Here is a 54,399-nt window from a genome sequence, read left to right as displayed (position 1 = left end):
GCCCAGAGAAGGCAGACCAGTTGAACATCGCGGACCGCCTGGACCGCGGCGAGGGTGCCGGGACCTGCCACCCCGTGGCGGTCCGGCCGAGTGAGTGACGGCCGGGGCCACGGTCCAACGACGGTCCAGACAGCACAAAGGTCGGATCCCGTTCCCGGTTTCCGACCTCTGACCTGCTGTGATGCGGTGGGCGATACTGGGATCGAACCAGTGACCTCTTCGGTGTGAACGAAGCGCTCTCCCGCTGAGCTAATCGCCCGCCCTGTGCGGCTCCGTGCGGCGCCGACGGGAAAACCATACCGCACTCTGGCACCCTCTGGCGAAGCGCGATCGCCCTCGAGTGAGGCGGCGGGCGGCGGAGGGTAGGGATTCGAGTGAAAGGCGGTGGTTGCCCATCGGCGTAGGGGCTCGTTGGCATACCATCGAGCTGTTCCGGTAGGCACCCATCGTGATCCTTTCTCCAGAAACGTTCACGAAGGGGCCGCCCGGGACCGGCTCGACAACTCGCAAAACCCTCGCAAATACAACCCGATTGATGCCGTTTAGCCAGGTAGATGCCTAAATGTCCAGCTGTGATATGCGTTACAGAAGGCCTCAGTAGCGGAATCTTTCCTACGGGTTTCTTCGTTCCGCGTCATAGCTCAGGACGAAGTCCGTCAGAGCAGTGAAAGCCCCGAAGAGGGGACCTTCGACGAAAAGGTTTGGCTGACGATGAACAGCACCACCGTCTCCGCCGAGCTTGGCCTTCGGCTTGTGGTCCCCGACCGTACAACCGTCCCCCTGCTCGCCGGACTGAGTTACACAGCCGACGACCCGTACGCCATCCGCATGGCCTTCCACGTAGGGAACGACGAACCGGTCGAGTGGATCTTCGCCCGCGAGCTCCTCACCGTGGGCATCGTGCGACGCGTAGGCGACGGCGACGTGCAGGTCTGGCCCGCACGCGCCGACGGCGAGCGCACCCTGCACATCAGCCTGACGTCACCGTTCGGCCAGGCGCTCTTCGAGGTGCCGCTCGCCCCCCTCACCGAGTTCCTGCATCGCACGTACGAGAAGGTGCCGGCGGGGCGCGAGGTCGACTTCATGGACCTCGACGCCGAGCTGACGAACATGCTCTGGCCGTCCTGACGGCCTATCCCGGAAGCGCGTCCAGCACCCTGCGCATCCGGGCGATCTCGATGCTCTGACCCGAGGAGACGTCCGCGGCCAGCCGCCGCATGTCCGGGTCGCGGCCGCCGGTCAACTGCTCCCCCGCCATCTTCAGCGCGCCCTCGTGGTGCCTGATCATGAGCTCCAGGAACATCCGGTCGAAGGCCGTGCCCCGGGCCGCGCGCAGCGCGTTCATCTCCTCCAGCGTGGCCATTCCGTATCCGGCCGGGCCGTGCGCGTGCTCGGCGGGGATCGGGCGGCCGAGGGCCGACAGCCAGGACGACATGAGGCTGATCTCGGGACGCTGGGCCATCGCGATCTGCTCGGCGAAGCGCCGCACGTCGGCGTCGGTCGTCCGCTCGGCCACCAGGCCGGTCATCTCCAGCGCCTGACGATGATGCGGGATCATGCCTTCGGCGAAGCGGACATCGGCCGCCTCCGGCCGCGCGCCCCCCTGCCCGATGCGTTCGCCGGGCGTGGCCGTGCGTGCCGGAGTGCCCGGACCCTGTGGGACGATCACCGGTGCGTCGGTGCCGATGGGGGACGGCTGGTCCGGCTCCTCAGCGCAACCGGCCAGTACGAAAGCCGCCACAATCGTGACAATCAACGTGCGCGAGCGGAATCGTACTGACATAGCTTCCATACTGAGTCACAAGACTAGGGGTGCGGGCGTGATCTCTGTGAGGGTACGGGGGGCGGCGTTGTGCGCGGTCTTCCTGTTGGTGGCGGCATGTGGCGCGGGGCCGGGCACGGCCGGGCCCGAGTCGCCGGGCCCCGGCCGGGCACCTGAGACGAGCGCTCCCCCGTCGGGCGATGTGCTGACGAGCGACAACGTCAAGCTGGTCGCCAACGTGCCGCGCACTGCCCCGCTCGACAAGGAGATGGACTGGAACACCGACCTCGCGTTCCAGGGCGACTACGCGTTCGTGGGCAACTTCGGCGGGTTCTCGATCTACGACATCAGCGACCCGACGGCGCCCAAGACGGTCAGCCAGGTCGCCTGTCCGGCGCAGCAGAACGACATCTCGGTCCACGGTGACCTGCTGATCCTGTCGGTCGACCAGCCGCGCAGCGGTGAGAGCTGCGACTCGGACGACAGGACGCGGACCTGGGAAGGGCTGCGCATCTTCGACATCAGCGACAAGAAGAACCCGCAGTACGTCTCGGCGGTGCGTACCGACTGCGGTTCGCACACCCACACGATGGTCCCGCAGGGCGAGACGCTCTACGTGTACGTGTCCTCCCCCGGCCCCGAGCCGGACTCGACGACCTGCCCCGAGCCGCACGAGGTCATCCAGGTCGTGAAGATCCCGACGGACGATCCCAAGTCGGCGGCGATCGTGTCCAAGCCGGACATCTTCCCCGATCGGCAGCTGGGCGCGGGCGGCTGTCACGACATCACCGCCTACCCGGAGAAGAAGCTGGCCGCGGCCGCCTGCTTCGGTGACGGCGTGCTGCTCGACATCTCCGATCCGGTCAGCCCCAAGGTGCTGCAGCAGATCCGCGACGAGGCCAACTTCCAGATCTGGCACTCGGCGACGTTCAACAACGACGCGACCAAGGTGGTCTTCGGCGACGAGCTGGGCGGCGGTTCGATGCCGACCTGCGACGGCAACACGCCGCAGACCAAGGGCGCCAACGCGATCTACGACATCGTCGACGGCAAGCTGGAGCGGCGCGGCTACTTCAAGATGCCCCGCCAGCAGCAGAAGACCGAGAACTGCGTGGCCCACAACGGCTCGCTGATCCCGGTGCCCGGCAAGGACGTCATGGTCCAGGCGTGGTACCAGGGAGGCGTGTCGATCTGGGACTTCACCGACTCGTCCGCGCCCAAGGAGATCGGCTACTTCGAACGCGGGCCCTTCGAGGAGGAGGGTGTGGCCGGATCCTGGTCGGCCTACTACTACAACGGCTACATCTACTCCGCCGACATCCGTAAGGGCCTGGACGTCATCTCCATCGACGATCCCCTGACGGATCCCGCCAAGAAGGTCACGATGAAGGACTTCAACGTGCAGACGCAGCGGGCCTACTGAGGCGCCTCGATCGTCCCCGGCCGCCACTTGCCGTAGGTGGTCGTGAACGACGAGGTGACGCGGGTGTTGGAGTTGAGCGCACGCCAGGCGAAGTCGAACCGGACCGGCCTGTCGTGCGCGTCCAGCCGCAGCTTCCAGGTGATCTGGCTGTCGCCGAGCTCCTCCGAGGTCCACCCGCCGGTGATCTCGGACAGCTTGTCCCGCACGACCGCGGGCGCTTTGTCGGCGACCAGGGACCCGGAGTAGTCACGCCCCGCTCCGTTCACCCGGGGCGTGAGGTTGACCAGGTCCAGCAGGACGCCGATCCCGCCGGTCACCGGCACCATGGTGGCGAAGGCGAGCGCGGCCGAGTCCGGCTCCCCGGTCACCCGCCGTCCGTTGAGGTAGGTCAGGTCGTCCTCCTCCGTCCTGATGAACACCACCTGGGCGGTCTCGCCTTCGGAGGAGGCCCGCATGCTGAAGTCGGTCGCGCTCCCGCCCAGAGTCCCGTAGGCGAGCCGGCCCTTGGCCGTGCCGTAGAAGGCGCTCTGGCTCAGCCCGCCGTCGTAGGAGAAGTCGGCCATGGAGGTCACGGTGACCGCGGCCTCCACCGCGGCGACCAGCTCCGACGATCGGGTGGGCGGCGGGCCGGCGGACGGTTGTCGCGACTCGGTCGCGGATGGGCGTGACGTCCGCGCGGAGGAACTCGACGTGGTCGAGGGCGGCCGGCTGGTCGCGGTGCCCGCCGGGGAGCCGTCGGACGCGCCGGCGACGATCCGGCGCCACAGCAGCCCGCCGGTCACCGCCGTCGCCGCGGTGACGGCGCCGGCGCCGAGAAGCACGTGCCGGCGCGAGAGGCGCGGCGAGCCGGCCGCCACCGCGCCCTGCTCGAGCACGTCCATCTCGCCGGCCGGCCGCCTCTCGCCGAGCAGGTCGAGCAGCAGATCACGGGCCGTGGGCCGGGCCGCCGGGTCCTTGGCCAGGGTGCGCGCGACGACCTCGCGCAGGGGCTGGGCGAGCCCGGTCAGGTCGGGTTCGGCGCTCATGATCCGGTAGGCCACCGCCGCGATCGTGTCGGCGAGGAACGGGGGGCGGCCGGTGGCGGCGAACACCATGGTCGAGCCCCAGGCGAACACGTCGGCGGCCGGGCCGGTCGGCTCGTCGCCGAACTGCTCCGGAGCCATGTACGGCGGCGTGCCGGCGAGCGCGCCTCGGGTGGCGGTGAGCCCGGTCAGCCGGGCGATGCCGAAGTCGATGACGCGCGGTCCGCCGGGCGCCATCAGCACGTTGGCCGGCTTGAAGTCCCGGTGCACCACGCCCGCACCGTGGATCGCGGTGAGCGCGGTGGCCGTGCCGATGGCCAGCCGGGTCAGGGCCGCGCCACCCAGCGGGGCGATGTCCGACAGCGGCGGGCCGTCGACGTACTCGCTGACGATGTACGGAGGGTCGTGGTCGAGGTCGGCGGCGATCACCCGGGCGGTGCAGAACTCGGCGACCTGGCGGGCCGCGGCGAGCTCCCGGGCGAAGGAGCGGTCGATGCCGCCCGTCATAACCTTGATCGCCACCCGCTCGCCGCCGGGAGCCTCGGCCAGGTAGACCACGCCCTGGCCGCCCTCACCGAGCCTGCCCACGATGGCGTGCTCGCCTAAGCGCTCGGGATCTCCCGGGCGCAGCGCACCAGCGACCACCCAGACCTCACATCTCGCACGAGTGCTGCCACGCTATCTCAGGGGTTGAGGTCGGCGGCGGCGCGTTCGGCGAAGATCCGCATCGCCTTGGCGGTGATCGGGCCGGGCGCGATCGGCAGCTCGGTCTCGTCGACCAGCCTGATCGGCTGGACGTCGCGGGTGGTGGAGGTGAGGAACGCCTCCTCGGCGGTGTAGAGCTCGGCCAGGGGCACGTCGACCTCCTCGCCGCCGCACCATTCGAGCACCAGGGCCCTGGTCACGCCGGCCAGGCAGCCGGACGCGAGCGTCGGCGTGAGCAGCCGCCCGCCGCGGACGACGAAGATGTTGGAGCCGGTGCCCTCGCAGAGGTCGCCCGCCAGGTTGCCGAAGATCGCCTCACCGCCGCCTCGCGCCTTGGCGTGGGCCAGCGCCTTGGCGTTGTCGCCGTAGGAGGTGCTCTTGACGCCGGACAGCGCGCCGCGCTCGTTGCGCGGCCATGGGACCACGGTGACGGCGGCCGCGGCGGGGAACGGCTTCTGTTCGTCGACGATCACCACGGAGGTGGTGCCCTGGTCGCCCCGGTCGGAGCCGAGCGGGCCCGGGCCGCTGGTGTAGGTGATGCGGATGCGGCCGAGCGGCCAGTCGGGCGCGGCGGCCAGGCACTGGTCGATGCCGTCGGCGATGGCCTCGACGTCGGGCTCGGGCAGGTCCATGCGCTGGGCCGACAGCTTGAGCCGGTCGAGATGCCGGGTGAGCGCGAACGACCGGCCGTGAACGATCTTCACGGTCTCGAACACGCCGTCACCGACCATCAGTCCGTGATCGAACACCGAGACCGTGGCCCGCGAGGGGTCGATCAGGTCCCCGTTGACCCAGACAGGGATAGTCATCAAGTGCCTCCTGAGGATGCCAATGAGATGAGCCTGGACGCTTTCAGCTCGGTCTCCAGCCATTCACGCGCGGGATCGCTGCCCCACGTGATGCCCGCGCCCGTGCCGAACCGGATCTCGCTCGCGGAGATCCAGAACGTGCGGATGCCCACGGCCAGCGCCGCCCGGCGACGGTCGGCGTCGACCCAGCCCACCGCACCACAGTACGGCCCCCGGGGCTCGGCTTCGAGCCGGTTGATGATGCGCGACGCGGATGACCTGGGCGCGCCGGTGACCGAGCCGGGCGGGAACGTGGCCGCGAACAGCTCAGGCCAGCCCACTCCCGGCGCCGGCTTCGCGCGCACCGTCGAGACGAGGTGGACCAGGCCCGGATGCTCCTCCACCACGCACAGCTCCGGCACCTCGACGGAGCCGACGGCCGCGACCCTGCCCAGGTCGTTGCGGACCAGGTCGACGATCATGACGTTCTCGGCGTAGTCCTTGTCCAGCAGGTCGGCCGCGGTGACGCCGGTGCCCTTGATCGGCCTGGACTCGACCACGTCGCCGTCGCGTGACAGGTAGAGCTCGGGCGAGGCCGACACCACGCTGAGCCCCGGCACCTGGATCACGGCGGAGTAGGGGGCCGGGTTGCCGGTGGCCAGGCGGGCGGCGAGCGCCAGCGGGTCGGCGTCGCCGGGGACGGGCGCGGTCAGCACGCGGCACAGGTTGGCCTGGTAGACCTCGCCTCGCTCGATCTCGTCGCGGATGGCCTGAACGCCGCGCTCGTAGGCGGCCCGGTCGAGCGAGCTGCGCCACTGCTCTGGGCGGGGGCCCTGCCAGGGCCGCCGGGGCGCGGGCAGCGGCGCGGGACGTACGCGATCGAAGCGGGCGCAGGTCGCCTTGCCCTCGAAGTCGACCACGACAGCCCACCAGCCCTCGCCGTCGAGGGCGGCGAGGTCGGTCGTGACGTCGCGCAGGCCCGTGGCGAGAAGACCGGCTACGTGGGCGAAACCATCGTGCACGTCTCCCATTCTCCCAGCAACCGGACGAACTCCAGCGCCGCCGGAAGCGGGGTCCGGGGCAGGGCCGCGTAGACCCGGCGGGCGGGCGCCTGTCCCCACAGTGGCCGCAGCACCAGGTCGGCGGGCACGGCCCGCGCCGCCAGCTCGGGGACCAGTGTCACCCCGAGCCCGGCGGCGACGAACCCGAACTTGCCCGTCCACTCGGCCACCCGCAGCCCGCTGCGCGGCGTGAACCCGGCGGCGGCGCACGCGGTCAGCAGGAGGGTCGGCTGCCCGCCCGGCGCGGCCTCGATCCAGGTCTCTTGGGCCAGGTCGCGCAGGTCGACGGTGTCGTCACCGGCCAGCCGGTGCGTACGCGGCAGCGCGACCAGGAGCCGGTCGTCGCGCAGCGGCACGATCTCGCCGCCCTCGACGGGCAGGCCCGACGGGTAGTCGCTGATCACCGCGACGTCGAGGGCGCCCGCGTCCAGCCGGTCCATCAGCCGCCCGGTCAGCCCTTCGACCAGCCGCAGCTCGACGCCCGGATGCGTTTCGGCGAAGCGCCGCAGCGCGCCCGGCACCAGATCGACGTTGGCCGTAGCGAACGCGCCGATCCGCAGGGTGCCACCGTTGCCGCCGTGGATGGCGGCCAGCTCCTCTCCCGCGCGTTCGAGCCGGTCGAGGACGGCCACGGCATGCCGGTGCAGCGACACCCCGGCGGGTGTCAGGCGTACGCCTCGGGCCAGGCGCTCGAAGAGCGGACCTCCGGCGGCGCGCTCCAGCGCGGCGATGCGCCGGGAGACCGCCGACTGGGTGTAGCCGAGCAGCTCGGCGGCGGCGGTGAACGATCCGCTCCTGGCGACCTCGTCGAAGAGGCGGAGCGCGCTGGCGTCAAAGGCATGCGTGTTCATCATGGCTGGCATGCAATCTAGTCGTTGGTGGAATACTTCGCATCCCTGTTCAATGAGCCACGTGATTGCATTTCTTGGACAGGGACGCATGGGCGTCCCCATGGCCCGGCGGCTCCACGAGGCCGGGCACGAGGTGACGGTGTGGCGGCGTGGCACGGGGGTCTCCGCCGCCGAGGCGGTGGACGGGGCCGAGCTGGTGATCACCATGCTGCGCGATCCGGCCGCGGTGCGCGAGGTGCTGGCGGCGGCGCGGCCGGGGCTGCGGCCGGGGGCGACGGTGGTGGAGATGTCGACGATCGGCCCCGAGGCGGTGCGCGAGCTGCGCGAGCTGCTGCCCGCCGAGGTCGGGCTGGTCGACGCGCCGGTGCTGGGCAGTGTCGGGCCTGCCGCCCACGGCACCCTGACCGTGCTGGCCGGAGGCGACCTGACGGAGTGCCGGAAGGTGCTGTCGGTGTTCGGAACGGTACGCGAGACGGGTCCGCTCGGGTCGGGCGCGGCACTGAAGCTCGCTGTCATGAGCGCGCTCGTCCCGGCCCAGGTGCTGCTCGCGGAGACCTTCGCGTACGGCGAGGCCCACGGCGTGTCCCCTGAGGCGCTGGCGGACGTGCTCTCGGGCACCCCGCTGGGCGGCCTGGCGGACCGGCTGCGGGCTCCCGCGGCGGAGACCCGCTACGCGCTCGGCCTGGCGGCCAAGGACCTCGCGCTCGCCGCGTGGGACGGCGCGTCGCTGGCCACGGCCGCCAGGAAGCGGCTGCGGGAGGCCGAGACGGCCGGGCTGGGCGACCGCGACCTGACGGCGATCGCCCGCCACGTCATGGACCGGCCCGCGCGCCGGACCGTGCCGCTCAACCCGGCGACCGTGCCCGCGACCAACGGCGCCTACTCCCACGCCGTGCGGGTCGGCGACATGCTCTACGTCGCCGGGCAGGCCGCCATCGGCGAGCGGGGGGAGGTGGTCGGCGAGGGCGACATGGCCGCCCAGTCGGAGCACATCTTCCAGAACCTCTCGCGGATCCTCGCCGACCAGGGGGCGACCTTCGAGGACATCGCCTTCGTCCGGACGTACATCACGGACATGGACCGGCTGATGGAGTACGGCGCGGTGCGCCGGAGGTATCTCACCGGCACTCCCCCGGCCAGCACCACCGTGGAGGTGTCCCGGCTGTTCCGGCCGGGACTGCTGCTGGAGGTGGACCTGATCGTGGCCCTGCGCTGACCCCCCCGGGACGGGCGAACGGGGCCGGCGGCGGGTCAGGCGAGCGGGCCGGTGACCGACTCGGCCGCCGCGACCACCGAGCCGTCCGCGACCAGACGGACGGCCGACTCGATCTCCGGGGCGAGGAACCGGTCGGGTCCCGGGCCGGGGACCGCCTCACGCAGCGCCCTCACCACCGCCGCCGTCGCCGGGGCGGCCCGCAGCGGGGCGCGCAGGTCGAGCGCCCGGGCGGCGGTGAGCACCTCGACGGCCAGCACGCGGGTCAGCCCGTCGACCGATCTGCGCAGTTTGCGGGCCGCCGACCAGCCCATCGACACGTGGTCCTCCTGCATCGCCGAGCTGGGGATCGAGTCGACGCTGGCCGGCACGGCCAGCCGCTTCATCTCGGAGACGATGGCCGCCTGGGTGTACTGGGCGATCATGTGGCCGGAGTCGACTCCGGGGTCGTCGGCCAGGAAGGCGGGGAGCCCGTGGTTGCGGGCCACGTCGAGGAAGCGGTCGGTGCGGCGCTCGGACATCGAGGCGATGTCGGCGGCCACGATCGCGAGGAAGTCCAGCACGTACGCGAGGGGAGCGCCGTGGAAGTTGCCGTTGGACTCGACGCGGCCGTCGGCGAGCACCGCCGGGTTGTCGACGGCGCTGGCGAGCTCCCAGCGGGCGACGTTCGCGGCGTGCGCGATCGTGTCGCGGGCGGCGCCGGCCACCTGGGGCGCGCAGCGCAGGGAGTAGGCGTCCTGGACGCGGGTGCACGCCTCGGGGTCGCGATGGCTCTCCATCACGCCGGAGTTTTGCAGAATTTTCACCATATTGGCGGCCGACAGGGCCTGGCCCGGCTGCGGCCTGAGCGCCTGCAGCTCAGGGGCGAACACGCGGTCGGTGCCGAGCAGGGCCTCAACGCTCATCGCGGCGCTGACGTCGGCGGTCCGGATGAGCCCGGTCAGATCGTCGATGGCCAGGATGAGCATGCCCAGCATGCCGTCCGTGCCGTTGATCAGCGCCAGGCCCTCCTTGGCGGCCAGCTCGACGGGCTCGATCCCGGCCTGTTTGAGCGCCTCGGCCGCCGAGGTGAGCTCTCCGGAGGCGTCGCGGACGACGCCCTCACCCATCAGGGCGAGCGCCGCGTGCGCCAGTGGCGCCAGGTCACCGGAGCAGCCCAGGCTCCCGTACTCGTGGACGACCGGCGTGATCCCCGCGCTGATCAGCGCGGCCAGGGTCTTGGCGGTGACCGGCCGGATGCCGGTGTGGCCGGTCGCGAGCGTGTGCAGGCGCAGCAGCATGAGCGCGCGGATCACCTCGGTCTCGACCTCCGGCCCGTTGCCGGCCGCGTGCGAGCGCACCAGTGAGCGCTGCAACTGGGCGCGCAGCGCCGGGTCGATGTGCCGGGTGGCGAGCGCGCCGAACCCGGTGGAGATGCCGTAGGCGGGCGTCTCGCTCTCGGCCAGCTCGTCGACCCGCTGGCGCGCCGCCGAGACCGCCGCGATGGCGTCGTCGGTCAGCCGCACGGCGGCGCCGTGGCGGGCCACCCGGATGACGTCGTCGAAGGTGAGGGGGTCCGGACCGACGTTCACGACCTCGTTGTCGCCCATGAGCTTCACTCCTGCTTAGGTAACTGGCGTATGCGATGTTAGCTCCTTACCGGAGAACAACTCCGCCAGCCCTCCCCTGCCCGCGTCCGTTAGAACCACCGCTCTCGGCACCGTCCCCCTGACGTACCAGCCGCGTTCGAGGAACACGCTGGTCAGCGCGGCGCCGAGGGCTCCGCCGAGATGGGCGCGGCGCTCGGTCCAGTCGAGGCATTCGGGCGCGAAGCGCCGTCTGGCCGCGCGGGCCGCCGCCACGTCCACGCCGATCGCGGACAGCGACCGCTCCCCCTCGGGGGTCAACTCACCGTCCCGCCAGTGGCCGCCCTCCCTGAGCCGGTCGAGCAGCAGCACGCCGGCTCGCCCGGCCAGGTGGTCGTAGCAGGTGCGGGCCTCCTCCAGCAGCCGCGCCTGCCGCGACTGGCGCAGGGACCGTACGGGAGGCCGGGCGCTCATCCGGGCCAGCACCTCCAGCACCTCGGCGACCTCGTGCCCGGCCAGCCGGTAGTAGCGATGGCGGCCCTGCCGTACGACGTCCACGAGCCGTCCGTCGAGCAGGCGGGACAGGTGGGCGCTGGCGGTGGCGGCGCTGACGCCGGCGAGCCTGGCGAGCTCACCGGCGGCGAGCGCCCGGCCGCCGAGCAGGGCGGTCAGGATGGCGGCCCTGGTGGGGTCGGCGATGAGCGCCGCCACCGGGGCGATGTCGGCGTCGCGTGCGACGTGCTCCACTCCCATGCTCCGACGCTAGCCCACGGACGCTTCGCCACGTGTCTAAGCATTTCTTGACACGCAACCAAAAGGTTGCTTATATATCGACATGCATCCGTACGGTTGCCTGAGGCGGTGAGAGACATGGACGCGGTGTTCAAGGCCCTGGCCGACGCCAGCCGTCGAGAGCTGCTCGACAGCCTCAACCGGCGCAACGGCCAGACCCTGCGCGAGCTGTGCGCGGGGCTGGACATGACCCGGCAGGCCGTGACCAAGCACCTGTCCGTGCTGGAGGCGGCCGGGCTGGTGGCGACGGCCAGGCGCGGCAGGGAGAAGCTCCACTACCTCAACTCCGCGCCCATCAACGAGATCGCCGAGCGATGGATCGACCGCTACGACCGCGAACGGGCGCGCGCGCTCGCGGACCCGAAACACGCACTGGAGGGCACGGGCATGTCCGAGACCACGTTCGTCTACGTCACCTACATCAAGACCACCCCCGACCGGCTGTGGGAGGCGCTGACCACCCCGGCCTTCATCAGCCGCTACTTCGACGACTCGGGCCCGCGCTCCGAGTGGACGCCGGGCGCCCCGATCGCCTGGAAGGCCGACACGGGCCGCGAGTTCAGGGACTGGGGCCAGCGGGTGCTGGAGGCCGAGCCCGGCAAGCGCCTCTCCTACACCTGGCACAACTACGAGCAGGAGTTGGCCGACATGTTCGGCTGGAGCGACGAGAAGCTCGCCGAGCTCAGGAAGGAGCCGATCTCGACGGTCACCTTCGAGATCGAGCCGGCCGGTGAGGGCACGGTCAAGCTGACCGTGACCCACGACGGCTTCGCACCGGGCAGCGAGATGCTGAAGGGCGTCAGCCAGGGCTGGCCGGCCATCCTGTCCAACCTCAAGACTCTGCTGGAGTCGGACCAGACCCTGGCCTTCGGCTAGAGGAACGGATCAGTTGGGCCCGCGGGGCCCGGTGCTGGTGGTCAGGACTGGGACGCCGCAGTGAGCTTTGCGAGATCAGGGGCGTAGACAGTCATCCAGTGCGGATGCAGCCGGTAGTAGACCACCTCGTCGTCCCAGTCGAAGGCGTCATCGCCATAGAAGTCCTTGAAGTAGGCGAGCAGGTCTGGCCAGTCTGGGGCCGGCTCGCCGCCCTGAGGGTTGAGGATCTCCACCGTGCCGTGCGTGAACACGCCGAGGTCCTCCCCGCGCATGTGCGCGACGCTGGCGGCGGGGCGAGCGGCGAGGTGGCGGGCCTTGGCGGCGCTGCGCGCCGTGCCGAAGTACCACTTTCCGTGCAGGAAGTGTCCGTCCACACCGCTGATCCGCGGCTCGCCCTTCGCCGTCACGGTGGACAGGGCAAGAGTGCACATCCCGGTCAGAATCTGGGTGAGTTGCTCCGCGGTCAGGGTTCTCTCGGTGACGATCGAGCGGAGGTGCGAGGTGGAGCGGGAGAGGGAGGCGTCGAGGAGGGCTTGGAGCTCTCTGAGCTCTTCTGGCGTGTCACGCATGTAGATCCTTATCTATCCGTAGGCCCGGCCAGGTCCCTCAATGTTCGCAACCTGACCAGACCTGCCGGGAAGACGATCTGCGGCTACGGCGGAGTATGGCGGACAGACAATTCTCCCGGACAGCGACTGAATGGTCGATGTTCTTCATCGACGCTGAGAACGATCGCCGCCGCTCGTTCCGGATCAAGATCGTTCGTCCTCCGTTCGACGTCACCACCTGCGGGGGATTCCAGGCGCTAGGCTCCCTGGGCGACAGGGCGATCGAGCGGAGGTCTTCCGATGGCAGCAGACGGTGTGGCGCTCGTGACCGGCGCGTCCCGTGGCCTGGGCGCCGTGATCGCGCGGCGACTGGCGGCCGATGGGTGGGCCGTGGCGGTCAATTACCACTCCGACGTCGAGGGCGCCCAGCGGGTGGTCGCGGACATCCGTGAGGCCGGCGGCACCGCCGAGGCGTTCGGCGCCGACGTCACCGACGAGACCGCGGCGGCCGAGCTGGTCGCGCGGGTCGCCGCACGGCTCGGGCCGGTGAAGGCGCTGGTGCTCAACGCGACCGGCCCGCAACCGGCCATCGCGGTCGAGGACGTCAGCTGGGAGGACCACCTCGACCAGCTGCGTTTCTTCGTCAAGAGCCCTACCTTGCTGGTTCAGGCCGCCCTGCCCGGGATGAAGGCACTCGGCGGCGGCCGGGTGATCCAGATCGGCTCCGACATCGTCGACCGGCTCGTGCCCGGCATGTCGGCCTACGTCGCGGCCAAGGCGGCGCAGTTCGGGCTCACCCGGTCGTGGTCGCGCGAGCTCGGCCCGCACGGCATCACCGTCAACCTCGTCGCCCCGGGCTGGATCCCCGTCGAACGGCACGCCGGCGCCGCCCAGGACGAGCTCGACGTCTACCGGTCCGAGGTGCCGCTGCGCCGGATGGGCACCCCGGACGACATCGCCGCCACCGTCTCGTTCGTCGCCTCCGACGCGGCCGCCTTCATCACCGGCGAACGCATCACCGTCAACGGCGGCCACAGCTAGAACGCCTGACCGCACCGCCATGCTTCGACGCTCGCCCGAACGTTTCGGGGCCACCATCGGCACATGACAGACAATCCCGCACACCTCATCACCGAAGCCATCGACCGCTGCCTCGCGCTCGCCGCCACCTGGCCGGCCTGGGACGGCAGGCCGATCATGACCGACGGGGCCAACGTGTGGACCCCGTCGAAGGCGGCCCGTCGCGTCCAGGACCACCTGGTCGACCACCTGGCCGAGGTGGAGGCGCTGCTCGCCGGCGCCGTCCCGCAGCCCGACGCCTGGCACGGCCGGATGGTGACGCTGGAGTCCGACTGGGCCCGCTTCACCGAGCTCGACCTCGACGAGGCCCGCTCCCGCTGGACCCGGCTCGGCCAGGCGTACCTGAACCGCTACGCGACGGCGCCCGACGCGTGGGACGTGCCCCGCGATCCCAACTGGACCCTGCGCCAGATCGCCGAGCACGTCGCCGGGATCACCTGGTACGCCGAACAGGTCGGCGAACTCCGGTTTGGGGACTCGGCCAGGATTCGCTAGAGTTCTCTCGTCACCACAATCTCGGTGGCGACGCGGAAGTGGCTCAGTGGTAGAGCATCACCTTGCCAAGGTGAGGGTCGCGGGTTCGAATCCCGTCTTCCGCTCGGAGCTTCCGGCACGGTGGAGTGGCCGAGAGGCGAGGCAGCGGCCTGCAAAGCCGTCTACACGGGTTCAAATCCCGTCTCCACCTCCAAGGACGATTAGCTCAGCGGGAGAGCGCTTCCCTGACACGGAAGAGGTCACTGGTTCAATCCCAGTATCGTCCACCATGGTGTCTCACCAGGACCTTTGGCCGCAGAGCGCCAGGGCTGGTGAGGCAACGCGGTTTCCCCTGTAGCGCCATACCGCTTCCGCGTGCTGTGTCATGGGGCCCGCGCTGTAAAGCGGCGGGCGCTAGGGTTACGCGTGATCACTAAGCCTCCCGGATGGCTGTACCTCACCCTCGTCTCCGTCATGGCCTGCCTCATTCTGTACTGGGCCAGCGTTCCCCACTGGTACGTCATCGAGATGTTCCTGGTCGCCTTCTTCGCGGGGTTTCCCTTACTGATCATCTGGACGGTCCGCTACACCACGGCCGTCAACGACGGCAGCGCGTACGGCCGATCAGGGCGCTGGATGGCGCCCTGGTTCGTCATCCTCGGCGTCGTGGTGGCACTCGTGTGGGACGCGCCCTTCTGGCTCCGGTTCACGATCTCGAAACCGAGCATGGAAGCCTTCGCCCGGACGGTGACGGCCGAGGCACCGCGAGACTTCTCCTGCCGCTGGGTCGGGTTGTACCGGATCTGCGATGACTTTCCCTACTCCGGAGTGAGGAATCCCGAATACGTCCCTGGCAGCGCCTGCCTCATCGGCGAAGAATGGGCCATTCACAGCAACACGAACTTCGTCCTGCTCCCCACAGGCGAGCCGGAGGAGATGGGAGACGACACCTACCGGCATCTCACCGGACACTGGTACGGCTGGCATGGTTGGGACCAATGGTGATAGGCAGCGCCTTGGGTGACCCGGCTCCGCGCTCGCGGCCGCCTGTGAGCCCGTAGCATTCGGCTTTCCGAACGAGGAAGGGGCGCGGATGAGCGTGCAGCTGGGCGTGTGGCCGCGGGACGTGCCACTCACCCTGGAAGCGCTGGCCCAGGACCTGGCCGCGGGTGCGACGCCGAGCGACGAGCTGGTCCTCGGATTCGGCCCGGACCTGGAGATGATCGAGACGCCGGAGGCCGGCGCGCCCCCCGAGGAGCCACATCCGGCGACGGCGGCGTTCTACGCCGACCTGACCGCCCGCTTTCCCGACCTGGCCGAGGACAACTACCTCGACTCCCCCTGGTCGGAACCGCTGACGGTCGGCAGGCACACGGTGTTGATGAGCGTCGTCTTCTCTCGCTCGGGAGAGGTCTGCCGCCTGGTCAACGATCTGGCCATCGAGCACGAGCTGCACTGCTTCGCCCCCCGTGACCTGCCGCCCCGCCCTAACGGCTAGAAACCGTGCGGCGACCGGAAACCCGCTTGGCCGCCCTGTTCGGGAGGCGCGAGACTACCTGAACGACGTCCGGGAGGTAAGCGGCCGTGATCGACGAGCAGCGGGTGGTGCGGGTCTCGAAGTACCTGGCCAAGCACCTCCGGCACCAGCCCGAGCGGATCGGGATCACCCTCGACCCGCACGGCTGGGTAGAGGTGGACGTGCTGCTGGAGGCCGCCGCGGCGCATGGCTTCCCGATCTCCCGCGCGGAGCTGGAGCAGGCCGTCGCCGACAACGACAAGCGCCGGTACGCGGTCGAGGGCGGGCGGATCCGGGCCAGCCAGGGCCATTCGGTGCGCGTCGACCTCGATCTGCCGGTGGTGGAGCCGCCGCCGGTGCTGTTCCACGGCACCGTGGCCCGGAACATGGCCTCGATCATGGCCGAGGGGCTGCGGCCGATGCGCCGCCACCACGTGCACCTGTCCCCCGACCGGGAGACCGCGACCCGGGTGGGCGCGCGGCGTGGCAAACCCGTCGTGCTCGTCGTCGACGCCGGGGCGATGCACGTCTCGGGACACCGGTTCCGGCGCAGCTCCAACGGAGTCTGGCTGGTCGACCACGTCCCGCCCGCCTTCCTCCATGCGATGGAAGACGGGTGACGGGCGGATGCGGCTCAGGGACGGCCGGGAGACCCGTGATCGGGCCGCCCGGCCACTTCGCGGCCGGGTCTAGGGGGAATCCCGTGGCCTGCCGCGCTCGTGCTTGGCGATCAGGGTGTCGATCTGGACGCTGAGCCGCGCGCCGAGCGGCCAGCCGACGTAGTGGGTGAGGAAGATGGCGATCTCGCGGAGCTCGTCCGGGGTCAGCTCGCCGTTGCCCAGCGCGGCCGGGAGCTGGATGTCGAGGACGTCGTTGAGGCCACGGCCGGCCAGCACGCCGATGAGGAGCAGGCGGCGGTCGCGCAGGGACAGGCCGGGCCGGGTCCAGATGTCGGCGAAGAGGTGGTCGGCGGTGATGCCGAAGAAGTCGCCGGGGGCGTCGTCGAGCTCCCAGCCGTAGACCTGGCGCATCATGTCCAGCCCGCGCCGCCGCCGTTCGTCGGTCATCTCCGGCCGCCTTCCCGTCCCAGATCGGTCATCTCCGGCCGCCTTCTCGTCCCGGATCGGTCGTCTCCGGCTGCTCCAGGCCCAGGCCGGTGGCGAGGCGGGCGCGGGCGAGCGTGGCGAGCGGGGTGTCGACGCCCAGCTCGGCCGCGAGCTCCAGGGCGAGGTCGAGGTCCTTGTGGCCGAGGGCGAGGACGTTGCGCATGATCTCGTACAGCGGGTCGCCGGGGTCGAGGAGCGCGGTGGTGGGGCGGAGCATGATCGCGCCGGGGCCGCCCGTGACGGCGTCGGAGTGCCTGACCACCCGGCCGAGCTTGCGCAGTGAGACGCCGGCGGCCTCGGCCAGCCGCTGCGCCTCGGCGGCGGCGGCGAAGGAGGCGAAGTGCAGTAGGTTGCGGGCCAGCTTGGCGCGGGTGCCCGCGCCGACGGGGCCCATGTGCAGGACCAGGCCGGCCCAGGCGGCGAAGGGCCGCTCGCAGCGGGCGAAGGCGGCGTCGGTGCCGCCCGCCATGACGGCCAACGTGCCTTCCTGGGCGCCCATGAAGCCGCCGCTGACGGGCGCGTCGACGATCTCGATCCCGTACGGCAGCGCCAGCCTGGCGAGGTCGGCGGCGGTGCCGGCCCGGATCGTGGAGTGGATCGCGACGACCGTGCCGGGGGCGGCGGCGGGCAGCAGCCCGGTGACGACCTCGCGGACCTGGTCGTCGTCACGCACCATGACGGAGACGTGCGTGCTGGCGGCGGCCACCTCGGCCGGGCTCGCCGCCGCGCGGGCGCCCGCCTCGACGAGCGGCGCCATGGCCTCCGCACGGGTGTCGTGGACGGTGAGGCCGAGGCCGGCCAGGTGGCGGGCCATGGGGGCGCCCATCTGGCCGAGGCCGACGAAGCCGTAGGTCATGACCGGAACACCTCGCCGCCGTCGACGTTGAAGATCTGCCCGGTGATCCAGGCGGCCTCGTCCGAGAGCAGGAACAGGCACATGCCGGCCAGGTCGTCCGGGGTGCCCACGCGCTTGAGCGCCAGCTTGTCGCGGACGATCCGGTCGACCATGCCGGCGGGCACGACCATCCGGTTGGCCTCGGTGTCGATGGGGCCGGGGGCGATGGCGTTGACCCTGATGCCCAGGCCGCCGAGCTCGTGCGCGAGCTGCTGGGTCAGCGCGTTGACCCCCGCCTTGGCCAGGCCGTAGAAGCCGGAGTACTGCCAGGCGGCGGTGGAGGACTGGTTGACGATCGCCCCTCCCCCGCGCTCGGCCATGTGGGCGTGCACGGCGCGGGCACACAGGAGCGCGCCGTCCAGGTTCACCGCCATGAAGCTCTTGTAGTAGTCCCAGTCGACGGTGAACAGGAAGTCGAGCCGCATGGTGCCGAAGACGGCGGCGTTGTTGACCAGGTAGTCGATGCCGCCGAAGCGCTCGGCGGCGGCGTCGGCCATGGCGGCGACGGAGCCGGGGTCGGACACGTCGGTGCGCACGTACAGGCCCTTGATCTCGTCGGCGACGGCGGCGCCGCCCTCGCTGAGGTCGGCGACCACGACGGCGGCGCCTTCGGCGGCGAGCGCCCGCGCGTACGCCCTGCCGATGCCCTGCGCGGCGCCGGTGACGATGGCCACCTTGCCGTCGAACCGGTTCATCGGACCCCCTCCGCGATCGCCTTGGTCTCCAGGTACTCCTCGAAGCCGGCCACGCCCATCTCCCTGCCGACACCCGACTGCTTGTAGCCGCCGAACGGCATGTCGGCGGAGTACCAGACACCGCCGTTGACGCTGACGGTGCCGGTGCGCAGCCGGCGGGCGACGGCGCGGGCCCGTTCGGGGCTGCCGTGGACGGCGCCGGACAGGCCGTAGGGCGAGTCGTTGGCCAGGCGGACGGCGTCGTCGTCGCCGTCGTGCGGCAGGATCACCAGCACGGGGCCGAAGATCTCCTCGGTGGCCGTGCGGGAGCCGGGGGCGAGCCCCGCGACCAGGGTCGGCTCGATCCAGAAGCCGCGGTCCCTGCCCTCGGGCCGGCCGCCGCCGGTGACGAACTCGCCGCCCTCCTCGGCGGCGAGCTTCAGGTACGCCTCGACGCGGTCGCGCTGGCGGGCGGAGATGACCGGCCCGCAGACGGTGCGCTCGTCGCGCGGGTCTCCGGTGCCCAGCTTGCGCATGGTGGCGGCGGTGAGATCGGCGGCTTCGGCGTACCTGTCGCGCGGGACGAGCAGGCGGGTGGTGATGGCGCAGCCCTGACCGGCGTGGGTGACGGCGGCGAAGGCGGCGTAGCCGCAGGCGGCAGCGAGGTCGGCGTCGTCGAGCACGACGAACGCGGACTTGCCGCCGAGCTCCAGGAAGACCTTCTTGACGGTGCCGGCGGCGGCGCTCATCACCGTGCGCCCGGTCGCGGTCGAGCCGGTGAAGGAGAGGAGGTCGACGCGCGAATCGGCGCAGAGCCGGGCGCCGAGGGCGTGGTCGGCGCCGGTGACGATGTTGACGACGCCCGGCGGGAGATCGGTCTCCTCGCGGATGAGCAGGCCGAGCGCGGCGGCGCACCAGGGTGTGTCGGGTGCCGCCTTGAGGACGAGCGTGCAGCCCGCGGCGAGCGCCGGGCCGAGTTTGGCCAGGTTGAGCTGGTGGGGGAAGTTCCACGGGGTGATGGCGGCGACGACGCCCGCGGGCTCGCGGACGACGCGGCGCTCGCTGGTCACGCCCATGGGCGCGGCCCGGCCGAGGTCGTGCTCCCAGAGGTAGTCCTCGGCGAGGTCGGCGACCCAGGCCAGGTCGGCGACGGGCGCGTCGAGCTGCGCGCCGTGGGTCAGGAAGCGGGGGGCGCCCGCCTCGGCGATGGTGAGCTCGCGCAGCTCCTCGGCGTGGCGGGTGAGCGCGTCGTGCAGCTGGCGCAGGCAGCGCACCCGGAAGGCGGGGTCGGTGGCCCAGGGGGTGGAGTCGAAGGCGTGGCGGGCGGCGGCGATCGCGTGGTCCAGGTCGGCGGGGGCGGCGTCGGTGGCCTCTCCCAGGGTGTCGCCGGTCGCCGGGTCGAGGGTGCCGAACCGGCGGGGGCCGTAGACGAGCTCCCCGCCGATCAGGAGGGGCGAGAGGTCGCCAAACAAGCGACCGGTTGTTCTGGACACCTGTCCAGACTACAGTTGCCCGCATGACGGAGCGCAAGGACTATTCCGGAGAATTCGATCCGAACTTCCGGTTCGAGGACCTGTCCAAAGAAGCCCTGGTGCGGCTTGTCCGCGAGTACGCGCTGATCGTCCACCTGCTCGACCGGTCCGCGCTGATCACCGTCGGCCTGCGGTACGGGCAGCAGGCCGTGGAGGAGATCGCCATCGACGAGTGGCAGGGCGCCAGCCCCGTCTACACCCGGCGGATCCGCGAGATCATGCGGATCGAGGGCGACGGAGTGTCGGCCATCTTCAAGTGCCTGCAGCTCGACCCCGGCTTCGCCCAGCACTACATGGACGTGGAGTACGAGCTCGTCTCGGAGACCCACGGCTTCTTCCAGTTGCGCAGCTGCGGCGCACTGCTGGACGTGGAGCCGTTCGGGGAGCGCGCGACCCGGGGCATGTGCCACCACATCGAGGACGGCACCTTCGACTGGACCGCCCAGGCGGTGAACCCGCGCGCCCGGATCCGGCCGGTGCACCGGCCGCCCCGGACGCCCGCCGGCCGGGTGCCGCACTGCCGCTGGGAGGTGATCATCGACGACGACACCGAGCCCGTCGGCGAGGCCGAGATCACCAGGATGACGCGGGGCACCACGGCCGCGACGTTCAGGTTCCCGCCGATGCGCGACGGCACGCCGCACATCCCCGCCTGACCGGTTCGCCACAGCACGCCGCGTCTTCCAGCCTGAGCGGCTCACCAGAGCACGCCGCGCATCCCAGTCTGAGCGGCTCACCAGAGCGGGACCGGCGACTCGCCCCGCGGGTGGTAGCCGGGGATCCGCTCCCCGGAGGCGGCCCGGTCCAGGCGGCGCTTCATGCCCTCGGACAGGGTGCCCGCCTTCATCATCTCGACGAACAGCGAGGTGACGTTGCCCAGGTCGAACCAGTCGCGCTGCCACGACCACCGGAAGTCTCCCCCGTAGCGGAACCAGCTGCCGCCGATGCCCGCCACCTCGTACGCGCCGCCGCCCGGCCGCTCGGCGTCGGCGATCTGCTTCCAGAACCCGACCACCTCACCGGCGCGGTCGTCGACGAGGACCCGCTGGTACGGGTAGGTCCAGCCGTCCAGGCCGCCCATCTCCGACCCCAGGACCAGGTCGCGGATCTCGTCGCGGCCGACCGCCATGAAGTCCTGGCCGGGGCCGACGTTCCAGCCGTAGGTGGCGTCCTCGGTGTAGAGCTCGGCCAGCGGGCGCCAGTCGCCCGCCTCCTCGCACCGGTGGTTGGCTTCCAGCCAGCGCTGGACCATCTCGTCGAGCTCACTGCGGGGGAAACTGGGCATGGCGCGGTCACTCCTTCGGCTTGAGCAGGATCGCCTGGGTGGGGCAGTAGCGGACGGCGGCCTCGACCCGGTCGCGCAGCGTCTCGGGCGGACGCGGGTCGAGGACCCGCGCCTTGCCCTTCCTCGGCACCTCGAAGACCTCGGGCGCCTCCAGCTCGCACAGGGCGTGCCCCTGGCACAGGTCGAGGTCGACGCTCACCCGCAAGGCCGCCTCCTGCGGTAGGTCACCCGGCACGGCCGGGCGAGCTGGACCACCATCGTGGAATGGTCGTTACGGTAGGACGCGGGGTCCTGGGCCAGGGCGAACTCCCAGTCACGCAGCAGCACCGAGAAGATCGCCTTGAGCTGGATCATCGCGAAGCCGGCGCCCACGCAGCGGTGCCGCCCGGCGCCGAACGGCACCCAGGTCCACCGGTGCAGCAGGTCCTCCTCGCGCGGCTTGGCGTAGCGCGACGGGTCGAAGGCGTCCGGGTCGGGGAAGTCCTCGGCGATCCGGTTGGACACGGCCAGGGAGCAGCCGACCATGGTCCCCTCGGGGATGCGGTGGCCGAGCACCCGCTGCTCCGACCGGGCCACCCGGAGCAGCAGGATGAGCGGCGGGTGCAGGCGCAGCGCCTCCTTGACGGCCGATTCGAGCAGCGGGATCTCGCGCAACGCCTGGAAGCTGACCTCCGAGCCGTCGGCGTACAGCTCGTCCAGCTCGGCGACCACCGCGCGCATGATCTCGGGGTGGCGCAGCAGCTCGATCAGCGTCCAGGCCGCGGTGCCGGAGGTCGTGTGGTGCCCGGCGAACATCATCGAGATGAACATCCCGGTGATCTGGTCGGCGGAGAACCTGCCGAGGGACATGAGCACGTCGAGCAGATCGCGGTCCTCACGGGCGGGTGCGGTGCGGGTGGCCATGATCTCCTCGACGAGGCCGACGAGCTGGACGCGGGCCGCGTCGCGCCGCCGGAAGCTGTCGATGTCGGCGTACGGGTCGACGTAGGCGATCGCGTCGGTGCCGCGCTCCAGGTCGTGGTAGAGCTCGGCGAAGCGCCGGTCGAGCTGCTCGCGGAAGCGCCTGCCGATCAGGCAGGCGGAGGAGGTGTAGATGGTCAGCTCGGCGAACCAGTCGAGCAGGTCGATCTCCCCCTCGCTTCCCCACCCGGCCACCATCCGGTCCACCTCGGCGGCGATCGTGGCGGCATGCCCCTTGAGGTAGGAACCTTTGAGCGCCTGGTTGTGCAGCGCCTCCCTGCGCTGCTCGGGAGTGGCGTCGAAGACCACCCCCTCGCCGAAGATCGGGGTCATGAACGGGTACGCGCCGGCCTGGTCGAGCTCCTCGTCGGGGGCGCGGAAGAAGAACTCGTTGGCCTCGGCGCCCGACAGCAGCACGACCGGCCGCCCCGCCAGCCGGAACTCCCCGACCGCGCCGCACTCCTCGCGCACCCGCCGCATCAGGCCGATCGGGTCGGCCCGCAGCTCCTCCAGGTGGTCGGGGCCGCCGGAGACGAGTCTGGGCTGCGTCATCGGTTCCTCGCCTCCGGCTGGACCTCGACCAGGGTCAGGTGGGTGCCGCGCGGCGTCTCGACGACGGCGGCGATCACCGCGGCGACGTTCTCCGGCTTGAGGAAGTACGGGTGGCGGGCGAGGCCCCACTTGACCCAGTCCTCCAGGACCTCTCCGGTCGTCTGGGGGTCCCAGTCCATCCCCATGCCGGTCATCGTGGGACCGGGCCGGACGATCGAGACCCGCACGCCGGTGCCCTCCAGCTCCATCTGCATCGTCCGGGCCATGCCCTCCAGGCCGTTCTTGGCCGCCACGTAGGCGCCCATGTGGGGGCGCGGTGCCCGTACGACGTCGGAGGAGACGAGGACGACGTCGCCCCGGCCGTTCCGCACCATGCCGGGCACCACCTGGGAGACCAGGCGGTGCGCGCCCACCAGGTGCACCTGGAGCTGGGCGGCGAGTCCGGCGGAGTCGAGCTCGTGGACGCGTTCGGCGCTCACGTCGCCCGCGCCGGAGACGACGATCTCGGGGGCGCCGAGCGCGGCGGCGGAGGCGGCCACGAACCGTTCGACGGAGCCGGAGTCGGCGACGTCCAGAACGTGCGCGAACACCTCGGCGCCGTCCTTGGCCAGGGTCTCGGCGAGCTCGCGGCACCGTTCGACCCGGCGGGCGCCGAGGGCGACGGGGTGCCCTCGGGCGGCGAGCAGGGTGGCGGTGGCGGCGCCGATGCCGGAGGAGGCTCCGGTGACCAGCGCGGGACGGCGTGAGGGGTGTGGTTCGAAGCGCGGCATGGCAGCTCGATCCTCAGGCGGGAGTGACGGAGATGGGCAGTCGGGCGAAACCACGGACGTTGACGGAGTGCACGCGCACGGCCTGGCCGGCGTCGACCTCGAAGGAGCGGACCTGCCTGACGAACTCGGTCAGCGCGATCCGGGCCTCCAGCCTGGCCAGGTTGGCGCCCAGGCAGAAGTGCCGGCCGCCGCCGAAGCTGATCAGCGCGGAGGTGTCCCGGTCGAGGTCGTAGCGGTCGGGTTCGGAGAACGCCCGCTCGTCGCGGTTGGCCGCGCCGATGAGGAGCACCAGCCGGCTCCCCGCGGGGACGGCGGTGCCGTACAGCTCGGTTTCGTGCGCGACGGTGCGGGCCAGGATCTGGCTGGACGGGTCGTAGCGGAGCGTCTCCTCCACCCAGTCGGTCACCCGGGCCGGGTCCTTCCAGGGTTTGGCCAGTTCGGCGGGGTTGCGCCGGCCCCAGTAGAGCGCGTTGGCCAGCAGCTTGGTGGTCGTCTCGTTGCCGGCCACCACCATGAGGAACAGGAAGGCGATGATCTCCTCGTCGGTCAGCCGGTCGCCGTCCTCCTCGGCGGCCAGCAACGCGGAGGTGAGATCGGCGCCCGGTCTCGCGCGGCGCTCGGCGACCAGCCCCTCGTAGTAGCCGACGAGGGTGAGCGCCGCCTCCATCCCGGCGGGCGGGACGTCGGTCAGGCCCTCCTCGCGGTGCACGACCAGGTCGGCCAGGCGGCGCAGCTCGTCACGGTCGGCCTCGGGGACGCCCATCAGCTCGGAGATGACGTCCATCGGCAGCTTCCCGGCGAAGTCGGCCACCACGTCGAACCCGCCCGCGGCGACGGCCGGGGTCAGGTGGCGGCGGGTCAGCCGCAGGATGTCGCCCTCCAGCTCGCGCACCCGGCGCGGGGTGAACCCCTTGGCGACCAGGGCGCGCATCCGGGTGTGCGAGGGCGGGTCCATGGCCAGGAAGGACATCGTCCGGTGCGCGGCGGGACCCCACGCGCTGGGGTCGAGCGAGACGCCGTTGACGTTGGAGAAGCGCTGGTGGTCGCGGAACGCGGCGGCCACGTCGGCGTGGCGGGAGACGGCCCAGAAGTCGAGGTCGTCGTTGCGGTAGAGGGGGGCCTCCCGCCGCAGCCGGGCGTAGACGGGATAGGGGTCGTCGTGCACGGCGTAGTCGTACGGGCTGTAGGAGACCGGGTCCACGCGGGCTACCTCACGATCAGCTCGGCGACTTCGGCCAGGCGGTCGGCCGTCTCGTGGTAGGAGATGTGGCCCATCCCGGCCTGCACCAGGGCGCCCGCGTAGGCCATTTCGAGCGCGTTGAGCACCTTGCGGTCGGCTTCGGGGCCGAGCGCGGCGCGCAGCCTGCGGCGGATGGTCAGGCCGATGCGCAGCCGCAGCTCCTGCACGTCGGGGTCGTCGCCGAGCAGCGCGGCGGTGCAGGCGGCGGCGAGCCGCGGCTCGTCGGCGACCAGCAGCGCGATCTCGCGCAGCACCGAGACGGCCTGGACCTGGTCGCCGGCCGGCTCCAGCGGCGGCAGGGCGCTCAGGCGGCGCCAGAACACCTCGGCGACGAGGTGGTTCTTGGAGGAGAAGTAGGTGTAGGCGGTGGCCGGCGCGACACCCGCCCGGCGGGCCACGTTGCGCACGGTCAGCCCGTCGAAGCCCCGCTCGCGCAGCTCCTCGACGGCGGCGTCGGTCAGCCGGCGCACGGTGTCGGCCTGCCGGTGCGTCAGCCGCCGCCGGGTGGGCTCCGTCAGCGCATTGTTGGACACATGTCCAGACGATAGTTCAGCCAGGGCCACCCGGCAAGGGTTCCCGTCTGCCACCGGGCTCCAGGACCGCCCTTGTACGCGAAGGGCGGCTCCGGGGCGACTGACTGGTCGGCGGTGCGCGAGGGCGCGAAGCAGGCCGGTCACGCCTGGCAGGAGCATCAGCGGCACAAGCACGCGCACGACCACGACCACGACACCGGCGGCGGCGGCGACTTCGGGGGCGACTTCGGCGGTGGCGATTTCGGCGGCTGGTGACCTCGGCGGCTGGTGACCTCGGCGGCTGGTGATCAGCTCAAGTGATACTGATCCCCATCCAGGCGGATGAGGAAGCGTGGAGTCTCCATGGCCGACCCCGAACTGACCCTCCAGGAGATCGTCAAGCGCCGGCAGCAGGCCGGTTTCGTCGGCCGGGAGAGCCAGCTCGCCTGGTTCGGCGAGAACCTCGCGCTTCCCGTCGACTCCGACAGGCGCCGGTTCATCGTCAACATCCACGGTGACGCGGGAGTCGGCAAGACCTTCCTCACCGAACAGTTCAGGCGGATGGCCGCCGAGCACGGAGCCGTCTGCGCCGTCGTCAACGAGGACACCTTCGACGTGCCGACCGTCATGGCGCAGGTGGCCCGCGACCTGGGCCGGGACGGCGCCCACCTGTCCGCCTTCGACGAGGAGTTCTCGCTCTACGAGCGCCGTCGCAGGGCGCTGGTCAGCGATCCGTAGGCTCCCGACGGCGCCATGCGGTTGCTGACGTCGACGGCGGTGCGGCTCGGTCTCGGCACGATGAAGTCGCTGCCGATCGTCGGCGCCGTGGCGGACGCCGTCGACGCGGAGTCCGCGGTCGAGCAGGCGGAACGCTTCCGCACCTATCTGGCGGGCAAGTTCCCGAACCAGGACGTCCGCCTGCTGCTGTTGCCCACCGAGATGCTGACGCCCTCGTTCCTGGCCGGCCTGCGGCGGCTGGCCGCCAAGCGGCCCGTCGCCCTGTTCTTCGACACCTTCGAACGCACCGCGCTGTGGTGCGAGACCTGGCTGCTCGACCTGTTCGGCGGCAGGTACGGCGCGCTCCCGGCCAACCTGGTCGTCGGCGTCGCCGGTCAGCATCCGCTGGATCCCAACCGGTGGAGCGGCTACGCCGGGATCCTCGCGGAGATCGAGCTCGCGCCGTTCACCGAGGAAGAGGCGCGCGGGCTCTGCCTGCGCAAGGGCGTGCGGGACGAGCGCGTGATCCGCCTCATCCTCGGCCTCTCCGGCAGACTGCCCCTGCTGGTGGCGATGCTGGCGCAGAACCAGCCGGGCGACCCGGCCGAGGTGGGCGACCCGAGCGACGACGCCGTGGAGCGGTTCCTGAAATGGGAGAGCGACGAGGAGCGCCGCGCCGTCGCGCTGCTGGCCGCCTATCCCCGCACGCTCAACGAGGACGTCCTCGGGGCCCTCGTCTCTCCCCAGACGGCCGGCGCGACCTTCGCCTGGCTGCGCGGCCAGCCGTTCGTCAGCCGCCGGGCCGGCGGTTACGTCTACCACGCGGCGGTGCGCACCCCCATGCTGCGCACGCAGCGCAGCCGCTCTCCCCTGGACTGGCGCCGGCGGCACAGGAGTTTGCGCGAACGCCACCAGCAGTGGCGCGACGAACTCCAACTGCCCGAGTCCCAGCAGTGGAACGATCCCGCCTGGCAGCACCACCTGCTGGAAGAGATCTACCACGGCCTCTGCGCCGACCCGCACGCGCATCTGGACACCGCACTGGAGCAGGTCGTCCACGCCCACCGCACGGACATCGCCCTGACCCGCAGGGTGCTGGACGCCGTCCGGCAGGCCGGTGAGGAGGTCGAGTCCGAGCTTCTCCTCAGCTGGGCCGCCCGGCTCGGCGCACACGCCGGGGGAAGCAACGAGAGCTCCGTCGAGCTCATGACCATCCTGCTGGAGACCGTGCCACTGAGCGCCCGCGCGCAGGCCGACGCCCTGTACACACGCGCATGGGCCTGCCTGTCCCTCAAGCGTTTCGAGACCGCGCTGGCCGACCTCGACCGCGCCGTCGAGCTGGAACCCGGCTACGCCTGGGGCGTCGCCCTGCGAGGCGGGATCCACCATCTCGCGGGGCGCAACGACCAGGCGCTGGCCGACCTCGACCGCGTGGTGGGCCTCGATCCGCGCTTCGCGGGGGCGATCGCCGTGCGCGGCACCGTGCACCGCGTCATGGGAAACCACGAGCAGGCTCTCGCCGACCTCGACCGCGCCATCGAACTCGACCCTGACTACGCCTGGGCCCTCGCCGCCCGCGGCACGACCTACCAGGCCCTGCGGCGCTACGACGAAGCCCTCATCGACCTGGACCACGCTCTCGGCTTGGACCCCGGCTACGCCTGGGCGCTGGCCGCCCGGGGCGAGACCCACCGCATCCTGGGCGACCACGGCAAGGCCCTGGCCGACCTAGACCGCGCGATGGAGCTCGACCCCGCCGCCAGCTGGCACGTCTACGCCTCGGGCCTCACCAGGCTCTCGCTGGGCGATCGGGCGGCTGCCGACGAGGCCTTCCGGCGGGCGCTCGACCTGGGAGCTCGCGAGGTGGCGGGCGGTGACACGGACGGGAACGCCCGGCTCAACCTGGGCGTCTACCTGGCCGCGCTCGGAGACCACACCGAGGCCTCGAAGATCTTCGGGAGCGAGACCCGTCCCGGCTGCGTGATCGAGGGCGTCGTCCACGCGCTGCGGACCCTGCGCGACCTGCTGCCCGGCCAGGCGGAGGAGATCGACGCCCTGATCAGGACGCTGCGCGAGGTCACCTGACGGTTTGCCCACATTCACACGGGACACGTTCCAGGGAGAGCGAGCACCCGGACACCGGACGATGCCCGGCCCGGCCCCGCTCACCGAGGAGTTCCGATGACTGATGCGACAACGACCCGGGTCGGCTGGATCGGGACCGGCCGGATGGGAGCCGCCATGGCGGCGCGGCTCGCCGACGCCGGTGTGGACGTGACCGCCTGGAACCGCACCATCGCCAAGGCGGAGCCGCTCAAGGAGCACGGCGCGTCGGTCGCGGAGTCGCTCGGCGCGCTGCGTGACAGGGACGTGGTGTTCACCATGGTCTCCACGGCGTCCGTCCTGGAGAACGTGTTGTTCGGCGACGACGGGCTGCTCACGGGTGACGAGCTGCCGGGGGTCGTGATCGACTCCTCGACCGTGTCCGTGGAGTCGTCGGCCGAGGTGCGCCGGGCCTGCGCGGAGAGGGGGGTCGCCTACCTGGCCGCGCCGGTCAGCGGCAACCCCAAGGTGGCGCGGGCCGGTGCGCTCAGCCTGGTGGTGTCGGGCGACCGGGAGACCTACGACCAGGTCGCCCCTCTCCTGGAGCGGCTCGGGAGGTCGGTCACCTATGTGGGAGAGGGCGAGACCGCCCGCCTGGTGAAGATCGCGCACAACCTGATGCTGGGCGTGGTCACCCAGACGCTGGCCGAGATCACCGTGCTGGCCGAGAAGGGCGGCGTCCAGCGGCACGCCTTCCTGGAGTTCCTCAACGACAGCGTCATGGGCTCGGCGTTCACCCGCTACAAGTCCCCGGCGTTCGTGCACCTCGACTACACGCCGACGTTCACCCCGATCCTGCTGCGCAAGGACTTCGACCTCGGCCTGACCGCCGCCCGCGCCCTGGACGTGCCGATGCCCGTCACCGCGCTCACCGCGCAGCTCATCCAGGCCAGCGTCGGCACGGGCCGGGTGGACGAGGACTTCGCCGTCCTGCTCGACCTGCAGGCCGCCGCCTCGGGGCTGCGCCTCGAACCGGAGGACGTCGCGGTGGACGACGGTCTGGGAGGACCTTCATGACCACCCCGCCGCCCGCCGACCCGTACGGAAAGGAAGACACGATCATGCTCACCGAGCTCTACATCGGCGGCCAGGCGGTCACGGCCGGCGACGGCGGCCGGTTCGACGTGCTGGATCCCGCCACGGGACAGGTCATCACCTCCGTGGCCGACGGCACCGCCGACGACGCGATCTCCGCCGTCGACGCGGCGCACGCGGCGGCCGCCTCCTGGGCGGCCACGGCCCCCCGGGAGCGGGCCGAGATCCTCCGCGCCGCCTTCGAGCTGATGACCGAACGGGCCGAGGACCTGGCCAGGCTCATCTCGCTGGAGAACGGCAAGGCGCTGCCCGACGCGCGCGGCGAGGTCACGTACGCGGCCGAGTTCTTCCGCTGGTACTCCGAGGAGGCGGTGCGCGGCGCGGGACAGCTCACCACCGCCCCGTCGGGCGCCAACCGGATCGTCGTGTTCCACCAGCCGGTCGGCGTCTGCGTACTGGTGACGCCGTGGAACTTCCCGGCCGCGATGGCGACCCGCAAGATGGGGCCCGCGCTGGCGGCGGGCTGCACCATGATCCTCAAGCCCGCCAGTGACACGCCGCTCACCGCGCTGGCCATGGCCGAGATCCTGAGCGCGGCCGGGGTGCCGCCGGGCGTGGTCAACGTGCTGCCCGCCCGCCGCTCCGGCGCGGTGGTGTCGGCCATGCTGCACGATCCGCGGGTGCGCAAGCTGTCCTTCACCGGCTCCACCGAGGTGGGCCGGGTGCTGCTGCGCGAGGCGGCCGACCAGGTGGTCAACACCTCGATGGAGCTCGGCGGCAACGCCCCGTTCGTCGTATTCGCCGACGCCGACCTGGACGCGGCGATCGAGGGCGCGATGATCGCCAAGATGCGCAACGCCGGTGAGGCGTGCACGGCGGCCAACCGGTTCTACGTCGAGGCGCCGGTCGCCGACGAGTTCGCCAGGCGGCTGGCCTCCCGCATGTCGGCGCTGGTGGTCGGCCCCGGCACCGAGGAGGGCACCCAGGTCGGGCCGCTGGTCAACCAGGACGCCGTGGACAAGGTCCACAGCCTGGTGCGCGGCAGCCTCGACGGCGGCGCGAAGGCCTTGGTGGGCGGTGGCCGGCCCGACCGGCCCGGCTTCTACTACGAGCCGACCGTGCTGGTGAACGTCCATCCCGACGCGCCGATCCTGCGCGAGGAGGTGTTCGGGCCGGTGGCGCCGATCGTCTCCTTCGACGATGAGGACGAGGCGGTCCGGATGGCCAACGACACCGAGTTCGGCCTGGTCTCCTACGTCTACACCGGCGACCTGGCGCGCGGCCTGCGGGTCACCGAGCGGCTGGAGGCCGGCATGGTCGGGCTCAACCGCGGCCTGGTCAGTGACCCGGCCGCCCCGTTCGGCGGCGTCAAGCAGAGCGGCATCGGCCGCGAGGGCGGCCACGAGGGGATGCTCGACTACATGGAGACCAAGTACGTCGCCGTCGACTGGTGACTGTCAGGGTTCTCGTCTGACAACGCAGCGTGTCTGGGCCTCCTGGTGCGGAGTCAACGCGTCTACGCTGGCGGGACGCTCCGTGTCCCTGGAGTCGTCCTCCGTCCCGAGGAGAATCAGTTGAGCGCGCTCGATCGCCGGACCTTTCTCGGCCGTGGCCTCGCCACCGCGGGTGGCGCGCTGGCCAGCGGCATCGCCATCGACACCCTGGGCGCGCACGCCGCCTGGGCCGAGACCGGCCGGACCCCGCCGGATCCGCGCCGGGTGGGTTACGGCCCGCTGCGCCGCACGCCGTCGCGCAACACCGGCGAGGAACTGCTGGCGCTCCCCGCCGGCTTCTCGTACGTGGTGCTGGGCAGGACCGGTACCCCGATGTCCGACGGGGTGGCCACGCCGATCGCGCACGACGGCATGGCCGCGTTCCCCGGCACCCGCCGCCACACGGTGCGGCTGATCCGCAACCACGAGGTGCGCACCCCTCCGGGCTCGCCGCTGGGCCGGGTGCACGTGCCCGGTTCGGCGAGGTACGACGAGCTGGGCGTGGGCGGCACCACCACGCTGGAGGTGGATCCGCGCAGCGGCGAGGTGGTAAGGCACTTCGTCAGCCTCAACGGCACGATCATCAACTGCGCGGGCGGCCGGATGCTGCACGAGCGCGGCTGGCTGACCTGCGAGGAGACGACGGCGGGGCCGGCACAGGGCTGGCAGCGCAAGCACGGCTACGTCTTCGAGGTGCCGCTGAACGGTCCGGTGCCCGGCCGCCCGGCCGCCTCGATGCCGCTCACCGCGATGGGCCGCTTCTCGCACGAGGCCGTCGCGGTCGACCCGCGCACCGGCTACGTGTACGAGACGGAGGACGACTCGGGCAAGCCCGACGGGTTCTACCGGTTCCGGCCCAGGGATCCGCGCAACCTGGCGGCCGGCGGGGTGCTGGAGATGCTCAAGATCGAGGGCGTCGACGGCTACGACTGCCGTGAGGGCCAGCGGATGGGCGCCCGGCTGCCGGTCGAGTGGGTGACGATCGACGATCCGGACCCCGACCTGGAGGGCGGCGCGGCGACCTGCACCCAGCAGGGCCTGGCCAAGGGCGGCGCCAAGTTCAACCGCCTGGAGGGCTGCTGGTACGGCGACGGCAGCGTGTTCTTCAACTCGACCAGCGGCGGCGACGCCAAGAACGGTGACGCTCCCGGCGCTGACGGCTACCGGGAGGGCTACGGCCAGGTCTGGCGGTACGTGCCCGGCCGTGACCGCGGGGGCACGCTGGTGCTGGTGTACGAGTCGCCGGGCCGCAAGGAGCTCGACTCGCCCGACAATCTCACGTTCACGCCGCGCGGCGGCATCGTGCTGTGCGAGGACGACGCCTCCTCGGTGGACGCCGACCCGCACCCGCTGGCGCCGGGCCTGGCCAACGTCAACCGGCTGATCGGCCTGGACCCGCGTGGTGGGCAGCCGTTCGAGCTGGCGGTGAACATCGCCGACGACAGTGAGTTCGCGGGCGCCTGTTTCAGCCCCGACGGCTCCACGCTGTTCGCCAACCAGCTGGGCAGCACCGCCGAGCTGGACCCGCCTGGGCGCACGTACGCCATTCGTGGTCCCTGGTCACGCGGGCCACTCTGATGAGGACCGAGCGGTAAAGATTTACCTGACCCGGATTCACCGCCGCTGAAGGCGTTTCGGACTCTTACTCCAGACAAAGGGGACGATTACCCTAAAAAAACACAAAGCTTCGCGGCATTCTGTGTCGTATGCGTAACCGGAAAGCCCGCCTGACCCTCTGCGCCGGCGCCATCGCCGTGGCCGCCGGGTTCGCGACGCCTGCCCACGCGCAGCCCGCCGGCCCGGCGACCGCGGTCGCCGCCGCACAGGCGCCCGCGCAGGCGCCCGCCGCGAGCGCGCCCGCCGTGTACGGCCGCGCCGCCTACCTGCTCGACGCCGCCACAGGCAGGGAACTGCTCGGCACGAACGCCGACGTCCGCATGCCGATCGCCAGCCTCACCAAGACGATGACCGCTCACGTCGTGCTCCAGTCCGCCAAGCCGACGGACCTGGTGGAGATCGAGCCCGAGGATGTCAGCTACGCCGTGAACGGCGGCGGCACCAGCGCCTACCTGCGCGCCGGCGACCGGCTCCCCGTCGGTGAGCTGCTGTACGGCCTCATGCTGCCCTCCGGCGCCGACGCCGCGCACGCGCTGGCCCGCGCCTACGGTCCGGGCGTCCCCGGGTTCGTGGCCAAGATGAACGACACCGCCCGCCGCCTCGGCATGACCGACACCGAGTACGTCAACGCCGACGGCCTGCCCATGCCCGCCGGCGACGGCCACTCCACCGCGAAGGACCAGGCCCTGCTGGCCGTGAAGGCGCTGGAGAACCCGCTGCTGAGGCAGGTCACCGCCACCCGCGTCCACACGGTGGAGCAGACCGCCGACCACCGCTCCTACACCTGGACCAACACCAACAAGCTGCTCGGCGAGCCCGGAGCCCTCGGCCTGAAGACCGGCTTCACCCGCGCCGCCGGCTACAGCCTGGCCTTCGCCGGCGAGCGCGACGGCCGCCTGCTGATCGGCGTGCTGCTCGGCGAGTCGGTCTCCAGCCGCCGCTTCGACACGGCCAGGGCGCTGCTGGACTGGGGAGCGAGCCAGGCGTGAGGCCCTGCCGGGCCCGCCGCTCCACCTGCCGTGCGCCGCGGAGCACGCACCGGCCGAAGGGCCCGGTGCGCCGCTGACGCGGCCTGGCCGCCTAGCATGGCGCCAGGAACGGAGCGGCATGAAGGTGATCATTTTCGGTGCGACCGGCATGGTCGGCCAGGGCGTGCTGCGCGAGTGCCTGGCCGACGACCGGGTCGAGGCGGTGCTGACGGTCGGCCGCGCGCCCACCGGGCAGGCGCACCCCAAGCTGCGCGAGATCACCCACGCCGACCTGCTCGACCTCGGCCCGATCGAGGGCGACCTGGCCGGCCACGACGCCTGCTTCTTCTGTCTCGGCGTCTCCTCCACCGGCATGAACGAGCGCGACTACCGGCGGATCACCTACGACTTCACCCTGTCCGCCGGCACCACGCTGGCCCGGCTCAGCCCCGGCTCCACCTTCGTGTACGTGTCCGGGGCGGGCACCGACGCGGACGGTCGCACGATGTGGGCCCGGGTCAAGGGCGCCACCGAGAACGCCCTGCTGACGCTGCCGCTGGAGGCGTACATGTTCCGCCCGGGCTACATCCAGCCGCTGCACGGCATCACGTCGAGGACGCGGTGGTACCGCCTGGCCTACGTGGTGACGGTGCCCTTCTACCCGGTGCTGCGGCGGCTCCTGCCTTCGGCCGTCACCACCACGGAGCAGATCGGCAGAGCCATGATCACCGTCGCCGAGCACGGCGCCCCCAAGCGCATCCTCGGTCCGGCCGACATCAACGCCCTGTGACCCGCACCACCACCCTCGACGCGACCGCCACCACCGAACAGACCGTCTGCCCGTACGCCGCGAACAGGTCGTCACGGGCGTCGAAGTAGCCGAGATCGGCCAGCACCTGCCCGGACAGGTCGCACGAGGAGCAAGTGGCGCCGTCCCAGTCGATCGCGGTGCGGGCGACGGCGTCGAACAACGTCTCGCCGCCGTCATTGGCGAACGCGCCACCGTCGCGCAGGGAGCCGAGGTCGCCGTAGATCTCGGAGACCGGCACCCAGCGTCCTTTCGTACGGAACTCCGGCCAGGCCAGCACGACCCGCCCCGGGATCAGCGGCCGCAACCAGGGAAAGCGCGGATACCAGAAGCGCCCGCTTCGGCCGCCAGGGCGAGCACGCGAGGATGGCGCCAGTCCAGGATCCGCGTCGGGGACGAACTGCCGGCCGAGGACGGAAGCGGTCCGGTGGGTGCGGGACGGCGCCAGGGCGCGAGGAGGTGTGCGGGCACAGCATGATTGTGGAATAACCGGGCGCGCTACCGCGCTGAGCTGATTGTCAAAAGTTCAACAGTCAAGGGTGGTGACTATGATGCAGTTCGGGATCTTCAGCGTGGGCGACGTGACCATGGACCCCACCACCGGCAGGACACCGACCGAGCATGAGCGCATCAAGGCCATGGTGGCCATCGCGCTCAAGGCGGAGGAGGTCGGGCTCGACGTGTTCGCGACCGGCGAGCACCACAACCCGCCGTTCGTGCCCTCCTCCCCCACGACCATGCTGGGCTTCATCGCGGCCAGGACCGAGCGCATCACCCTCTCCACGGCCACGACGCTGATCACCACCAACGACCCGGTGAAGATCGCCGAAGACTTCGCCATGCTGCAGCACCTGGCCGACGGCCGGGTGGACCTCATGCTCGGGCGCGGCAACACCGGCCCCGTCTACCCCTGGTTCGGCCAGGACATCCGGCAGGGCATCCCGCTGGCCATCGAGAACTACGCGCTGCTGCACCAGCTGTGGCGCGAGGACGTCGTCGACTGGAAGGGCCGCTTCCGCACTCCGTTGCAGGGCTTCACCTCCACGCCGCGCCCGCTCGACGGGGTGCCGCCGTTCGTGTGGCACGGCTCCATCCGCAGCCCCGAGATCGCCGAGCAGGCCGCCTACTACGGTGACGGGTTCTTCGCCAACAACATCTTCTGGCCGAAGGAGCACTTCATCCGCCTGATCACCCTCTACCGCCGGCGCTACGCCCACTACGGCCACGGCACGCCCGAGCAGGCCATCGTCGGGCTCGGCGGCCAGGTGTTCATGCGCAAGAACTCCCAGGACGCGGTCCGCGAGTTCCGCCCCTACTTCGACAACGCCCCGGTCTACGGCCACGGCCCGTCGCTGGAGGAGTTCGCCGAGGAGACGCCGCTCACGGTCGGCAGCCCGCAGCAGGTCATCGACCGGACACTGACGTTCCGCGAGTCGTTCGGCGACTACCAGCGCCAGCTGTTCCTGATGGACCACGCCGGTCTGCCGCTGAAGACCGTGCTGGAGCAGCTCGACATCCTCGGTGAGGAGGTCGTGCCCGTGCTGCGCCGGGAGTTCGCCGCCGGCCGGCCCGCCGAGGTGCCCGGCGCCCCGACCCACGCCTCCCTGCTGACCGCCCGCCCCTCCGAGCCCGCCGCCGGCTGAGCCCGTACCGACCGGAAGGAGAGACCTTCATGAACCTCGTCGTCGTCACGGCGGGACTGACCCAGCCGTCCTCGACCCGCCTGCTCGCCGACCGGCTCGCGGAGGCGACCGCGCGGCGGATCGAGGAGGCGGGCGGCGCCGTCGAGGTACGCGTGATCGAGCTGCGCGACCTGGCCGGCGACATCGCCAACACCTTCGTCACCGGCTTCGCCGGCGCCCGGCTGCGCGACGCGATCGACGCGGCGACGTCGGCCGACGGCCTCATCGCGGTCACGCCGATCTTCACCGCCTCCTACAGCGGCCTGTTCAAGTCGTTCTTCGACGTCATCGGCAACGACGCGCTGGCGGGCAAGCCGGTGCTGATCGCCGCGACCGGAGGCACCGCCCGCCACTCGCTCGCGCTGGAGCACGCGATGCGCCCGCTCTTCGCCTACCTGCACGCCATCGTGACGCCCCCGCCGTCTACGCGGCCTCCGAAGACTGGGGCGGAGACGGCGACGCCACCGGCGTCCTGTCGGACCGCGTCGCCCGCGCCGCCGGCGAGCTGGCCGGCCTGCTGACACACCGGCACCCCGCGCAGAACGCGCCGGAGGCGTTCGAGGACGTCATACCGTTCGAGCAGCAACTCGCCGCCCTGCGCCCCTGATCGGCGCGACTCGCCGACCAGGACCGCCGCCCCGCCTCCCGGAAGCGAGCCGGTCAAATCCGCCCTTTCTCCAGGAGGTCGGCCAGGGCGTCGGCGACCGCGTCCTCCTGCTCGGCGATCCAGGCCCACTGGCCGTTGGGATTGCACTCCAGGAACACCCACGCGCCGGCGGCGGTGAGGGCGAAGTCGAACGCGCCGAACATCAACCCGAAGCCCGCCATGTAGCGATGGATGGCCGCTTCGACCTCGGCCGGGCAACCGATCCGGGTGTAGGCGAGGGCGTCGTAGTCGGCCCGCCAGTCGAGGAGCCCGCCGTCGATGCGCACCGCGAAGAGCCACCGGCCGACGACCGTGACCCGCACGTCGGCGACCTTGTCCACCTGAGCCTGGAACATGTGGGCCGTGCCCGCCACCGAGTCGTCCAGCGACGCGGAGACGACCGGGCCGACCCAGATCATCCCGGCGCGGCCGTCGGCGGCGGGCAGCACGGCATGCCGGAGCGGTTTGTAGACGACCGGCGCGTACCCGTCGGCGAAGGCCCGCGCCTCGTCCACCTCGTTGGTGACCAGGGTCTCGGGCACGGTGAAGCCGCACGCCGCCGCGGTGACGAGCTGGGCGGGCTTGTGCTCGGCGGCGTGATTGCGCCACGGATGGTTGACCCAGAGGCAGTCGGGCAGGGCGGCCAGCACGCCGCCGAACCCGATGCCGGCCTCGTTCGCGGCGAACCTGGCGATCGGCTCCGGCCGGCCGGCGCGCTCCCGGTAGGGGGTGGGACGGCGCCACCACACCGCCCGCACCCCGCGCAGCTCCACCTCCCGGCTCGCGGTGCGAATCCGGCCGGACATCCCGTGGCTGCCGAACCTGGCCGACATCCTGGCCTCGGCACCGAGGAAGTCGGCCGGATCGAGACGCGCCACGGGCACCCCGCGCTCGAACAACCGCCGGGCGACCGGATCGGCCGTGGCGTCGTCGACACTGGTGACGACCAGGACGGGAGCGTCGGTCATCGGTCAGTCGCTGGCGTAGTCGAGGGTGCTGTCGTCGTCCCTGGCGCGCTTGTCGCCGCCGGGCGCGGCCGTCTTGGTGGGTCTGCTGGTCACCTTGCCGCTCCCGTGCCTGCCCGCCTCGATCGGCCGGCCGGCCGGGTCGAAGTAGCGGCCGGTCTGGGACACCGGGTCCAGCTCGACATGCGGCACGTCCACGGGGGCGGACGGGTCGAACGCCGTCACCCGGGTGACTCCCCATGGGACGGGGTGCGTCGCGACGCTCATGGCATCAGGCTCCTTGGCTCGGGGGTTGACCAGAACCCCTGGGTTCGTTGCCGAACGAACAACAAACGTTTGGCGTTTCATAGAGTGATCGTACGAACACGCCAAGTCAATAGGCCGCGGCGTCCCGATGTTTCCGGCACGACGGCCGAGGAGAGACAGGGAGTGTGATAGACCGGCTCGGCAAGCCGAACTTCCGCCAGATCGCCCACCACCTGCGTCGAGACATCCTTGACGGGCGACATCCGCCGGGGACCCTGCTGCCGCCCGAGCCCGAGCTGGCCCAACGCTTCGGGGTGTCGCGGAGTCTGGTCAACCGGGCCCTCCAGCTCCTGGCCGCCGAAGGCAAGGTGACCGCCAGGCAGGGCCGGGGCACGATGGTCACCTGGCTCCCCCCGTTGTTACACTCGCCGGCCCGCTACCCCCGTGAGATCCGCGAGGGCCAGGAGGCCCGCGGCGCCTTCGACGCCGAGATCCGGGCCCTCGGCCTCGAACCCCAGCACGAGATCACCACCGAACGCGCCGAGCCTCCCGAGCACATCGCCGAGGTTCTCCGACTGCCGCGCGGCCGGCCCAACTGCCTGGTGCGCCGCCGCAGACTGCTCGCCTCCCGCATCCCGGTCCGGCTCAACGCCTCCTGGATCCCCCTGGAGATCGCCGGCGGCAGCACCCTGGAGGACCCGTCAGCCGTCCTGGTCGGCGGCATCAAGTCGGCCCTCGCCGACCTCGGATTCAAGCAGGTGGCGGCCACCGAACGTCTCATGGTCCGGCCCCCCAGCGACGCCGAGGCCATCGCCCTGGAGATCAGCCCGGAGCGCAGCGTGCTCGACATCTTCCACGTCGGCAGGACCGCCTCCGGCCGCGCCGTCGAGGTCACGACGACGGTGACCCCCGCCGACAACCAGATCGTCGAGCACGAGTTCCGCCTGTCCTGACGGCCCGCGCGAGCCCGTCAGCGTCCGGGCCGGATGGCGACCACGTCGTAGGGGGTGTCCGGGGTGGGCGGGGTGGTGAAACGGGCGTTGGGCAGGTAGAGGCGGCTGCCGAAGGCGGCGACCGTGGTGGGCACGTCGAAGCGCGGGTCGGTCAGCCGGTCGACGACCTTCCCAGAGGAGCCGTCCCGGCCGAGTTTGATCACCGCGACCGTGTTGAGCCGGTTCTGCACCGCGTACAGGGTCCGGCCCTCCAGCAGCAGCCCGTCGCCGTTGGTGAGCACCTCGCCGCCCAGGGCGATCTCCGTGGTGACCCCGGTGGCCGGGTCGACCTCGAACAGTTTGCCGGTGTTGGACTGCACGATGATGAGCGACCTGCGGTCGGGGCTCGCCACGATGCCGTTGGCGTTGGTGCCGGTGGCGTACTGGATGGCGCCGGTGAGCGGGATCCTGACCGCCTCGGCGGGCAGCGCCCCCTTGCGGCCGAGGGGCAGCTTGTACAGGACGGGGGCGGCGGAGTCGGTGAACCAGGCGGCGTCCCGGGTCAGGATCACGTCGTTGACGAACGTGGGCGCGGTCGCCAGCGCGTACGACCTGATCACCGCGCCGGTGCGGGTGTCGATCACGCGGGCGTTGCCGCCGGTGCCTCCGGCCACGAACAGCCGTCCCCGGCCGTCGGTCTTGAGCCCGAGCGAGGGGGTGCCCGGCCCCTGGCTGAAGACGGCTCCCTTACCGGTACGCAGGTCGGCCCGGTAGATGTCGCCGGTGCCGCGCGACCCGAAGTAGGCGACGGGACCGGGACCGATCGCTATCCCCTCCGGCTGGAACCCGCCCGGCAGCGCGAACGTGTCAGGGAGCGTGGCCGCCTGCGCGGGCATGCCGATGAGAGTGACGAGCAGCGCGCAGAGCGCGGTCTTGAGGATCGCTAATCTCATGCGGCCCACGATCCCCCCGGACGCCGCGGCGGCAAAGACCCAGAGCCCCCCTTCACAGGGACCTTGGAGGAAGCTCGGACGAGGGCCGGCCGCCGCGACGAACCGTCTCTCACGAGGAGGGCGTGGTCGCCTGGCGGAGGGCTCGGCGGCAGGCCTCGACGGCGGGGTGACGGCTGCGGCCACGGCGTACGGCGGTGAAGAGGCGGCGCGCGCTCCGGCCGCCCGGCAGCGGCCGCAGGGTGACGGTGGGCGGCCGGCCGTTCCACACGAGATCGGGCAGCAGGGCGGCGGCGTGCCCCTGCTCGACGAGTCGCACGTGCAACAGCAGATCGGTGGATTCGAACCGGACGTCGGGCTCGAACCCCGCGTCGCGGCAGAGCGTCATCGCCCATCGGCCCGCGGCCGTGTCCGGGGGTTCCATGGCGAACGGATGGCCCGCCAGCGCGGAAAGACCGGCGACGTCCGGCCCGGCGGGCACGGCGAGCCGGAGCGGGTCGTCGCACAGGTCCTCGGCCTCCAGCCCGTCGGGCAGCGGGTTGGGGTCGCCCGGATACTCCTCGCCGATGACCAGGTCGAAGTCGCGGGCCAGCAGCGCGGGCAGCGCCCTCTCGGGCTCGGCCTGGGTGAGGTGCACGCGCAGCCGGGGGTGGGCGTCGCGGAGCAGGGTCAGGGCGGCCGGCACCAGGGCGAGGGAGGCGGTCTGGAAGGCCGCGACGCGGAGGGTGCCGGTGAGGTCGGTGAGCGAGGTGACGATGTCGGATTCGGCCTGTTCGAGGCGTTCGAGCACCGCCTCGGTGTGGGCGACGAGGATCTCGGCCTGCTCGGTGAGCCGGACCCGCCGGCCCACCGGCTCCAGCAGCGGCACGCCGACCTCGGATTCGAGCAGCGAGAGCTGCTGGGAGACGGAGGACGGGCTGTAGGACAGGGCGGTCGCGACCGCCGCCAGGGTGCCTCGGTGCTTCAGCTCGCGCAGCAGCCGAAGCCGGTGCAGATCGAACATCGGTCGGCTTTCGTGACGATTATCGTTCGGAAACATTCGCTGGACCGATGATAGGCGGAGCCGGAAGCATGGCTCTTCGTGAGCCCTTCCACCGGTCACTGGTACGCGAGACCTTCCGCCCGCGCCTGGACCTGCGCGCCGGCCCCGGCCGAGGTGCGGGAGTTCCACGCCTCGCTCGACGGCTACGCCCCCACGCGGTTGACCGAGTCGCCGGCCCTCGCCTCGGAGCTGGGGGTGGGGCGGGTGTTCGTCAAGGACGAGTCGTACCGGCTGGGCCTGCCCGCCTTCAAGGCGCTCGGCGCGTCGTGGGCGGTTCACCGGATCCTGTCGCGGCGGGCGCCGGGGTCCGCACCCGTGCTGCTGGTCACCGCGACCGACGGCAACCATGGCCGGGCCGTGGCCCGGATGGCACGGCTGTCGGGGCAGCGGGCTCACGTGTTCGTCGCCGAGGGCGTGCATCCGGCCGCCGTGGACGCGATCTCCGGCGAGGGGGCGCAGGTCACGGTGGTCGCCGGTAACTACGACGAGGCCGTGAGCCGGGCCGCCTCGGCCGCGGCCGAGGTGGGGGCCGTGCTGGTCCAGGACACGTCCTGGCCCGGCTACGAGGAGGTGCCCGGCTGGATCGTGCAGGGCTACTCGACGCTGTTCGCCGAGGTCGACGCGCAGCTGAGCGCCGCGGGCGCCGAGCCTCCGGGGCTGGTCGCCGTACCGGTGGGGGTGGGGTCGCTCGCGCAGGCCGCCGTGACGCACCATCGCGCCCGCCCGGACACCTCCGACGGGACGGCACGGCGGGACCGCATGAACGGCGTGACGCGGCACGACCGCCGAGAGCGCCCGGCGGCGCTGCTGGGCGTGGAGCCCGACGTGGCGGCGTGCGTCCTGGCGAGTCTCATCGAGGGGCGGCCAGTCACCGTGGCGACCCGGCCCACCTCCATGGCCGGCCTGAACTGCGGCACGCCGTCCGGCCTGGCCTGGCCGTACCTGCTCGGTGGCCTGGACGCCGCGATCGCCGTGACCGACGCCGACAGCGCCCGCGCGGCCCGCGACCTCGCCGCGCTCGGCGTCTCCTCCGGGCCGTGCGGCGCCGCGTCCCTGGCGGGCGTGCGCGCCGCCCTGACCGGTGACGCGGCCGGTGAACGCCGGGCCGCGCTGGGGATCGGGCCGGCGTCGACCGTGGTCCTGCTGAGCACCGAGGGCGCCGACGCCAACCCCCATTCCCAGGAAGGGAACGTATGACCTTCGAGCGTCAGGACGACCCGGTGGGGCTGCTCGCCCGGCTGGTCGCCATCGACTCCGTCAACCCCGACCTGGTGCCCGGCGGGGCGGGTGAGGCGGCGATCGCCGATTTCTGCGGTGAGTGGCTGACCGCGCGCGGTTTCGAGGTGCACCGGCTGGAGAAGCGGCCGGGGCGCCCCTCGCTGGTCGCGGTCGCGCGCGGCGCCGGCGGCGGCCGTTCGCTGATGCTGAACGGCCATCTGGACACCGTCGGCCTGGCCGGTTACGACGGGGACCCGCTCCAGCCGGTGCTCCGCGGCGGCAGGCTGCACGGCCGGGGCGCGTACGACATGAAGAGCGGCCTGGCGGCCATGATGATCGCCGCCGCCCGCGCCACGGAGGGCGGCACGCTGCGCGGCGACGTGCTCGTGGCCTGCGTCGCCGACGAGGAGTACGCCAGCGCGGGCACGGAGGAGGTGCTGGAGACGTTCACCGCCGACGCGGCCATCGTCAGCGAGCCGAGCGATCTGGAGGTGACGCTGGCGCACAAGGGGTTCGCCTGGTTCGAGGTGCGGATCGAGGGCAGGGCCGCGCACGGGTCACGGCCCGAGCTGGGCGTCGACGCCATCGCCAAAGCCGGTCACTTCCTGGTCGCCCTGGAGGAGCACGGCGAACGCCTGGCCCGGGGTGAGGCGCATCCGCTGCTCGGCACCGGCACCGTGCACGCCTCGCTCATCCGTGGCGGCGAGGAGGCCTCGACCTATCCGGCGTCGTGCCGGATCACCCTGGAGCGACGCACCGTGCCCGGCGAGAGCGCCGGCGGCGTCCACGCGGAGCTGACCGCGATCCTGGACCGGCTCGCCGCCACGGTCCCGGACTTCTCGTACAGCCTGCACCGCGGCCTGCACCGGGAACCGTTCGAGGCCGACCGGGAGGCGCCGATCGTGCGGACCGTGCTCCAGCACGCCGAGCGGGCGCTCGGCCGGCCGCCCGTGATCCGCGCCGAACCGTTCTGGACCGACTGCGCCCTGCTGGACCAGGCAGGCATCCCGTGCCTGCTCATCGGGGTCGACGGCGGAGGAGCCCACGCCGCCACGGAGTGGGCCGACGTCGCCTCCCTGCACCGCCTGACCGGCCTCCTCACCGCCACCGTCGCCGACTTCTGCTCGTGAGGACCCGTACGGTCGGCGTATGAACATCGAAGATCGGAAGGCGCGCGTCGTGGAGAGGCGCCCCCGTCGCGTCGACCGGTGGCGTGGGGGTGGGCCGGGGCGGACGTCCTGGACCCGCGGGCGGGTCCTCGCGTCGGTCGCCGTGCTGGTGGCGGGGCTGCTGGCGTTTCCCGGCCTCGTGCCCAACACCGTGGGCAACCTCGGCAGCCTGCTGGAGACCTTCCTGCCCTGGGCCGGCCTGGCCGTCCCCGTGCTGATGGTCCTGGCACTGCTGCGCCGCTCGGCCACCGCGATGGTGTCCCTGGTGTTACCCGCGGCGGTCTGGGCCGCCGTCTTCGCTGATCGGTCGCTTCCGGCTGACCGGGGGGCGGCTCACGACCTGACCGTGCTTCAGCACAACGTCAGCGACGAGAACCCCGACCCCGGCGGAACCGCGCGAGCCCTGGCCGGCGCCGGAGCCGACCTCATCGGCCTGCAGGAGCTGACGCCCGGCGCCCGGCCCGTCTACGAGGCCGTCCTCACGCCCGGCCATCCGCACCACGCGGTCGTGGGGACCGTCGGACTGTGGTCCAGACATCCCCTGACGGACGCCCGGCCGGTGGACATCAGGCCCGCCGGGGTCGGCGGAGACTGGAGCCGAGGGCTGCGGGCCACCGTGCGGACACCGTCCGGCGACATCGCCGTGTACGTCGCTCACCTGCCCTCGGTCCGCATCCGGCTGCCGGACGGCTTCGGCACCGGCTGGAGGGACGAGAGCGCCGCCGCACTGGGCACGGCCATCGCCGCGGAACGACTGGACCAGGTCGTGCTGCTGGGCGACCTCAACAGCACCCTCGAAGACCGGGGCCTGGCTCCGGTCACCTCCCGGATGACCCCGGCGGAGGAGGGGTTCGGCTTCAGCTGGCCCGCCGCTTTCCCCATCGCCCGGATCGACCATGTCATGACGCGCGCCGCGACGCCCGTCACCACCTGGACCCTGCCCGCCACCGGAAGCGACCACCTGCCGGTGGCGGCCCGCGTCAAGCTCTGACGGTCACCGGCGGCCGGCACGCCGAGCGGACGCCGGGTCTGGGCGCCGAACGCGGCCATATCCGGAAAAGGTCAGGAATAGATGGTTTGGGAGAGGGAGGATCCCTGCTTCTGCAGGAACTCGCGCATGGCCATGCTCAGGCGCCGGCCACGTTGCTCCAGCTCGGACGCGGGCACGACGACGCCGGAAAGGCTCACGGCGTAGTAGTCACCGTTGAACACGAATGCCGCGCCGGTGCACCCGTAGCCCGGCTGCCACTCCTCCTGCTCGATGCTGAAGCCGCGCTCCGCGCATCGGGCGACATCCGCGGCGAGCCAGTCGATGTCGGTGATGGTGTCGCGAGTGAATCGGGTGAGGGGCGGCTTGACACCGGCTTCGGCGAGGCGGTCCGGCCAGAAGAGAGCGAGAATCGCCTTGCCCATCCCGCTGCAGTGCATGGGCATCCGGGTGCCCAGCAGCGAATAGCGAACGAATCCATCGGGTGAGTCGATTTTGTCGATGACCGTGATCATCCCGTCACGGAGCAACCCGATGTGCGCGGTCACCCTGAATTCCTCGGTGAGGCTGCGGACCAGCGGCCGGATCAGGGACACGATATCGATCCGCCCGAGCGCCAGAGTGCCGAGCTCCGCGAGCCGGAGGCCGAGCAGATAATGTCTGCCGTCCGGGGAACGCCGGACGAATCCATTGCGCTCCATCACGCGCATCGTCCGCAGGCATGTCGTCGAATTGATGTCACATACGTCGCACACCTCGCTCAGAGTCGCCTGCTCGACAGTGGCGAGGTATCCCAGGATTTCGAGGGCCCGTTCCAAGCTGCGTAGCTCGTATGCCATGTACTTCAGCCCCTCATCCACCGGTTGCCGCATCGACGATTATGTCAAAGTTGACCTCAGAGCCGCTGTAATCCCGGACAAGATGCCCGGCGCGCAGGACGACGACCCGGTCCGCGATCTCGCAGGCGAGCCGCAGTTCCTGCTCCACCAGCAGCACCGTCGTCTCGGCCGCGGCCGACATCCGCGCGATGGTCGCGTAGAGCTGAGCCACGATCGACGGGGCGAGGCCCAGCGACGGTTCGTCGATCACCAGCAGCCGAGCGGGGCGAAGCATGGTGCGGCCCAGCGCGACCATCTGCTGCTCGCCGCCGGACAGGTTGGTGACCGGCTGGTCCCGCCGCTCGGCCAGGACCGGGAAGGCGTCGAAGACGTCGTCGAGCCGGCGCAATGCCGCGGGTTCGACGCCGAGAGTGAGATTGTCGAGCACGCTCAGCGCGGTGATCAGGCCACGTCCCTCGTGCACGACGGCTATGCCTCCGTCACGCACCCGCCGGTGGCAGGGCGTCGCGTCGATGCGCCGGCCCTCCCAGTGGATCTCCCCACGGGACTTCACCAGGCCCAGCACCGAGCGGAGCAGCGTCGTCTTGCCGGCGCCGTTGGTGCCCGCGATCGCGAGCTTCTGGCCCGCCGGAACGGTGAGATCGATGTCGAACAGGACCTGCGTGGAGCCGTACCAGGCACTCACCGATTGAAGATCAAGCATCGCTACGTCCGAAGTAGGCGCGGAGAACGGCGGGATCGGCGAGCACCTCGGCGGGAGTACCGCGGGCGAGGACCTCTCCGTTGCTGAGGACGACGGACTCCCCGCACGCCCTCCTGACCATGTCGACGTCGTGCTCGACGAGCATCACGGTGGCTCCGGTGGTGCTTTGCGCCCGTTTGATCGCCTCGAGCAGCAACCGGCGGCTGGTGACGTCCAGTCCGGCCGCGGGTTCGTCGAGCAGAAGCAGGTCGGGTTCGGCGGCGAACGCCCGGCCCACGTCGACCAGTCGCCGCACCCCGAAGGGCAGGTCCTGGACGTCGCGGTGCAACAGGTCGGACAGTCCGAGGACCGCCGCCACCTCCTCGGCCACCGCCAGGTCGCGACGTGCCTGGCGGCGGCCGGTACGGCTGCCGCCGATCTGGCGCAGCAGCCCGACGACTCGGAAGCGCTCACGGCCGAGCAGCAGGTTGTCGAGCACGGACATGCCTTCGAGCAGGCGCACCTGCTGGAAGCTGCGCAGAATGCCCGCCCGTACCCGCGCCACGGTTCCCGTGCCGGTCAGCTCCTCGCCCCGGAAGCGCACCGAGCCCTGCTGGGGTGTGATCACCGCTGAGATGACGTTCATGATCGTCGTCTTGCCCGCCCCGTTGGGCCCGATCAGGCCGAACAGCGAGCCTTCGGGCACGTCGAACGACACACCGCCCAGTGCCCGCACGCCGTTCACCGTGACCCGGACGTCACGTACTTCCAGCACGGCCGGGGGCCGGCCGGCCTGGTCGGTGTCCATCACGACGAGCTCCGTTCAGGAACCGGGGTCAGAGGGGGTGGGGGTGCGGCACCGCGGCGCCGCACCCGATCGCGGATCCCGTCCAGCACGCCGGCGATGCCGCCGGGCATCACGACCAGCAGCAGCATCAGCACCGCCCCGTTGACGATCGGATAGGCATTGGGGATGCCCAGGCGGGCGAACAGCTCAGGCATGAGTACGACATAGGCGGCTCCCAGCCACGCGCCGTGCACCCGCCCTGTGCCGCCCAGGATGAGCGCGACGAGCAGATTGAGGGAGGAGAACACGGTGAAACCGGCGGGCGTGACGCTCCCGGAGACGTGCGCGAGCACGACGCCGGCCAGCCCGCCCAGCATCCCGCTCAGCATGAAGGCGGTCAGCTTGGTGCGAACCGTCGACACCCCGGCTGACTCCGCGAGCAGGTTCGAATTCTTCACCGCCGCCATCGAGCGGCCGATGGGATTGCGTTGCAGGCGGATCACGAGCCAGGTCGCCAGCAGCGCGATCACGGCCGCGAGCCCGTATCCGACCAGCGGGTCGGCGGTGGTGACCGTCCCGAACCCGCCGGGGTTCACCAGGAGCCCCTGAGTCCCGCCGGTGATCGAGGCGAAGGTCGTCACGACCCACTGGAAGAGCTCGACGAACGCGAACGTCAGGATCGCCAGGCGCAGCCCGGAGACGCGCAGCGCCGGCAGCCCCACCAGGATGGCGGCGAGGCCGGCGATCACCGCGGCGGCGATCAGTTCGACCCCGATCGACACCGTGGTGGTGCGCGACATCCAGGCCGCCGTGTAGGCGCCGATGCCGATGAAGACCGCCTGGGCGACCGACAGCACGCCCGCGCGCCCGAACACGATGTCCAATCCGATGATCGCGGTCACGTAGATCAGGATCATCGTCGCCTGGTACAGGCTGAAGGAGTCGAGCAGCAGCGGGAGCACCACCAGCGGCGCGAGCAGGAGGACCGGGCGCAGCCGGCGGGCAGGTGATCGTCGGTCAGGCACGGGCTTCCCTTCCTTCGGAGAGATAGCTCCGCGGCGCGAAGGCGAGCACCACGATGATCAGTGTGAACACGGCCGGGGTCACGGCCTGCGCGCCGAGCAGGTAGACGACGAACGACTCGTAGATGCCGAGTCCGAAGGCGAACGCCAGCGGGAGCCCGAACCGGTTGAGCCCGCCGAGGATCCCGGCGATGAACGCCTTCATCGCGAAAGGCGTCATATAGTACGCGTCGACGCTGGTCCGGCTGGCGACCAGGATCCCCGCGACGGAGGCGAGGATCGCGGCGAGCGCCCAGGTGGCCACCCGCACGCGGGCGGACGGAATGCCCAGCGACTCCGCGACGGCCCGGTTCTCGGCGACGGCGTTCAGCATCGCGCCGACCCGGGTGCGACGGCGCACGAGCGACAGGCCCAGCACCGACAGCAGCGCCACGACGATCGTCACCAGGTCGCTCAGGTTCAGGGCGAGCCCGCCGAGGTCGAAGACCGTCCGGCTGCCGAGAGTGAGGTAGGACTGGGTCCGTCCGCCGAGCACGCTCTCGGCGATGGCCGTGGCCAGCAGGAGCAGGCCGAGCGTCGCCACCAGGTCGGACCCGACCTGCCGGTCCGACGCCCGCTGCAGCACGAGCGCGTCGAACAGGACGGCGACGACCACCGCCGTGAGAACGGACAGCAGGATCGCGACCACCGGGTTCAGGCCCAGTTGCTGGTAGAGATACCAGCTGAAGAAGGCCGCGATCATGCCGAACTGGCCGTGCCCGAAGTTGACGGCCTTGCTCACCTGGTAGATCACCAGGATGCCCGCGAGGAGGAGGGCGTAGACCCCTCCGGTGGCGGCCCCGCCGATCAGCAGCGACAGTTCGGACATCAGCGTCCGACCGTCCGGGAAGCCGGCCTGACCGGGCGGCGCGCCCGGTCAGGCCGATCAGCGACGCGCATGTCAGTTTCCGATCGCCGTGAACGGCTGCTCGGTCACCGTGCCGGTGTCCTTGATCCCCTCGATTCCGGCGGCCCGGACGCCCTGGCGTTCCTGGGGGCCGAAGGTGATGGGCGGAATGACGCCGGTCTCGAAGTCCGTCATCTTCTGCAGTGACGCCTCGAAGCACGACCGCGTGAGCGCCTCCGCCTGCTTCAGGGCCTCGGCCGTCACCAACGCCTGGACGTACCCGACGGTGTTCCAGCTCGTCGGGGCCTTCCCGCTGTGGGCGGAGGTCCAGTCGGCCACGAACTGCTTCACCTTCGGATCGTCGGACTTCTCCAGGTTCGCCAGCTTGCTGGGGGCGACGAGCCCCTGGGCCACCGACCCGAACGCCTCGATCCATCCGGAGTCGAGCATGTCTGACTGCGCACCGATGCCGGGCTTGTAGCCGATCTTCTGCATGGCCGTGATCGCGTTGCCGACGTCGGGCGGGGTCGCGAGGAACAGGACGTAGTCGGCGCCCGCCTGCTTGAGCTGCTCGGCGATCGGGCGGTAGTCGGTGGTGTTCGGCTCACTGCGCACCACCGTCTTGAACTCCATCCCCGCGGCGTCGAGCACCTTCTTCGCACCCGCCAGGGCGTCGTCACCGACATCGCCGTTCATCGCCAGGATCGAGAAGCTCTTCACGTTCCGCTTCTCGATCAGGAACCGGGTCAACGCCTCGAACTCGTCGGAGAAGTTCGTCCAGAGCATGTAGACATAGGGGTTCTGCATCGTGCCGATCTGGTTGGACGGCGCGTACGGCGCGACGGCGGGGATCTTCGCCTGGTTGATGTAGGGCAGTCCGCCGACGAAGTTCTGGGTCCCGACCCCGCCCGTGATGGCGAACACGTTCTCCTGATCGACCAGCCGCCGCACATTCTGCAGCGCGACGTTGGGCTGGTACTGGTCGTCGAGGACGGTCAGCTTGATCTTCCGGCCCTGGATCCCGCCCGCAGCGTTGATCTTGTCGAAGTACCACTGCTGGCCGTCCAGCGCGGGCTTCGCGGCCGAGGCGCTCGGCCCGCTCAGGCCGGACGTGACCCCGAGTTTGATCTCGGATTCGGTCACCCCCGGGCTCTCCTCTTTCGTGTCGCAGGTGCTCGGCGCCGCGCTGGCGGCGGTGCCGCCCGCCTCATCACGCTGTACGCCGCAGCCGGTCGCCAGCAGCATCAGCGACGCCGCGGTGACCGTGAACCCGGTCAGGCGTCGGTCTCGTCGGGGCACGATTCCTCCTCGAATCTGGTTGTACTCGGCCGGGTTGGCGTGGCCTGCGGCCTCCGAGCGGCCGTCACAGGGTGATCTCGCTCCCGTGGATCGGGGCGGGCCGGGGGAGCCATCCGAAGCGCCGCTCGTAGGTCTCGGCGATGCCGATCAGCCGGTGGTCGCTGAAGTGCGGGCCGACCAGCATGACGCCGACGGGCAGTCCGTCGGCCTCGGCCGCGGGAATCGACAACGCCGGATGGCCGGTGGCGTTGTGCAGCGGGGTGTTGTCCAGCATCGTCCAGCCGCGCAGCGCCTTGGCGAAGTCGTCGGCACCGGGATCGACGCGATGCGCGTAGTGGCTCGCCGTCGGCATGGCGAGCACATCGACCTGGGCCAGGGCGTGGTCGTAGGCCGTCCGCAGAGCGGGGATGCTGCTCTGCGCGGTCGCGTAGATCGCCCCGAAGTAGCGATCGCGCAGATACTCGCCTATCGCCGCGACGGCTTTGAAGGACCCGGGCATCTCGTCGCCGTAGGCCGCCACCCCCTTGCCGAACGCCTCGCGCTGCTCGGGCGCGTAGCGACCGGAGAAGTGGTACCCCTCCCCGTTTCCGTAGACAGTGGCCGCGACGCCTTCCAGCAGGGCGGCGAACATGATCGACCCGGCCACCTCGTGCTCGGGAACGGAGATCTCGACGAGTTCGGCGCCGAGTTCGGCGAACCGTTCCCACACCTGCTCCATCGCCGCGAGGGTCTCGGCCCTGCCCTCGTGACCGTCGTCGGGAAACCGCGTCCCCTCCGTGAGGAGGCCGATCCGCAGGCCGCGAAGGTCGTCGCCGGCCGTCCTGACCGTCTCGACGAACGGCAGATCCGGCACCGGCGCGGCCTGCCGGGGGTCGGACGGATGGGCGCCCGACACGGCGGCCATCGCGATCGCCATGTCCGCTGCCGTCCGGGTGAGCGGGCCGACATGATCGAACGTGCGGTCCAGGGAGGCGAGGCCGGTGTAGGGCACCAGTGAGAAGGTCGGCTTGAGACCGAGCACGCCGCACCAGGACGCCGGAAGTCGGATCGACCCTCCCTGGTCGGTGCCGAACGCGATGTCGACGTGCGGGTGGAAGAGCACCGACGCCGAGCCGCCCGAGGATCCCGATGCCGTCCGGCCAAGGTCGAACGGGTTGCGGATCGGGCCGAACGAACTGGTCTCACCGCCGCCGGAGAACGCCAGCGCCTCCAGGTTGGTCATCGCCACGATGCGCCCTCCGGCGCGCAGCACCCGCTCGGTGAGCACGGCGTCGGACTGTGGCGTGCTGTTCTGCATCACACGTGAGCCCACCGTCATGGGCACTCCCGCGACGGCGACGAGGTCCTTGAGCGCGATGCGCTTCCCAGCGAGCAGGTCGCTGGTGCGCTCGGCCTCGTCGGCGCGGACATCGACCCAGCGCAGCACCGCGTTGCACGGGTCCTCCTCGGGAAGAGGGGGGCGGCCGGCGTTCCGCGGTCCGGCGACCACGCTGGGCCGCGGCACCAGGGGGCCGACCAGTTGCTGGAACCGTTCCACTCGCGAGAGAACGTCGCGGGCCAGTGCGTGGAACCCGTCCAGTTCTTCCTCGCCCACGGTGAAACCGACACGTTCGGCATACCGGTTGATCTCTTCGCGCCGAATGTCTCGAATCATCGCCTCGGCCTTCACATTGTGAAACTCGCATTCGATTGATGGCATTGAAGGGGTGCCGGTCACCGACTGTCAAGAGGGAGAACGCGAGAACCTTTCCTTGCAGGTCCCCGCGCTGAGCGGTGAAGGCGGCGGCCAGGAAGCCCACTTTCGGGCACCGGACGATTGCTGTCGGCTACAGCCTTGACGCGATCCGAGCCGGTCCCCCATCCTTTACTCACTCATTTTGAATCGACATTTCACATAGCGAAAGTAGGGCGAGATGAGCGTCGATACCCCGACCGACGAAGGGGGCCGGCCGAGCAACGGCAGCCTTGAGGGGTTGCGGGTCGTGGAGGTCGCCACGATGCTGGCGGCGCCGTTCTCCGGGATGCTGCTCGCTGATCACGGCGCCGACGTGGTGAAGGTGGAGATGCCCGAGGTCGGTGACGGCATCCGGCAGTGGGGGCACAGGAAGGGCGACGTCGCCCTGTACTGGAAGGTCCTGGCGCGGAACAAGCGCACGGTGACCCTCGACCTGCACGAGGAAGCGGGCCGTGAGCGGCTCAGGCACCTCCTCGCCGACGCCGACGTCCTCATCGAGAACTTCCGGCCCGGCACGCTCGAGCGCTGGGGCCTGTCGCCCGACGGACTGCGGGCCGCGAACGAACGACTGGTGGTGCTCCGGGTCTCAGGATGGGGCCAGGACGGGCCCTACGCCGACCGTCCCGGGTTCGGCACACTCGTCGAGGCGTTCAGCGGATTCGCCCACATCAACGGCTGGCCGGACCGGCCCCCCACCCTGCCGCCGTTCGGCCTCGCCGACTCCATGGCCGGCATGATCGGCGCGTTCGGCATCCTGTGCGCCCTGCGGGAACGGGACCGGAGCGGCTGCGGGCAGGTGATCGACCTCGCCCTCTACGAGCCGATGCTCGCCGCCCTCGGCTCGCTGGTCATCGATTACGACCAGCAGGGCATCGTGCAGGACCGGATGGGCAATCGCACGCCCTTCAGCGCCCCGCGCAACGCCTACCAGGGCAGCGACGGCGGCTGGTTCGCGATCTCGGCGAGCAACCAGAACACCGCCACCCGGCTGCTCACCACGATCGGCCGCCCCGAACTGCTCGACGATCCCCGCTTCGCCACCAACACGGTGCGGACGGCGCACCAGGACGAACTCGACCAGGTGATCTCGGCGTGGGCCGCGCTCCGTACCCGCGACGAGGCCATCGCGGACCTCAACGCCGGCGGGGTGCCGGTCGCGCCGGTGAACTCGGTCGCGGACATCGTCGGCAACGAGCACGTCGTGGCGCGGGGCTCGCTGATCCGGGTCTCCGACGACGAACTCGGCGAGGCACTGGTGCAGGCGCCCGTGCCCCGGCTGTGTGACACGCCCGGCCAGGTACGGTTCCTCGGCCGCCCGCTGGGCTCCGACGACGACCAGTGGACCGGCGGCCTGTGGAGATGACCCGCCGGATCTTCGTCACCCGCCCCGTCCCCGATCACCTCGCCGACTCTCTGCGCGCCCGGGGCGTGACCGTGGAGACCTACAACGGGGAACTGCCGGTGCCCCGGACGGACCTGGTACGAGCGGTCAGCATCTTCGACGCGGTGATCGTCACCATCTCCGAGCGGGTCGACGCCGACATCATCGCCCAGGCGCCGGCGGACGGGCCGCTGCGCGTGCTCGGCACCGTCTCGACCGGCACCGACCACATCGACCTCGGCGCCGCCGCCCTCAAGGGCCTGCAGGTGCGGCGCGTCCCCGCGGCCATCACCGCACCCGCGACCGCGGAGCTCACCCTGGCCCTGATGCTGGTCACCGCACGCCGGGTGATCGAGGCGTGGAGCGACCTGCGCGCCGGGTCCTGGAAATCGTGGATGCCCTACCAGTGGACGGGCGGTCTGCTCGCCGGCCGGTCGCTCGGCGTCGTCGGGCTCGGCGCCATCGGCGGCCTGGTCGCCGGCTACGGCCATGCCCTCGGCATGCGGGTCCGGTTCACCGCCCGCTCCCCGCGCCAGGATCTCCCGCCCTGGCTGGAGCAGGTCCCCCTGGACACGTTGCTCGCCGCGTCCGATGTGCTGAGCGTGCACGTCCCGCTGACGGACGAGACGGCCGGCCTCATCGGCGAGCGTGAGCTCGGCCTGCTGCCCCCGGGCGCGCTGCTGATCAACACCTCGCGTGGAGGTGTCGTCGACGAGGACGCGCTCCTCGCGGCACTCGACAGCGGGCGGCTGGCGGGGGCGGGGATCGACGTCTTCAGACGGGAACCCGTCGACCCGTCCCATGCGCTGGTGCGTCATCCGCGGGTGGTCGCCCTCCCGCACATCGGCAGCGCGACGACCTCGACCCGCGACGACATGATGCGCAGCGCCGTCGAAAGCGGCCTGCGCGTGCTCGACGGGCTCTCGCCGGCGGACGAGACCGTGCCGCCCGGCTTCGATCAAGCGGTGGGCAGGAGGCCGGCCAGGTGAGGAACGACACCGATCCCACGACCGAGCGCGGTGCGCCGGACGAGATCGTCGTGGCCGCGGACATCGGTGGCACGTTCACCGACATCGTCGCCGTTCGCGGAGATCGCATGCTCGTCGGCAAGTTCCCCACCGACTACGACGATCTCAGCAGGCCGGTCCGGGACGGCGTGGACCTGGCGCGCCGCGCCCTCGGTGGCCCGGACGCCAGGGTGGGCACGGTCATCCACGCGACCACGGTGGCCACCAACGCGGTGCTGGAACGCCGCGGCGCCAAGGTCGGCCTGCTGATCACCAAGGGCTTCGCCGATCTGCTCCAGATCGGCAGGCTCCGGCGCGCGGACCCCTACACGCTCGACCATCGCAAGCCGGCGCTGCTGGTGGACGTCGATCTCGTCGCCGAGATCGACGAGCGGATGGACGCCTCGGGCAAGGTGGTGACACCGCTGAACGAGGCGGAGGTGGAGGAGGCGGCCCGCCGGATGGTGGCCGCCGGGGCCGAGGCGGTGGTGGTCGGCTTCCTGCACTCCTATCTCGATCCCGCGCACGAGCGACGCGCCGCCGCGGCCGTCGCCAGGGTCGCCCCGGGCCTGCCGGTGGTGTCCTCGGCCGAGATCATTCCCGAGGCCCGCGAGTACGAGCGGATCAGTACGGCGGTGATCGCCGCCTACCTCGGGCCGGTCGTCCGGCACTACCTGCGCCGGCTGGCGGATCGCCTGCGTGACGAACCACCGGTCGACCAGTTGTGGGTCATGAAGTCCAGCGGCGGGCTGGCCACGGCCGACCATGCGATCACCCACCCGGAGGAACTGGTGGAGTCCGGTCCCGCGGCCGGCGTCATCGCCGCGGCGTGGGCGGCGCGCCGCGCCGGCGTGGAGACCGCCGTCGGGTTCGACATGGGCGGAACGACGACCAAGGCCGCCCTGATCGTGGACGGCACACCGCGGATCAACCATGACTACGAGATCGGCGGCGCGGCGCACTCCGGGGACTTTCTACGC

At 71.3% G+C, this 54,399-nt stretch carries 57 protein-coding genes and 4 tRNA genes (1 of these 61 only partly in view); 30 read left to right on the top strand and 31 right to left on the bottom strand.

The annotated features are described in order from the left end of the window. Window positions 1–187 precede the first annotated feature (187 nt). Window positions 188–259 (bottom strand) — tRNA-Val (locus AC5L3X_RS31155). Window positions 260–711: 452 nt separating this feature from the next. On the opposite strand from AC5L3X_RS31155, the gene AC5L3X_RS31150 reads away from it, so the two are divergent. Next, window positions 712–1,128, top strand: coding sequence for an SsgA family sporulation/cell division regulator (locus AC5L3X_RS31150; protein ID WP_189127954.1), 417 nt, complete (start codon window positions 712–714; stop codon window positions 1,126–1,128). A gap of 4 nt (window positions 1,129–1,132) precedes the next feature. Here the strand turns inward: AC5L3X_RS31150 and AC5L3X_RS31145 are convergent, their stop codons facing one another. Further along, window positions 1,133–1,741 (bottom strand): DUF305 domain-containing protein, encoded by a 609-nt coding sequence (locus AC5L3X_RS31145; protein WP_494861737.1) that lies wholly within the window; start codon window positions 1,739–1,741, stop codon window positions 1,133–1,135. Between the two features lie 79 nt (window positions 1,742–1,820). On the opposite strand from AC5L3X_RS31145, the gene AC5L3X_RS31140 reads away from it, so the two are divergent. After that, a complete protein-coding gene (locus tag AC5L3X_RS31140; RefSeq protein WP_494861735.1) occupies window positions 1,821–3,185 on the top strand; it encodes an LVIVD repeat-containing protein in 1,365 nt (454 codons plus the stop codon). Here AC5L3X_RS31140 and AC5L3X_RS31135 read toward each other — a convergent pair. From AC5L3X_RS31135 to AC5L3X_RS31120, 4 genes are read right to left on the bottom strand one after another with little or no spacing between them, the layout of a single operon-like run. Further along, a complete protein-coding gene (locus AC5L3X_RS31135; RefSeq protein WP_494861733.1) occupies window positions 3,179–4,852 on the bottom strand; it encodes a serine/threonine-protein kinase in 1,674 nt (557 codons plus the stop codon). The two genes, AC5L3X_RS31140 and AC5L3X_RS31135, sit on opposite strands and share 7 nt — an antisense overlap. A gap of 38 nt (window positions 4,853–4,890) precedes the next feature. Beyond that, window positions 4,891–5,721, bottom strand: a complete 831-nt coding sequence (locus AC5L3X_RS31130) for an aminotransferase class IV (protein WP_189127957.1) — start codon at window positions 5,719–5,721, stop codon at window positions 4,891–4,893. Further along, a complete protein-coding gene (locus tag AC5L3X_RS31125; RefSeq protein WP_494861732.1) occupies window positions 5,721–6,731 on the bottom strand; it encodes a chorismate-binding protein in 1,011 nt (336 codons plus the stop codon). The genes AC5L3X_RS31130 and AC5L3X_RS31125 overlap by 1 nt, the downstream gene beginning before the upstream one ends. Then, the gene (locus AC5L3X_RS31120; protein WP_494861730.1) at window positions 6,698–7,615 is read right to left on the bottom strand and encodes a LysR family transcriptional regulator; all 918 of its coding nucleotides are present in this window, start codon (window positions 7,613–7,615) and stop codon (window positions 6,698–6,700) included. The genes AC5L3X_RS31125 and AC5L3X_RS31120 overlap by 34 nt, the downstream gene beginning before the upstream one ends. Window positions 7,616–7,673: 58 nt before the next feature. On the opposite strand from AC5L3X_RS31120, the gene AC5L3X_RS31115 reads away from it, so the two are divergent. After that, the gene (locus AC5L3X_RS31115; protein WP_494861728.1) at window positions 7,674–8,828 is read left to right on the top strand and encodes a Rid family hydrolase; all 1,155 of its coding nucleotides are present in this window, start codon (window positions 7,674–7,676) and stop codon (window positions 8,826–8,828) included. A 35-nt stretch (window positions 8,829–8,863) separates the two neighbouring features. Here AC5L3X_RS31115 and hutH read toward each other — a convergent pair whose 3' ends face one another. After that, a complete protein-coding gene (gene hutH / locus AC5L3X_RS31110; protein ID WP_494861726.1) occupies window positions 8,864–10,414 on the bottom strand; it encodes a histidine ammonia-lyase in 1,551 nt (516 codons plus the stop codon). A 15-nt stretch (window positions 10,415–10,429) separates the two neighbouring features. Continuing rightward, the gene (locus tag AC5L3X_RS31105) at window positions 10,430–11,143 is read right to left on the bottom strand and encodes an ArsR/SmtB family transcription factor (protein ID WP_494861724.1); all 714 of its coding nucleotides are present in this window, start codon (window positions 11,141–11,143) and stop codon (window positions 10,430–10,432) included. Window positions 11,144–11,260: 117 nt separating this feature from the next. Between AC5L3X_RS31105 and AC5L3X_RS31100 the strand changes: the two genes are divergently transcribed. Further along, complete coding sequence (locus AC5L3X_RS31100; RefSeq protein WP_494861763.1) at window positions 11,261–12,058, top strand: ArsR/SmtB family transcription factor; 798 nt, start codon at window positions 11,261–11,263, stop codon at window positions 12,056–12,058. A gap of 41 nt (window positions 12,059–12,099) precedes the next feature. Here AC5L3X_RS31100 and AC5L3X_RS31095 read toward each other — a convergent pair whose 3' ends face one another. Next, entirely contained in the window at window positions 12,100–12,627 is a 528-nt protein-coding gene (locus tag AC5L3X_RS31095) for a pyridoxamine 5'-phosphate oxidase family protein (protein ID WP_358487884.1), read from the bottom strand. 279 nt (window positions 12,628–12,906) lie between these two features. On the opposite strand from AC5L3X_RS31095, the gene AC5L3X_RS31090 reads away from it, so the two are divergent. From AC5L3X_RS31090 to AC5L3X_RS31055, 8 genes are all read left to right on the top strand, one after another. Then, on the top strand, window positions 12,907–13,647 hold the full coding sequence (locus tag AC5L3X_RS31090) for an SDR family oxidoreductase (protein ID WP_494861722.1): 741 nt from the start codon (window positions 12,907–12,909) through the stop codon (window positions 13,645–13,647). 63 nt (window positions 13,648–13,710) lie between these two features. Next, window positions 13,711–14,181: a hypothetical protein gene (locus AC5L3X_RS31085; RefSeq protein WP_189127965.1), complete on the top strand. Its 471-nt coding sequence runs from the start codon at window positions 13,711–13,713 to the stop codon at window positions 14,179–14,181. Window positions 14,182–14,213: 32 nt separating this feature from the next. Further along, window positions 14,214–14,285: transfer RNA gene (locus tag AC5L3X_RS31080), tRNA-Gly, on the top strand. Between the two features lie 15 nt (window positions 14,286–14,300). Further along, a tRNA-Cys gene (locus AC5L3X_RS31075) sits at window positions 14,301–14,374 on the top strand. Between the two features lies 1 nt (window position 14,375). Beyond that, window positions 14,376–14,450: transfer RNA gene (locus AC5L3X_RS31070), tRNA-Val, on the top strand. Between the two features lie 136 nt (window positions 14,451–14,586). Further along, on the top strand, window positions 14,587–15,165 hold the full coding sequence (locus tag AC5L3X_RS31065; RefSeq protein WP_494861720.1) for a hypothetical protein: 579 nt from the start codon (window positions 14,587–14,589) through the stop codon (window positions 15,163–15,165). 88 nt (window positions 15,166–15,253) lie between these two features. Further along, a complete protein-coding gene (locus AC5L3X_RS31060) occupies window positions 15,254–15,658 on the top strand; it encodes a hypothetical protein (protein ID WP_494861718.1) in 405 nt (134 codons plus the stop codon). Window positions 15,659–15,744: 86 nt separating this feature from the next. After that, the gene (locus AC5L3X_RS31055; protein ID WP_494861716.1) at window positions 15,745–16,296 is read left to right on the top strand and encodes an RNA 2'-phosphotransferase; all 552 of its coding nucleotides are present in this window, start codon (window positions 15,745–15,747) and stop codon (window positions 16,294–16,296) included. A 69-nt stretch (window positions 16,297–16,365) separates the two neighbouring features. Here AC5L3X_RS31055 and AC5L3X_RS31050 read toward each other — a convergent pair whose 3' ends face one another. The 4 genes from AC5L3X_RS31050 to AC5L3X_RS31035 are packed head-to-tail and all read right to left on the bottom strand — an operon-like array spanning window position 16,366 to window position 19,823. Then, entirely contained in the window at window positions 16,366–16,743 is a 378-nt protein-coding gene (locus AC5L3X_RS31050) for a carboxymuconolactone decarboxylase family protein (RefSeq protein ID WP_494861714.1), read from the bottom strand. A 28-nt stretch (window positions 16,744–16,771) separates the two neighbouring features. Next, complete coding sequence (locus AC5L3X_RS31045) at window positions 16,772–17,638, bottom strand: NAD(P)-dependent oxidoreductase (protein ID WP_494861713.1); 867 nt, start codon at window positions 17,636–17,638, stop codon at window positions 16,772–16,774. After that, window positions 17,635–18,372: an SDR family oxidoreductase gene (locus AC5L3X_RS31040; RefSeq protein WP_494861712.1), complete on the bottom strand. Its 738-nt coding sequence runs from the start codon at window positions 18,370–18,372 to the stop codon at window positions 17,635–17,637. Before AC5L3X_RS31040 ends, AC5L3X_RS31045 begins: the two co-directional genes overlap by 4 nt. Further along, window positions 18,369–19,823 carry an aldehyde dehydrogenase gene (locus tag AC5L3X_RS31035; RefSeq protein ID WP_494861711.1) on the bottom strand — a complete coding sequence of 485 codons (1,455 nt, stop codon included), beginning with the start codon at window positions 19,821–19,823 and terminating at the stop codon, window positions 18,369–18,371. The genes AC5L3X_RS31040 and AC5L3X_RS31035 overlap by 4 nt, the downstream gene beginning before the upstream one ends. Before the next feature lie 44 nt (window positions 19,824–19,867). Here AC5L3X_RS31035 and AC5L3X_RS31030 point away from each other — a divergent pair, with 44 nt between their 5' ends. Beyond that, a complete protein-coding gene (locus AC5L3X_RS31030) occupies window positions 19,868–20,539 on the top strand; it encodes a hypothetical protein (RefSeq protein ID WP_189127971.1) in 672 nt (223 codons plus the stop codon). A 77-nt stretch (window positions 20,540–20,616) separates the two neighbouring features. On the opposite strand, the gene AC5L3X_RS31025 is transcribed toward AC5L3X_RS31030, so the two are convergent. The 6 genes from AC5L3X_RS31025 to AC5L3X_RS31000 are packed head-to-tail and all read right to left on the bottom strand — an operon-like array spanning window position 20,617 to window position 25,223. Further along, window positions 20,617–21,168, bottom strand: coding sequence for a nuclear transport factor 2 family protein (locus AC5L3X_RS31025; protein ID WP_494861709.1), 552 nt, complete (start codon window positions 21,166–21,168; stop codon window positions 20,617–20,619). Between the two features lie 7 nt (window positions 21,169–21,175). Next, window positions 21,176–21,367, bottom strand: a complete 192-nt coding sequence (locus tag AC5L3X_RS31020; protein WP_494861761.1) for a ferredoxin — start codon at window positions 21,365–21,367, stop codon at window positions 21,176–21,178. Continuing rightward, the gene (locus AC5L3X_RS31015) at window positions 21,364–22,680 is read right to left on the bottom strand and encodes a cytochrome P450 (RefSeq protein WP_494861707.1); all 1,317 of its coding nucleotides are present in this window, start codon (window positions 22,678–22,680) and stop codon (window positions 21,364–21,366) included. Before AC5L3X_RS31015 ends, AC5L3X_RS31020 begins: the two co-directional genes overlap by 4 nt. Next, window positions 22,677–23,450, bottom strand: a complete 774-nt coding sequence (locus tag AC5L3X_RS31010) for an SDR family oxidoreductase (RefSeq protein ID WP_494861705.1) — start codon at window positions 23,448–23,450, stop codon at window positions 22,677–22,679. Before AC5L3X_RS31010 ends, AC5L3X_RS31015 begins: the two co-directional genes overlap by 4 nt. A gap of 13 nt (window positions 23,451–23,463) precedes the next feature. Next, on the bottom strand, window positions 23,464–24,651 hold the full coding sequence (locus tag AC5L3X_RS31005) for a cytochrome P450 (RefSeq protein ID WP_494861703.1): 1,188 nt from the start codon (window positions 24,649–24,651) through the stop codon (window positions 23,464–23,466). 5 nt (window positions 24,652–24,656) lie between these two features. Beyond that, window positions 24,657–25,223 carry a TetR/AcrR family transcriptional regulator gene (locus AC5L3X_RS31000; RefSeq protein WP_494861701.1) on the bottom strand — a complete coding sequence of 189 codons (567 nt, stop codon included), beginning with the start codon at window positions 25,221–25,223 and terminating at the stop codon, window positions 24,657–24,659. 72 nt (window positions 25,224–25,295) lie between these two features. Between AC5L3X_RS31000 and AC5L3X_RS30995 the strand changes: the two genes are divergently transcribed. From AC5L3X_RS30995 to AC5L3X_RS30960, 8 genes are all read left to right on the top strand, one after another. Then, window positions 25,296–25,478, top strand: a complete 183-nt coding sequence (locus AC5L3X_RS30995; RefSeq protein ID WP_494861699.1) for a hypothetical protein — start codon at window positions 25,296–25,298, stop codon at window positions 25,476–25,478. Between the two features lie 87 nt (window positions 25,479–25,565). Continuing rightward, window positions 25,566–25,940: an ATP-binding protein gene (locus tag AC5L3X_RS30990; protein WP_494861697.1), complete on the top strand. Its 375-nt coding sequence runs from the start codon at window positions 25,566–25,568 to the stop codon at window positions 25,938–25,940. A 15-nt stretch (window positions 25,941–25,955) separates the two neighbouring features. Next, window positions 25,956–28,004: a tetratricopeptide repeat protein gene (locus tag AC5L3X_RS30985; protein ID WP_494861695.1), complete on the top strand. Its 2,049-nt coding sequence runs from the start codon at window positions 25,956–25,958 to the stop codon at window positions 28,002–28,004. 96 nt (window positions 28,005–28,100) lie between these two features. Then, window positions 28,101–29,039 (top strand): NAD(P)-dependent oxidoreductase, encoded by a 939-nt coding sequence (locus AC5L3X_RS30980; protein WP_494861693.1) that lies wholly within the window; start codon window positions 28,101–28,103, stop codon window positions 29,037–29,039. Then, window positions 29,036–30,511: an NAD-dependent succinate-semialdehyde dehydrogenase gene (locus AC5L3X_RS30975; RefSeq protein ID WP_494861691.1), complete on the top strand. Its 1,476-nt coding sequence runs from the start codon at window positions 29,036–29,038 to the stop codon at window positions 30,509–30,511. Before AC5L3X_RS30980 ends, AC5L3X_RS30975 begins: the two co-directional genes overlap by 4 nt. A 120-nt stretch (window positions 30,512–30,631) precedes the next feature. Continuing rightward, the gene (locus tag AC5L3X_RS30970; protein WP_494861689.1) at window positions 30,632–32,128 is read left to right on the top strand and encodes a PhoX family protein; all 1,497 of its coding nucleotides are present in this window, start codon (window positions 30,632–30,634) and stop codon (window positions 32,126–32,128) included. 128 nt (window positions 32,129–32,256) lie between these two features. Next, a complete protein-coding gene (locus AC5L3X_RS30965) occupies window positions 32,257–33,156 on the top strand; it encodes a D-alanyl-D-alanine carboxypeptidase family protein (RefSeq protein ID WP_494861687.1) in 900 nt (299 codons plus the stop codon). 118 nt (window positions 33,157–33,274) lie between these two features. Then, window positions 33,275–33,925 (top strand): Rossmann-fold NAD(P)-binding domain-containing protein, encoded by a 651-nt coding sequence (locus AC5L3X_RS30960; RefSeq protein ID WP_494861685.1) that lies wholly within the window; start codon window positions 33,275–33,277, stop codon window positions 33,923–33,925. Here the strand turns inward: AC5L3X_RS30960 and AC5L3X_RS30955 are convergent. Continuing rightward, window positions 33,912–34,250: a hypothetical protein gene (locus tag AC5L3X_RS30955; protein WP_494861683.1), complete on the bottom strand. Its 339-nt coding sequence runs from the start codon at window positions 34,248–34,250 to the stop codon at window positions 33,912–33,914. The genes AC5L3X_RS30960 and AC5L3X_RS30955 overlap by 14 nt on opposite strands. A gap of 244 nt (window positions 34,251–34,494) precedes the next feature. On the opposite strand from AC5L3X_RS30955, the gene AC5L3X_RS30950 reads away from it, so the two are divergent. Both AC5L3X_RS30950 and AC5L3X_RS30945 read left to right on the top strand, forming a co-directional pair. Beyond that, window positions 34,495–35,586, top strand: a complete 1,092-nt coding sequence (locus tag AC5L3X_RS30950) for an LLM class flavin-dependent oxidoreductase (protein ID WP_189128037.1) — start codon at window positions 34,495–34,497, stop codon at window positions 35,584–35,586. A gap of 29 nt (window positions 35,587–35,615) precedes the next feature. Next, window positions 35,616–36,146 (top strand): CE1759 family FMN reductase, encoded by a 531-nt coding sequence (locus tag AC5L3X_RS30945; protein ID WP_494861681.1) that lies wholly within the window; start codon window positions 35,616–35,618, stop codon window positions 36,144–36,146. A gap of 139 nt (window positions 36,147–36,285) precedes the next feature. Here the strand turns inward: AC5L3X_RS30945 and tgmB are convergent, their stop codons facing one another. Both tgmB and tgmA read right to left on the bottom strand, forming a co-directional pair. Then, window positions 36,286–37,239, bottom strand: coding sequence for an ATP-grasp ribosomal peptide maturase (gene tgmB, locus AC5L3X_RS30940; RefSeq protein ID WP_494861679.1), 954 nt, complete (start codon window positions 37,237–37,239; stop codon window positions 36,286–36,288). A 3-nt stretch (window positions 37,240–37,242) separates the two neighbouring features. Continuing rightward, window positions 37,243–37,503, bottom strand: a complete 261-nt coding sequence (gene tgmA, locus AC5L3X_RS30935) for a putative ATP-grasp-modified RiPP (protein ID WP_189127986.1) — start codon at window positions 37,501–37,503, stop codon at window positions 37,243–37,245. A gap of 164 nt (window positions 37,504–37,667) precedes the next feature. On the opposite strand from tgmA, the gene AC5L3X_RS30930 reads away from it, so the two are divergent. Beyond that, a complete protein-coding gene (locus AC5L3X_RS30930) occupies window positions 37,668–38,435 on the top strand; it encodes a GntR family transcriptional regulator (RefSeq protein WP_189127987.1) in 768 nt (255 codons plus the stop codon). Window positions 38,436–38,452: 17 nt separating this feature from the next. Here AC5L3X_RS30930 and AC5L3X_RS30925 read toward each other — a convergent pair whose 3' ends face one another. Further along, window positions 38,453–39,367 (bottom strand): NHL repeat-containing protein, encoded by a 915-nt coding sequence (locus AC5L3X_RS30925; protein ID WP_494861676.1) that lies wholly within the window; start codon window positions 39,365–39,367, stop codon window positions 38,453–38,455. 109 nt (window positions 39,368–39,476) lie between these two features. Further along, window positions 39,477–40,367: a LysR family transcriptional regulator gene (locus AC5L3X_RS30920; protein WP_494861674.1), complete on the bottom strand. Its 891-nt coding sequence runs from the start codon at window positions 40,365–40,367 to the stop codon at window positions 39,477–39,479. Window positions 40,368–40,445: 78 nt separating this feature from the next. On the opposite strand from AC5L3X_RS30920, the gene AC5L3X_RS30915 reads away from it, so the two are divergent. Genes AC5L3X_RS30915 through AC5L3X_RS30905 form a run of 3 tightly spaced genes read left to right on the top strand, consistent with a single transcriptional unit; the run spans window position 40,446 to window position 43,784 of the window. Further along, window positions 40,446–41,603, top strand: a complete 1,158-nt coding sequence (locus tag AC5L3X_RS30915; RefSeq protein ID WP_494861672.1) for a pyridoxal-phosphate dependent enzyme — start codon at window positions 40,446–40,448, stop codon at window positions 41,601–41,603. After that, window positions 41,600–42,754 (top strand): M20/M25/M40 family metallo-hydrolase, encoded by a 1,155-nt coding sequence (locus tag AC5L3X_RS30910; protein WP_494861670.1) that lies wholly within the window; start codon window positions 41,600–41,602, stop codon window positions 42,752–42,754. The genes AC5L3X_RS30915 and AC5L3X_RS30910 overlap by 4 nt, the downstream gene beginning before the upstream one ends. A 19-nt stretch (window positions 42,755–42,773) precedes the next feature. Further along, window positions 42,774–43,784 (top strand): endonuclease/exonuclease/phosphatase family protein, encoded by a 1,011-nt coding sequence (locus AC5L3X_RS30905; protein WP_494861668.1) that lies wholly within the window; start codon window positions 42,774–42,776, stop codon window positions 43,782–43,784. A 71-nt stretch (window positions 43,785–43,855) separates the two neighbouring features. Here the strand turns inward: AC5L3X_RS30905 and AC5L3X_RS30900 are convergent, their stop codons facing one another. The 7 genes from AC5L3X_RS30900 to AC5L3X_RS30870 all read right to left on the bottom strand — a co-directional run bounded on the left by AC5L3X_RS30900 (window position 43,856) and on the right by AC5L3X_RS30870 (window position 50,950). Then, window positions 43,856–44,653 carry an IclR family transcriptional regulator gene (locus AC5L3X_RS30900; protein WP_494861666.1) on the bottom strand — a complete coding sequence of 266 codons (798 nt, stop codon included), beginning with the start codon at window positions 44,651–44,653 and terminating at the stop codon, window positions 43,856–43,858. Beyond that, complete coding sequence (locus tag AC5L3X_RS30895) at window positions 44,634–45,305, bottom strand: ABC transporter ATP-binding protein (RefSeq protein WP_189127993.1); 672 nt, start codon at window positions 45,303–45,305, stop codon at window positions 44,634–44,636. Before AC5L3X_RS30895 ends, AC5L3X_RS30900 begins: the two co-directional genes overlap by 20 nt. A gap of 10 nt (window positions 45,306–45,315) precedes the next feature. Beyond that, window positions 45,316–46,110, bottom strand: coding sequence for an ABC transporter ATP-binding protein (locus AC5L3X_RS30890; RefSeq protein WP_494861760.1), 795 nt, complete (start codon window positions 46,108–46,110; stop codon window positions 45,316–45,318). After that, a complete protein-coding gene (locus tag AC5L3X_RS30885; RefSeq protein ID WP_494861663.1) occupies window positions 46,110–47,114 on the bottom strand; it encodes a branched-chain amino acid ABC transporter permease in 1,005 nt (334 codons plus the stop codon). Before AC5L3X_RS30885 ends, AC5L3X_RS30890 begins: the two co-directional genes overlap by 1 nt. Continuing rightward, window positions 47,107–47,979 carry a branched-chain amino acid ABC transporter permease gene (locus AC5L3X_RS30880; protein WP_494861661.1) on the bottom strand — a complete coding sequence of 291 codons (873 nt, stop codon included), beginning with the start codon at window positions 47,977–47,979 and terminating at the stop codon, window positions 47,107–47,109. The genes AC5L3X_RS30885 and AC5L3X_RS30880 overlap by 8 nt, the downstream gene beginning before the upstream one ends. A 72-nt stretch (window positions 47,980–48,051) precedes the next feature. Beyond that, on the bottom strand, window positions 48,052–49,296 hold the full coding sequence (locus tag AC5L3X_RS30875) for an ABC transporter substrate-binding protein (RefSeq protein WP_189127997.1): 1,245 nt from the start codon (window positions 49,294–49,296) through the stop codon (window positions 48,052–48,054). A gap of 64 nt (window positions 49,297–49,360) precedes the next feature. Further along, a complete protein-coding gene (locus AC5L3X_RS30870; protein WP_494861659.1) occupies window positions 49,361–50,950 on the bottom strand; it encodes an amidase family protein in 1,590 nt (529 codons plus the stop codon). A gap of 259 nt (window positions 50,951–51,209) precedes the next feature. On the opposite strand from AC5L3X_RS30870, the gene AC5L3X_RS30865 reads away from it, so the two are divergent. The 3 genes in view from AC5L3X_RS30865 to AC5L3X_RS30855 are tightly spaced (each overlapping or abutting the next) and all read left to right on the top strand, a layout consistent with a single transcriptional unit that may run on beyond the window. After that, the gene (locus AC5L3X_RS30865; protein WP_494861657.1) at window positions 51,210–52,394 is read left to right on the top strand and encodes a CaiB/BaiF CoA transferase family protein; all 1,185 of its coding nucleotides are present in this window, start codon (window positions 51,210–51,212) and stop codon (window positions 52,392–52,394) included. Further along, complete coding sequence (locus tag AC5L3X_RS30860; RefSeq protein ID WP_494861655.1) at window positions 52,391–53,401, top strand: NAD(P)-dependent oxidoreductase; 1,011 nt, start codon at window positions 52,391–52,393, stop codon at window positions 53,399–53,401. Before AC5L3X_RS30865 ends, AC5L3X_RS30860 begins: the two co-directional genes overlap by 4 nt. Beyond that, window positions 53,398–54,399, top strand: partial view of a hydantoinase/oxoprolinase family protein gene (locus tag AC5L3X_RS30855; protein ID WP_494861653.1) — the beginning only. 1,143 nt of this gene lie beyond the right edge of the window; the window shows 1,002 of its 2,145 coding nt (coding positions 1–1,002); the start codon lies at window positions 53,398–53,400; its stop codon lies off the right edge, out of view. The genes AC5L3X_RS30860 and AC5L3X_RS30855 overlap by 4 nt, the downstream gene beginning before the upstream one ends.

It is taken from the genome of Nonomuraea sp. CX421 (assembly GCF_059358955.1).
Note: the sequence above shows the minus strand (reverse complement) of the source record. Positions and strands in the feature narration are given on the sequence as shown.

Excerpts from the sequence above, each read along its gene's own strand:
- AC5L3X_RS30975 (WP_494861691.1), top strand. The coding sequence starts at position 29,036 with ATGACCACCCCGCCGCCCGCCGACCCGTACGGAAAGGAAGACACGATC.
- AC5L3X_RS30865 (WP_494861657.1), top strand. The coding sequence starts at position 51,210 with ATGAGCGTCGATACCCCGACCGACGAAGGGGGCCGGCCGAGCAACGGC.
- AC5L3X_RS31040 (WP_494861712.1), bottom strand. The coding sequence starts at position 18,372 with ATGAACCGGTTCGACGGCAAGGTGGCCATCGTCACCGGCGCCGCGCAG.
- AC5L3X_RS31125 (WP_494861732.1), bottom strand. The coding sequence starts at position 6,731 with ATGGGAGACGTGCACGATGGTTTCGCCCACGTAGCCGGTCTTCTCGCC.
- AC5L3X_RS31150 (WP_189127954.1), top strand. The coding sequence starts at position 712 with ATGAACAGCACCACCGTCTCCGCCGAGCTTGGCCTTCGGCTTGTGGTC.
- AC5L3X_RS31130 (WP_189127957.1), bottom strand. The coding sequence starts at position 5,721 with ATGACTATCCCTGTCTGGGTCAACGGGGACCTGATCGACCCCTCGCGG.
- AC5L3X_RS30905 (WP_494861668.1), top strand. The coding sequence starts at position 42,774 with ATGAACATCGAAGATCGGAAGGCGCGCGTCGTGGAGAGGCGCCCCCGT.
- hutH (WP_494861726.1), bottom strand. The coding sequence starts at position 10,414 with ATGGGCGACAACGAGGTCGTGAACGTCGGTCCGGACCCCCTCACCTTC.
- AC5L3X_RS31060 (WP_494861718.1), top strand. The coding sequence starts at position 15,254 with ATGAGCGTGCAGCTGGGCGTGTGGCCGCGGGACGTGCCACTCACCCTG.
- AC5L3X_RS30920 (WP_494861674.1), bottom strand. The coding sequence starts at position 40,367 with ATGTTCGATCTGCACCGGCTTCGGCTGCTGCGCGAGCTGAAGCACCGA.
- AC5L3X_RS31045 (WP_494861713.1), bottom strand. The coding sequence starts at position 17,638 with ATGACCTACGGCTTCGTCGGCCTCGGCCAGATGGGCGCCCCCATGGCC.
- tgmB (WP_494861679.1), bottom strand. The coding sequence starts at position 37,239 with ATGACCGACGCTCCCGTCCTGGTCGTCACCAGTGTCGACGACGCCACG.
- AC5L3X_RS31090 (WP_494861722.1), top strand. The coding sequence starts at position 12,907 with ATGGCAGCAGACGGTGTGGCGCTCGTGACCGGCGCGTCCCGTGGCCTG.
- AC5L3X_RS31030 (WP_189127971.1), top strand. The coding sequence starts at position 19,868 with ATGACGGAGCGCAAGGACTATTCCGGAGAATTCGATCCGAACTTCCGG.
- AC5L3X_RS30925 (WP_494861676.1), bottom strand. The coding sequence starts at position 39,367 with ATGAGATTAGCGATCCTCAAGACCGCGCTCTGCGCGCTGCTCGTCACT.
- tgmA (WP_189127986.1), bottom strand. The coding sequence starts at position 37,503 with ATGAGCGTCGCGACGCACCCCGTCCCATGGGGAGTCACCCGGGTGACG.
- AC5L3X_RS31015 (WP_494861707.1), bottom strand. The coding sequence starts at position 22,680 with ATGACGCAGCCCAGACTCGTCTCCGGCGGCCCCGACCACCTGGAGGAG.
- AC5L3X_RS31095 (WP_358487884.1), bottom strand. The coding sequence starts at position 12,627 with ATGCGTGACACGCCAGAAGAGCTCAGAGAGCTCCAAGCCCTCCTCGAC.
- AC5L3X_RS30965 (WP_494861687.1), top strand. The coding sequence starts at position 32,257 with ATGCGTAACCGGAAAGCCCGCCTGACCCTCTGCGCCGGCGCCATCGCC.
- AC5L3X_RS30890 (WP_494861760.1), bottom strand. The coding sequence starts at position 46,110 with ATGGACACCGACCAGGCCGGCCGGCCCCCGGCCGTGCTGGAAGTACGT.
- AC5L3X_RS30860 (WP_494861655.1), top strand. The coding sequence starts at position 52,391 with ATGACCCGCCGGATCTTCGTCACCCGCCCCGTCCCCGATCACCTCGCC.
- AC5L3X_RS30980 (WP_494861693.1), top strand. The coding sequence starts at position 28,101 with ATGACTGATGCGACAACGACCCGGGTCGGCTGGATCGGGACCGGCCGG.
- AC5L3X_RS30960 (WP_494861685.1), top strand. The coding sequence starts at position 33,275 with ATGAAGGTGATCATTTTCGGTGCGACCGGCATGGTCGGCCAGGGCGTG.
- AC5L3X_RS30870 (WP_494861659.1), bottom strand. The coding sequence starts at position 50,950 with ATGATTCGAGACATTCGGCGCGAAGAGATCAACCGGTATGCCGAACGT.
- AC5L3X_RS30945 (WP_494861681.1), top strand. The coding sequence starts at position 35,616 with ATGAACCTCGTCGTCGTCACGGCGGGACTGACCCAGCCGTCCTCGACC.
- AC5L3X_RS31025 (WP_494861709.1), bottom strand. The coding sequence starts at position 21,168 with ATGCCCAGTTTCCCCCGCAGTGAGCTCGACGAGATGGTCCAGCGCTGG.
- AC5L3X_RS30900 (WP_494861666.1), bottom strand. The coding sequence starts at position 44,653 with ATGCGGCAACCGGTGGATGAGGGGCTGAAGTACATGGCATACGAGCTA.
- AC5L3X_RS30880 (WP_494861661.1), bottom strand. The coding sequence starts at position 47,979 with ATGTCCGAACTGTCGCTGCTGATCGGCGGGGCCGCCACCGGAGGGGTC.
- AC5L3X_RS30985 (WP_494861695.1), top strand. The coding sequence starts at position 25,956 with ATGCGGTTGCTGACGTCGACGGCGGTGCGGCTCGGTCTCGGCACGATG.
- AC5L3X_RS31105 (WP_494861724.1), bottom strand. The coding sequence starts at position 11,143 with ATGGGAGTGGAGCACGTCGCACGCGACGCCGACATCGCCCCGGTGGCG.
- AC5L3X_RS31120 (WP_494861730.1), bottom strand. The coding sequence starts at position 7,615 with ATGATGAACACGCATGCCTTTGACGCCAGCGCGCTCCGCCTCTTCGAC.
- AC5L3X_RS30990 (WP_494861697.1), top strand. The coding sequence starts at position 25,566 with ATGGCCGACCCCGAACTGACCCTCCAGGAGATCGTCAAGCGCCGGCAG.
- AC5L3X_RS31100 (WP_494861763.1), top strand. The coding sequence starts at position 11,261 with ATGGACGCGGTGTTCAAGGCCCTGGCCGACGCCAGCCGTCGAGAGCTG.
- AC5L3X_RS30910 (WP_494861670.1), top strand. The coding sequence starts at position 41,600 with ATGACCTTCGAGCGTCAGGACGACCCGGTGGGGCTGCTCGCCCGGCTG.
- AC5L3X_RS31050 (WP_494861714.1), bottom strand. The coding sequence starts at position 16,743 with ATGACCGACGAACGGCGGCGGCGCGGGCTGGACATGATGCGCCAGGTC.
- AC5L3X_RS31010 (WP_494861705.1), bottom strand. The coding sequence starts at position 23,450 with ATGCCGCGCTTCGAACCACACCCCTCACGCCGTCCCGCGCTGGTCACC.
- AC5L3X_RS30950 (WP_189128037.1), top strand. The coding sequence starts at position 34,495 with ATGCAGTTCGGGATCTTCAGCGTGGGCGACGTGACCATGGACCCCACC.
- AC5L3X_RS31085 (WP_189127965.1), top strand. The coding sequence starts at position 13,711 with ATGACAGACAATCCCGCACACCTCATCACCGAAGCCATCGACCGCTGC.